This window comes from Achromobacter sp. NPDC008082 (assembly GCF_042957345.1).
Taxonomy (GTDB): domain Bacteria; phylum Pseudomonadota; class Gammaproteobacteria; order Burkholderiales; family Burkholderiaceae_B; genus Achromobacter; species Achromobacter kerstersii_A.
Window position 1 is genome coordinate 912,303 of sequence record NZ_JBIBIB010000002.1, and the last position, 55,551, is coordinate 967,853.

Genomic DNA, 55,551 nt, shown 5'->3' on the forward strand with positions numbered 1-55,551 from the left:
TTCGTCTGCCCGGGTCACGACTACCTGACCCTGCTGCCCGAACGCTTTGCACCGCTGAACCTGGAAGTCACGCGTTTGCAGATGTTGCGCGCGGCGTTCGAGACCCACCCCATTGCGTTGGACCGCCCAGTGCTAACGGGCTTGTCCTGCGTGCATTACGGCGCATTCTCGGACCTGCCCACGGCGCAGACGCTGCGTGACGTGATCCAGGCCCGCACGCCGATGCTGCTGGAAAACGGCATCCATCTGCTGATCAGCCCCACGCCCACGGGCGAGCTGATCATCGGCGATTCGCATCGTTACGGGCAGGACGCGTTCCCGTTCAACGACGAGGCGGTCGACAACGCCATGCTGGACTTGGCCTCGCAGGCCTTGGGCGCGCGGCTGCGCGTGATTGAACGCTGGCAGGGCGTGTATGGCGCGCACGGCCCGGCGCCGTTTTCGGTGATGCCGGTGGACGCGGCCACGACCGTTGCCGTGATGCACTCCGGCGTTGGCATGACGGTGGGGTTGGCGATTGGTGAACGGACGGTGGCGGGCATGGTCGGGAAGTGACCGGGCAGTGATCCGGAAACTGACCCGGCAGTGATCCGGCAGTGATCCGGGGAGTGATCCTCCGGTTTCCCCCGCTCATGCAAAAGGGCCTCGCATTGCTGCGAGGCCCTTTTCTTTCGTAGGCGGAAAACCTGAATTACAGGTCTTGCATGATGCGCCGATACCATTCGTGGAAGTGCTGCATGCCGTCTTCCATCGGCGATTGGTATGGGCCGGCTTCGTTCACGCCGCGCAGCATCAGGGCCTTGCGGCCGGCGTCCATGCGTTCGGCGATCTCATCGTCTTCGATGGCCGTTTCCATGTAAGCCGCGCGCTGGGCTTCAACGAATTCGCGTTCGAACGCCGAGATTTCCTCGGGGTAGTAGAACTCGACAACGTTGATGGTTTCCTGCGGGCTCTTGGGGTACAGCGTGGACAGCACCAGCACGTGCGGATAGAGCTCGATCATGTGGGTCGGGAAATACGTGACCCAGACCGCGCCGAAGTCCGGTGCATCGCCATCACGGAACGACAACAGGCGGTCGTGCCATTGCTTGTACACATCCGAACCCGGCTGCGCCAGCGCATTGTGCACGCCCACTTTCTGCAAGCTGTACCAGTCGTTGAATTCCCAGGTCAGGTCGTCGCACGTGACGAAGCGGCCCAGCCCCGGGTGGAACGGACCAACGTGGTAATCCTCGAGGTAGACCTCGATGAACGTCTTCCAGTTGTAGTTGCACTGGTGCACTTCAACGTGGTCCAGCACGTAATCGCCGAAGTTGAATTCCGGGCGCGAGAACAGCGGAGCCATGTCGGAGGCCGGATCGCGCGGGCCTTCGAACAGCAGGCCGTGGCAATCGCGCAGGCGGAACTTCTGCAGATTCATGCAGGGCGTGGTGGCGAACTGCGGCGCGCCCAACAACTCGCCTTGGTTGTTGTACGTCCAACGGTGCAGCGGGCAGACGATGTTGCCGCCGGTCGCCTTCAGATTGCCTTGCGTATTGCAGTTGCCGGCCACGTTGCCGGCTTCGCCGCCCAGCATCAATGCCTGACGATGACGGCAGACATTCGAGATGAGTTCAACGCCGTTCTGGTTGCGAACCAGCACGCGTCCACCGCCTTCCTGGACCAACGACCGCCAATCCCCGATGTCGGGAACCAATTTCTGATGGCCGACGTACTGCGAGGATTGCTTGAAAATGAGTTCTTGCTCGCGGGCAAAGAGGGCTTCGTCAAAATAAGCGCTGACGGGTAGCTGGGTGCGAGCTGGCACGACATGTGCCATCCGACCGATGTCGGTCATGATTCCCTCCGCTCGGATAAAAAAGCCAGGACGGTTTGAGCTCTGCCAAGCGCTTTTGTTCAAGCCCAGCGTGATTGCAAACCATCGTTGCAAACGCTTGAGCTCAACGTCGAGCTTGGCTACATCCGTGCTGGCGCGAAGAAAAATCGGTGTCTGGCCGATCAAATAAGCCGTGAATTGTACCCCAAGGGATTCCCCCACGCCCGTGAAGATCGGTGAAGTCTGGTGAAGATTCAGAGGGGCATGATGGCCCCGCCGCAAAGATGAATTAACCCTTTGCGGCGTAGGTCTTTCAGACGAGCCTGCGCGTGGCGGGATGGCGGCGCATCAGCCAACTGCTGGCGGCCGATAGCGCGAAGACCGCCAGCGTCAGTAACGGCACGATCCAGGCGTCGCGTTGGCCGCCTGTGAAAGCGCCCGCGCGGTGCGCGATGTCCAGGAAGACGGGGTGGATCAGATAGACGCCAAAGGTCAGCGGCGCCAATGCAGTCAACCTCGGCAGGCGGGGCGAAGACACGATCCATTGGAACGCGGCCAGTGACATGAATGGCACGGTCAGGCTGAAGTAGTCGTAGAAATAAGTGTCCAGGGCGTGGCCATTGGACATAACGCTGACGCCCAACGCGGTGGCGGCGACGCTGGCGGTAAGCATCAGGCCGGGCCGGGGGATGCGCATCTCGCCATCAAAAATCAGGCGGCCGGCCACGAAGTAACCCAGGTACGGCAGGAACCACGTCAGGAAGAATCCGTGCGGCGCGCCCAGCGCGCGCCGGTACAGCGCATCCAGAATGGCCACACCCAGAATGCCCACGACCCATAGCGCGCGCCCGCGCGGCGTGCTGCGTGCGTACAGCAGGCGGGCCAGCGGGGCGAACAGGTACAGCCCCACGATCATGTACAGATACCAAAGGTGGTAATACGGTTCGCCCTGAGCCACCTTGCGCGGCCAGAACGAGACGTCGACGCGGCCGTCATCCCACCAGTCGAGTCCGGTGCGCCAGGCCAGATAGAACAGGGTCCAGAACACCAGCGGGGCGCAGATGCGCGCCATGCGGCGGCTGTAGAACTGGCGGGCGTCCTGCGGCTTGTGGGGGTCAAGCAGCAGGGCGCCGCTGACCATGACGAAAACCGGCACGCACCAGCGCGCCGCCGAGTCGTACAGATTGGCGGCCAGCCACGCGCCGCCGCCATACGCGGCCGGATCGCTGACGATCAGCGCAGCGCTATGGAGCAGCACGACGGCCACGGCCGCCAGCCAGCGGGCGGCGTCCAGGCGGGCGTATCGGTCTTCGGTCTGATGCATCGGGCTCCCGCTGGGTGTTTCGCTGCTTCACCATAGCAGTGACCCGCGCCCGTCTTCTGTATCCAGCGGTTAGGCAAGGCGTAAAAAACCGACAGGGCCTGTGAGGGCGCTGTCGGTGGAAAGGGCGGCGTGCCAGGTGGGACGCCGCCGCCTCGCGGGCCGGCGAGGCCGCGAACGATTTGTCACGAAACCGTTTGCCCGTTTGCCCGTTTGCCCGTTTGGCGTTGCGCCTAGGCCGGGCGCCGCGTTGCCGTTGTCCCATTGCAGGACTTCGGTTTGCCGGCGCCCGTTCATGCAGCGCGCGGCAGGCTTATTGCAGAACGATGTTCGCCTGTTTGATCAGTTGCGACACGATGGGCTGTTCGGTCTTGATCTGCTTGTCCAGTTCAGCCGCCGTGCCGGAACGCGGGTCGATACCCATGTCCAGCATGCGCTTTTTGACGGCGTCATCCTTCAGCGTTTCGCTCAGCGCCGCTTGCAGCTTTTCCAGCACCGGGGCCGGCGTGCCCTTGGGCGCGACGAAGCTGAACCACGCGGTCATGTCAAAGGCCGGGTAGCCCTCTTCGGCCAGCGTTTGCAGCTTGGGCAACGTGGCCAGGCGCGACGGGCTGGTAATGGCAAACACCTTGACCTTGCCGGCGTCTGCTTGCGGCATGCCGGTGGCGACCATGTCGAAGAACAGGTCCACGTCGCCGCTGATCAGCGCGGGCAGGGCCTGGGTCGCGCCCTTGAAAGGCACGTGCAGGATGTCGATGCCGGCGCGTTCCTTGAACAGTTCGCCCGCCAGGTGCGACGAGGTGCCGGGGCCGAACGTGGCGAACGTGAGCTTGCCCGGATTCTGCTTGGCATAGGCGACCACGTCCTGCGTGCTGTTGAACGGGCGCTTGGGGCTGGACAGCAGCACCAGCGGGCCGACGCCCACCATGCCGATGTGCGCGAAGGCGTCCGGGTCGTACGGCAGTTCCTTATACAGATAGCGGTTCGTGACGAGCGTGGAGTTGGTGGCCATCAGGATGGTGTAGCCGTCCGGCTGCTCGCGCGAGACGAATGCCGCGCCGATCGACGTGCCTGCGCCCGCCTTGTTCTCGACAATCATCGGCTGGCCCAGCGTCTTGGCCATGCGTTCGGCCAGGATGCGCGTCAGCACATCGGTGGCGCCGCCTGCCGGGAAGGGCGAGACAACCTTGATCGGGCGAGCCGGGTAGGTGTCGGCTTGCGCGCCCAATGCGGCGGCGCTGAGCAATACGGTGGCCAGCAGTTTGATGCCTGTGCGAATCATGTTTTTCCCCTTGAAATCGCGTGCATGAGTGGATCGCCGGGCCTGGCTTGGTTGCGCTGCGGTGCTTGGAGGCATCGCGCCAACTTGCCAGGTCTCCTTGGATGATTTAAATTCCGTTATATGGAATTTAGTTTTGTTATTCGGAATAAACTATAAAAACGAAGCGAATAGAAATGCAATCTTTTTCTGACTCCAAGCGCGTCATTCACGCCGCCGCCAAGCCCGACGAAACGTTGGAACTCAGCCAGCCCGCCCGCCGCAAACGCACGGCGGGCGTGGGCGAAGGCGCCAACTCGCCCGACTTCATCACCGCGCTTGCGCGCGGGCTGGACGTCTTGCGCTGCTTTCGCCATGGCGTGACGGCGCTGGGCAATCTGGATCTGGCGCGCCTGACCGGCCTGCCCAAACCCACCATCAGCCGCATCACGTACACGCTGACCGAACTGGGCTACCTGCGCTATCACCCCGACACGGGCAAGTACTCGCCCGGCTACGGCGTGCTGGCGCTGGGCTTTGGCCTCTTGGCCGGGCTGGAAGTGCGTGAACTGGCCAAGTCGTCAATGACGGACCTGGCGCGCGACACCGGCGGCGCGGTGGCGCTGGGCGCATTCGATGGCGACGCCATGACCTATGTGGAAGCCATCCACGGCTCGTCGGCGCTGTACCTGCGCCTGCCGGTGGGTTATCGCGCCAGCCTGGACAGCGCCATGGGCCGTGCGTATCTGGCCAGCCTGCCGGCGGGCGCCTGCGATGACGTCACCGCCAGGCTCGGCCCGGCCGCGCCGCCCGCCGAAGCCATCGTGCGCGCGCGGGCGGAATTGCAGGAATCCGGCTGCTGTTTCGCGCTGGGGGAATGGCAGTCGGGCATCAACGCCGTCGCCGTGCCATTCACGTCCATCACCGGCGAAGGGGTCTTCGTGATGAGCTGCGGCGGCCCCGCCAGCCTGTTGCCCGAGGCCGAGTTGCGCACGCGCGTAGGGCCGGCATTGCGGGCCGCCATTGCGGGACTGGCGGGGTCATCGGCCTGATCATTGCGCTGCATCAAGGTCCGGCGTGGCTATCTCGTACAATTCACGAATTGATCCACCCCTAGCGCCCTCGGAGACCCGTTTGGCCACACCCGCACAAGCCGATCCGCAGATCGATGACCGTCCCTTGCCCCAGGATTTCGAAACGGCCCTGGCCGAATTGGAATCGTTGGTTGCGGCCATGGAAGACGGCTCGTTGCCGCTTGAGCAATCGCTGACGGCCTACCGGCGCGGCGTTGCCTTGACGCGCGTCTGCCAGGAACGCCTGGCGCAGGCCGAACAGCAGGTCAAGGTTCTGGAAGGCGACCTGCTGCGCCCGCTGGACCCGGCGGCGCTGGATGACGAATAAGAATCCGATGAAGCAAACTCAACTCCCCTTCGCGGAGTGGTTGCACGGTCGTGTGCGGCATGTCGAAGATGTGCTCGATGACCTGATGCCCCCCGCGGATGTGCTGCCCGTCCGCCTGCATGAAGCCATGCGCTACGCCGTGCTTGGCGGCGGCAAGCGTGTGCGCGCCGCCATGGTTTACGCCGCGGGGCAAGCCTGCCCCGTCAGCGGCAGCGTGCTGGCCATCGAGGCCTCGCTGGACCGTGCGGCCGCGGCGGTGGAACTGATACACGCCTATTCGCTGGTGCACGACGACCTGCCTTGCATGGACGACGACACGCTGCGCCGCGGCCGGCCCACCACGCACGTGCAATTCGACGAAGCCACCGCCATGTTGGCGGGCGACGCCTTGCAGCCGCTGGCGTTTGACCTGCTGGCGTCCATGCCGATTGCGCCCGCGCTGATCGTGCAGGCCACCCAATCGCTGGCGCGCGCCGCCGGCAGCCAGGGCATGGCGGGCGGTCAAGCGATTGACCTGCTCAGCGTGGGCCATTCGCTGTCGCGCGATGAACTCCAGACCATGCACAGCATGAAAACGGGCGCTATGCTCGCGTGCAGCGTAGCGCTGGGCGGCATCGTGGCCGGCGCCAGTTCGGCCTCGCGTCAGGCGCTGGATGCGTATGCGCAGGCCATGGGTCTGGCGTTTCAGGTGGTGGACGATATTCTTGACGTCACCGCCGACACCGCCGTCCTGGGCAAGACGCCAGGCAAGGACGCGGCGGAGAACAAGCCGACGTATGTGTCGCTTCTGGGTCTGTCCGAGGCGCGCGCGTTTGCCGAAGAATTGCGTGTGGCCGCGCTGGCGGCGCTGGAACCGCTGGGCGACGCCGGCTTGCGCCTGGCGCAACTGGCCGATTTCATCGTCCTTCGAGACCGCTGATCCGTGACTAGCCCGGCCTGAGTCCAGGCCGGGTCAACGAACCCCATAAAAGCATGACGACTGATTTATTGGACCGCATTCAATCCCCGGCAGACCTCAAGCGCCTGGATCGTCGCGAGCTGAAAAAGCTTGCCGACGAGCTGCGCGGCTTCGTGCTGGAGTCGGTTTCCAAAACGGGCGGGCACCTGTCGTCCAACCTGGGCACGGTCGAGCTCACGCTGGCCTTGCATCAGGTGTTCGACACGCCGCATGACCGCATCGTCTGGGACGTGGGCCACCAGTCCTACCCGCACAAGATTCTGACGGGCCGCCGCGCCGGCATGGCCAAGCTGCGCCAGCAGGGCGGAATATCGGGCTTTCCCAAGCGCAGCGAATCCGAATACGACGCCTTTGGCACCGCGCACTCGTCAACGTCCATCTCGGCTGCGCTGGGCATGGCGGTGGCCTCGCGCAATGCGGGCGTGCAGCGCCAGCACATCGCCATCATTGGCGACGGCGCCATGTCCGCAGGCATGGCGTTCGAGGCCATGAACAATGCGGGCGTCACGCCCAACATCAATCTGCTGGTGATCCTGAACGACAACGACATGTCGATCTCGCCGCCGGTGGGGGCGCTGAACCGCTACCTGGCGCGTTTGATGTCGGGCCGCTTCTACGCTGCGGCCAAGAACGTGGGCCGCGCCGTCTTGCAGCACGTGCCGCCGGTGCTGGAGCTGGCGCGCCGCTTCGAAGAGCACGCCAAGGGCATGGTTACGCCGGCCACGCTGTTCGAAGAGTTCGGCTTCAATTACGTCGGCCCCATCGACGGCCACGACCTGGACGCGCTGGTGCCCACCTTGCAGAACCTGAAGGCGCTGCAAGGCTTGCAGTTCCTGCACGTGGTCACGAAGAAGGGCCAAGGCTACAAGCTGGCCGAAGCCGACCCGGTGCTGTATCACGGCCCCGGCAAGTTTGACCCCGCCGTCGGCATCCAGCAGTCCAAGGCGCCCGGCAAGCGCACCTTCACGCAGGTGTTCGGCAAGTGGCTGTGCGACATGGCCGAAGCGGATTCGCGCCTGGTCGCCATCACCCCCGCCATGCGCGAAGGCAGCGGCCTTGTCGAATTCGAAAAGCGTTTCCCGCTGCGTTATTTCGACGTGGGCATCGCCGAGCAGCACGCCGTGACGTTCGCCGCCGGCGTTGCCTGCGAAGGGCAGAAACCCGTCGTCGCCATCTACTCCACGTTCATGCAGCGCGGCTATGACCAGTTCATCCACGACGTCGCCTTGCAGAACCTGGATGTGACCTTCGCGCTGGACCGCGCGGGCATCGTCGGCGCTGACGGCGCCACACACGCCGGCAACTACGACACCGCCTTCCTGCGTTGCGTGCCCAACATGGTGGTTGCCACGCCGTCCGACGAACGCGAAACGCGCTTGCTGTTGTCCACCTGTTATCAGTACCCGGGCCCGGCTTCGGTGCGCTATCCGCGCGGCGCGGGCTGCGGCGCGGTGGAAGATGCTGGCCTGGATACCGTCGAGCTTGGCCGTGGCATCGTGCGCCGCGAAGGCAAGAAGATTGCCATCCTGGGCTTTGGCACGCTGGTGCAGCCGGCGTTGGCCGCGGCCGACAAGCTGGACGCCACGGTGGCGGACATGCGCTTTGTGAAACCGATTGACCGCGAATTGATTCTGGACTTGGCCCGCCGGCACGATGCGCTGGTCACCATTGAAGACGCGTCCATCATGGGTGGGGCGGGCAGCGCCGTGCTGGAAGTGCTGAGCGCCGCCGGCGTACAGATTCCGGTGCTGCAACTGGGCCTGCCCGATGTCTTCATTGACCACGGCGAGCAGTCGGCCCTGTTGGCCGGCGTGGGCTTGGATGCCGCCGGCATCGAGCAATCGATTCGCACGCGCTACGCTGATCTGCTGGCGTAACCGCCTGCCGCAAGCCCGGACGAAGGCGCGGCTTTCGTCCGGAATTTGAAACACACTGTTCCGGCCCCGCCAACCTACGAGTAGAAGGGTTTTCCCTGGCGCAGGCGGGGGTTTGGGCGATAATGGCCCTCTCTCAAAGTTTCCTAGGCCGAGCGCGAGCGACTGGTTGCCTAGACAGGTACGCTGAAATGAATTCTCCGATCGACCCCGCCATCGTGATGCCCGACGTCCAGAGTTCGGCGGACACCCGGCACATTCCGATCCAGCGCGTGGGCATCCGTGGCGTGCGCCACCCCATGCTGATTCAAGGCGGCGACGGTTCGCCGCAAGGCACCGTGGCCAACTGGACGCTGACCGTGGCGCTGCCGCCCGAAGAAAAGGGGACGCACATGTCCCGCTTCGTGGCGCTGCTGGAAAAGTACCGCAGCACCCCCATGACGCCGGCCCTGTTCCGCACCATGGCGGCTGACATGCTGCCGCTGCTGCACGCCGAACGCGGCGACATCACCGCCGCCTTCCCGTACTTCATCAACAAGTCGGCCCCGATTTCCGGCGTGCAAAGCCTGCTGGACTACGAAGTCCAGTGGATCGCCCGCGCCCAGAACGATGGCGTTGAATTTGAACTGGTCGTGCAGGTGCCTGTCACCAGCCTCTGTCCGTGCTCGAAGGCCATCTCGGAATACGGCGCGCACAACCAGCGTTCGCACGTCACGGTGTCGGCCATTCTGGACGGCGACATCAGCATGGACGGCGTGATCCGCCTGATCGAAGAGGAAGGGTCGTGCGAACTGTGGGGCCTGCTCAAGCGCCCCGATGAAAAGTACGTCACCGAACGCGCTTACGACAATCCCAAGTTCGTCGAAGACTTGGTGCGTGATGTGGCTGCCCGCCTGAACGCGCATCCCGGCATTGCGCGCTATCGCGTCGAGGCCGAGAACTTCGAATCGATCCACAACCACTCGGCCTACGCCGTCGTGGAAGGTTGAGCGTTCCGTGAGCCATCCGGCGGCCAATGATTGGCCGCTTATCGCGGCGCTGCAAACGTGGGAATCGCGGCTGGCCAATCATTTGGCCGGCCGCGGCCGTTTTGGCGTGGCGTTCTACGAATTTTTCCGCTTTGGCGTCAAGCAAGCCTGGGCCTGCCTGTTCGGCGGGCTGATGTGCGCGCTGCTGTTGGGCACGCACTGGTGGTATCCCAAGGATGCGCTGCTGGCCCGCTACGATTTCCTGACGCTGGCGGCGCTGGGCATTCAGGCCCTGTTGCTGGCGCTGCGCATGGAAACCTGGAGCGAAGCGCGCGTGATTTTGATGTTCCATGTGGTCGGCACCGGTATGGAGCTCTTCAAAACCGCGGCCGGTTCCTGGATCTACCCCGAAGCGAGCGTGTTGCGCATTGGCGGCGTGCCGCTATTTACCGGCTTCATGTACGCCGCGGTGGGCAGCTATCTGGCCCGCGTCTGGCGCTTGTTCGATTTCCGGTTTCGCGCGCACCCACCCATGGCCGCGACGGTGGCGCTGTCGGTGCTGATTTACGTGAATTTCTTTGCGCACCACTTCATCATGGATTTTCGGTGGGTGCTGTTCGCGCTGACCGCCGTGCTGTTTGCGCGCACCTGGGTGTATTTCCGGATCTGGCGCGTCTATCGCCGTATGCCCTTGCTGCTGGGTTTTGTGCTGGTGGCCTTGTTCATCTGGTTCGCCGAAAACATCGGCACCTTCGCCAACGCCTGGCGCTATCCCAACCAGACGCATGCCTGGCAATGGGTGTCGATCGCCAAGCTGGGCTCGTGGTTCCTGCTGATGATCATCAGCTATGTGATGGTCAGCGTGGTGAACCGGCCCCAGGAAATCGGTGTTGCCGATCTGCCGCAGCCAGCGGGGCAGGGCGGCGAAAATAGCCCGTCCCTGATTTCCTGACGCCCTGCGCGCTTGCGCCCTGCCACTCAATCGGTGATAATCGAGAGCTTTCTTGCTCGACCGCCCATGGTTTTTGGGTAGCGGGCTGCCCCTTGCGGGCCTAGAGCATCCTATGCAATGAGCTGAAAAGCGATGTGCTGAAAAGCAATGCGCTGAAAGGTTATTGCAAAAACCCATGATGGAAAGCACGGGTTCGGGACGCCAGGCCAGCGAGACATCCTCAAGGAGTTTTACTCATGCGTCACTACGAAGTAGTGTTTATCGTTCACCCCGACCAAAGCGAGCAAGTGCCCGCCATGGTCGAGCGTTACCAAGCGCTGGTCACGGGCCAAGGCGGCTCGGTTCACCGCCTGGAAGACTGGGGTCGCCGCCAACTGGCCTACCCGATCCAGAAGCTCGTCAAGGCTCACTACGTCTGCCTGAACATCGAGTGCGGCCAAGCCACGCTGGATGAGCTGGAACACTCGTTCCGCTACAACGACGCCGTTCTGCGCCACCTGGTCATCAAGACCAAGAAAGCCCAGACCACGCCCTCGATCATGATGAAGTCGGTCGAGCGTGAAGAAGCCCGTAAGGCTTCGGCAGAAGCTGCCCCGGCTCAGGCCGAGTAAGCAGGGCTCACGCAGAGCTCATCCCATGAAGTCCCCTCGGTGCCTGGCAGGATGAATCAGCTGGAACTCAGCGCCCGCGTTCTCGAATGCGAGCCTTTGCGCCACACTCCCGCCGGACTGCCTGCACTGGAAATGGTGCTGGCGCATGAGTCGGAAGTCATTGAAGCCGGCCACCCGCGCCGTGTTGAATTGACGATTACGGCTGTGGCACTGGGCGATCTGGCGTTGCTGTTGAAGAACACCGCGTTAGGGTCTGAATTGCTGGTGCAGGGGTTTTTGGCTCCCGCGCGCAAAGACTCGGTGAAGATCAAGCTGCATTTGCAGCAGGCACGCAAGGTCAGCGGTAGCGCAGGGCGCGATCCGCAGGTGGCTTGAAAGGGTTGAGCAACAGGTGCGAAAGCGCCTTCTGAATACGGATAGGTTATGGGGAGTTGGACCCGGTTATCGATAACCGCCCAGTCCCCTCAAACATAGAGGCACATATCATGGCTTTCTTCGGAAAACGCAAAGAAAAACGCAAATTCACGCAGCAGAACCCGCTCTTCAAGCGTCGTAAGTTCTGCCGCTTCACCGCAGCCGGCGTCGAAGAGATCGACTACAAGGATCTGGACACCCTGCGCGACTTCGTGCAAGAAAACGGCAAGATCATCCCGGCTCGCCTGACCGGCACCAAGGCAATCTACCAGCGCCAGCTGGACACCGCCATCAAGCGCGCGCGCTTCCTGGCTCTGTTGCCTTACACCGACAACCACAACTAATCCGGGGCACTGAAAATGCAAGTTATTCTGCTCGAAAAAGTCGTCAACCTGGGCAACCTGGGCGAAGTCGTGCGCGTGCGTGATGGTTACGCCCGCAACTTCCTGATCCCCCAGCGCAAGGCCCGTCGTGCTACCGACGCCGCTCTGAAGGAATTCGAAGCCCGCCGCGCCGAGCTGGAAAAGGCCCAAGCTGAAAAGCTGGCCGCTTCCCAAGCCCTGGGCGAGCGCGTCGCTGGTTACCAACTGAAGATCGTTCAGAAGGCTGGTGTTGACGGCCGTCTGTTCGGCTCGGTCACCAACGCCGACATCGCTGAAGCGCTGAAGAAGGCCGGTTTCGAAGGCGTTGAAAAGGCGCAAGTGCGTCTGCCCAACGGCCAGCTGAAGTCGGTTGGCGAGTTCCCGATCCAGGTCGCCCTGCACGCCGACGTTATCGTCGACGTCACGGTTCTGGTTGAAGGCGAACTGTCCTAAGCCGGTACCCGCAGTAAAAAGAAGCCGGCCCGCGCGCCGGCTTTTTTTCTTTTTGCCTGGGCGCCATCGCGCATTGCCGTTGCGCGCCCCGCTAGAAGCACCCCATTGCTTTCCTCAGAGGACCTCTTGACTCAGCCGCCTGTTCATCACAATGCGCCGCCCGGCCTGCGCGCCTGGCTCAACAGCGTGGATGCGTTGCGTGAACCTTCGGTGCGCGACGTGACGATCGACGGGGTTCGCTGCATCATCAAGCGCCGCCGGCCAAGCTTTGTCCGCGGCGTCAGCTATGCGTTGCGCTACGTGCGGGCCTTCTTGCTGGGCGTGGGCTGCAAGCTGTTCCTGGGCGAATTTCCGCGCCCCGGCGTGTTGTTGAAGAACGGCCTGGCTCACGAGGCCGCGCGCCTGTCGACGCTATTGCAGGCCGGTTGCCGCGTGCCGGAAGTGTGGTGGCAAGAGCAGGGCCTGCTGGTGCTGGAATACGTGGGCGATGATCTGGCTGACCTGATCCGCAACGAAGATTCCACGTCGCAACTGTGGCTGACGCGCGCCGCCGCCACTGACCTGGCGGCGTTTCACGCCCGCGGCATGTGGCACGGTGGCGCGCAGATCCGCAACATCACCTTGCGCGACGGCGAGTTGTGGCGCATTGATTTCGAAGAAAATATTGGCTCGACGCTGTCCCGGCCGCTGGCGCAGGCGTACGATCTTTTCCAGATGCTGTCGTCGATTGCGTCGTTGCGCAAATTGCCGGACGACGTGGCCGTGACCCTGGGTACACTGGCCCTCGACGTGTATCTTCAGAGCAACCCTGACCCCGAGGTCAAAGCGCGGCTGACCCGCCTGGCGCGTATCCTCTGCGGGCTGGCGGCGCCCCTGCGTCCCCTGTTGCGCCGCCTGCCGTCGCGCGACGTCCAAGGATTTTTCCGCGTTGCGGATATCCTGCAGCCATTACTATTGAAGTCATGAACACACCTGCCGATCCCCAGCTTGAATACCTGCGCGTTCCTCCCCATTCCATTGAGGCGGAACAATCGGTGTTGGGCGGCCTGCTGCTGGACAACACCGCGTGGGACCGCATCGCCGACGTGCTGGTCGAAGAAGACTTCTACCGCCACGATCACCGGCTGATCTGGCACCACATTGCCCGATTGATCGGGCTGGCGCGTCCCGCCGACGTCATCACCGTCAATGAATCGCTGATCAGCGCCGGCAAGGCCGAAGACTCGGGCGGCCTGGCTTATCTGAACGCGCTGGCGCACAACACGCCGTCGGCCGCGAACATTCGCCGCTACGCCGAAATCGTGCGCGAGCGCGCCATGCTGCGCAAGCTGGTGTCGATTGCCGACGAGATCTCGTCGGCCGCCTTGAACCCGCAGGGCAAGGAAGCGCGCCAACTGCTGGACGAAGCCGAATCCAAGGTCTTCAAGATCGCGCAGGAAGGCTCGCGCGGCGCCGCCGGTTTCCAGGAAATTCAGCCGCTCTTGACCCAGGTGGTGGAACGCATCGACGAGCTCTATCACCGCGAAGGCACGTCTGACGTGACCGGGGTGCCGACGGGCTTCACCGATCTGGACAAGATGACGTCCGGCATGCAGGGCGGTGACTTGATCATCGTGGCCGGGCGCCCGTCCATGGGCAAGACCTCGTTCTCGATGAACATCGGCGAACACGTGGCCATTGAGCAGGGCCTGCCGGTTGCCGTGTTCTCGATGGAAATGGGCGCCGTGCAGCTGGCCATGCGTATGCTGGGTTCGGTGGGCTTGCTGGACCAGCACCGCATGCGTACCGGCAAGCTCATTGCCGATGACTGGCCCCGCGTGACGCACGCCGTGCAGCTCATGCAGGATGCGCAGGTCTACATCGATGAAACGCCCGCTTTGAGCCCGATGGAAGTGCGTGCGCGCACCCGCCGCCTGGCGCGTCAATGCGGCCAGCTGGGCCTGATCATCATCGACTACCTGCAACTGATGTCGGGTAACGGCTCGGGTGAAAACCGGGCGACGGAAGTGTCGGAAATCAGCCGTTCGCTAAAGGGCTTGGCGAAGGAACTGAATTGCCCGCTGATCGCGTTGTCGCAGCTGAACCGAAGCCTGGAACAGCGCCCCAACAAGCGGCCCGTGATGAGCGACTTGCGCGAATCCGGCGCTATCGAACAGGACGCCGACGTGATCCTGTTCATCTATCGCGACGAGGTCTACAACCCCGATTCCCCGGACAAGGGCACGGCCGAGATCATCATCGGCAAGCAGCGTAACGGGCCGATCGGCACCGTGCGCCTGACCTTCCAGGGCTCCAGCACGCGCTTCCTGAACTTCTCGGGCGCGCAGCCACGCGATATGTACTGATCCGCCGCTGGCAGGCATAAAAAAACCGCGCTTCATTGCGCGGTTTTTTTTGTGCGGCGGCAGGCGTCAGCCTTCGATTTCGGGGCGCTTGCCGTAACGCGCAGCCAGCACGCCGCACACCATCAACTGGATCTGATGGAACAGCATCAGCGGCAGCACGATGGCGCCCACGGCGTGGCCGGCAAACAGCACCTGCGCCATCGGAATGCCGCTGGCCAGGCTCTTCTTCGAACCGCAGAACAGCAATGTGATGCGGTCTTCAACATTGAAGCCAAACATCTTGCCGGCCAAGGCCGACAGGCCCAGCGCCAACGCCAGGATCACGGCGCAGCACACGACAAGCCCCACCAGCGCGGGAATGGGCGTGGTGCTCCACAGGCCTTCATTGATAGCTTCGGAGAAGGCGGTATAGACGACCAGCAGGATGGAACCCTGGTCGACGAACTTCAGCATTGCTTTGCGCTTGTGCACCCAGGCGCCAATCCAGCGGCGGGCGATCTGGCCCAGCACGAACGGCAGCAGCAGTTGCAGCATGATCTTGCCGACGGCATCGAACGAGATCGGCGCGCTGCCCGCATTGGCCACCACCGTACCCACCAGCAGCGGGGTCAGGAAGATGCCCAACAGGCTCGACGCAGACGCGCTGCACACGGCAGCGGGCACGTTGCCGCGCGCCATCGACGTGAACGCGATGGCTGATTGCACGGTAGCGGGCAGGCAGCACAGGAACAGGATGCCCAGGTACAGCTCGGGCGTCACCAGCGGTTCCAGCACCGGCTTGAGCGCCAGGCCCAGCAGCGGAAACATCAGGAACGTGGCGGAGAAGATCGTCAGGTGCAGCTTCCAGTGCGTCAGGCCGGCAATGATGGCCTCGCGGGACAAACGCGCCCCGTGCAGGAAGAACAGCAGGCCGACCGCAATATTGGTGATCCAGCCGAAGATCACCACGCCTTGCCCGTGCGCGGGCACGATGCTGGCGATGATGACGGTGCAGATCAGGTAGAGGGTGAAGCGGTCGGGCAGAAGGCGGACAAGGCGTGACATGGAAGGGGTAGGGGAGCAGACGGAAAGCGGCGGCGCGCAGCAGGCGCCGGAAACGGGGCGTATTGTAGTCCCGCTGCCGCCCGGGGCCGAAGCCGCCGGGCTGGGCGCGGGCTAAGGCGTCATGGCCAGCGCAAGATCAAAGGCGGCCACCAGCGAGGCTTGGTCGGCGACGCCGCGGCCAGCGATGTCAAAGGCCGTGCCGTGGTCGACGCTGGTGCGCACAAACGGCAGCCCCACCGTGACATTCACGCCGTGGTCCAGTCCCAGGTATTTCACCGGAATCAGGCCTTGGTCGTGATATTGAGCCACGACGATATCGAATTCGCCGCGCCGGGCGCGCATGAAGATCGTGTCGCCGGGCCAGGGGCCGCTGGCGTCGATGCCTTCGGCACGGGCGCGTGCGATGGCGGGTTCGATGATGTCGATGTCTTCGCGGCCGAACTTGCCGCCTTCGCCGGCATGCGGGTTCAGACCGGCCACGGCCACGCGCGGGGCGGCAATGCCCATCTGCCGGCACGCGCGGTCGGCCAGGCGCATGGCGGTCAGTTCGGCATCGGGCGTGATGCGGGCCATGACGTCCGCCAACGCCACGTGGATGGTCACGAGCAAGACGCGCAACTCATCGTTGGCCAGCATCATTGCGAAGTCCTGCGTGGCGGAGCGCTCGGCCAGGATTTCCGTGTGGCCGGGGTAGTCGATACCGGCCTCGTGCATGGACTTCTTGTTCAGCGGCGCGGTCACAATCGCGCGGATGCGGCCGGCCTGCGCGTCATCGATGGCGGCGCACACGTAGTCGTAGGCGCCGCGTCCGGCAGCAGCGCTGATCTGTCCCAAGGGCAGGTCGGCGGGCAGCGCGGGGCTACAGGCTACGACGTGAATGCGGCTGGCATCCGGCTGCGCCTGGCTGACATCGCTGATTTCCACAATGTCCAAACGCGCTCCCAGTTGGGCCGCGGCGCGGCGCAATGCGCCCGCATCGCCATACACCACGCAGGGCGCGCTTAAGCCCTGTGCATAGGCCTTGACGACAATTTCGGGGCCGATGCCGGCGGCATCGCCCATGGTGATGCCCACGGGCAAAGACGTGTTCACGATTTGGGTTCCTTGGGCGGCTCGATGACGCCGCATTCGAACGTCACGGTGGCGCGCTTGGAACCCAGGCCCGTCGCATGGTTGGACGTCACTTTCGGCTTTTGCATCTTGCGGCCGATGGAGGTGCAGTATTGGTCGGCGCGTTGCAGGGTCTGGTTCTTGAGTTCAACCCAGGTCAGCAACTGCGTGCCCGAGCTATAGGTGACGCTGTACGTGTTCTTGTCGACGGGCGTGACCTCGCTCATGCTGGAACAGGCGGTTAGCAAGGTGAGCAAGGCGGCGGCGGGGGCAAGGCGTGCAAGCATGGGGCGTCCAAAAATCACGGTATCCGCCATTACAACACCATGTCGGGCCGGGAGAAAAGACGGGCCGCTTCAGGCGGGTTTGTCTGCGCGGCCGGGCAGATGGCGCTTCAAGGCGCGGCGACGGCGCTGCGGCGGTCGACCTTGCGGCTCAGCACGATGGACGTCTGCGTTTGCTTCACGCCGTCGATCAGGCCAATGCGGTCAAGCAGCTCGTCCAGCTGTTCATGCGTTTCGCAACGCAGGAAGATCAGGTAGTCATACGGCCCGCTGACGGACGACACCTCTTCCACTTCGGGCATGCGCTCCAGTTCGCGGATCACCGCCGCCGGCGTCTTGGGCAGCACGCTGATGAAGCAATACGCGCGTACGGCGGCCTCTTCCAGGCGGCGGCCCAGGCGCACGCCGTAACCCGACACGATGTGCTCGCGTTCCAGGCGGGCGATGCGCGCCACGACGGTGGTGCGGGCCAGCCCGAGTTTGCGCGCGAGAATCGCCGCGGGCTCGCGCGCGTTGGCCGAGAGCAGGCTGAGCAGTTGTCGGTCGATGTCGTCGAGTCGTTCGTTCATGCGGAGTGCGGGTGGCGAAAGCGGAGTGCCGACGGTACAGGCGCGGACCGGCCCGCGTCAATGCGATACGGTCGCATCCCTGCGCCAGGGCCAGGACCAGGCTAGCCGTCTGATTCGGGCGGAATGCCGCCGTGATAGATGCGGCCATCAAATTCGAAGCGCGTGATGGTCTTGTGCGCGGCGTCGAAAATGCGGTCGCGGCTGGCGTCGTCCAGTCCGTCGTGGTCGGCAAAGCGAAAGCGGCACAGATCGATATCGCTGTCGTAGAACACCGAGTTCACGAAGCGGCTGACGTCGGCCTCGTGCGCGAAGTGCGCGAACTCGCGCAGCTGCTCCATTTCGTGGAACGCGCCATTACGGCTGACCAGCAGCATACCGAATTTGCGCTCTTCGTCCGCGACCGGTTCCGGCGCAGGCGGCGCGGCGTCCGCCAAGGGATCTTCGTAATTGAAGCGGGCGCCGGCTTCGCGCATGGCCTCCAGCACCTTTTGCCATTGCCGTTCATCCAGCGTCAGGCGGGCCATCATGTAGAACAGGCGCTGCCGGCCCAAGCTGCGGGGCTCCGGGCCGCCCACGTAACTGGGCCATGGCGTGGCGGCGTCCAGCCCGGCCAGCTCCGCCATGCGCGCGTCGCTGAAACCCAGTTTGTTCTGCAAGCGTTGCAGGGATTGGGCGTCCGGGGGTGCATAGTCTTGGATCGTCTTCATAAGCGCGCTCCGATAGCCCCGGCGCCGTGGGTGGCGGCCGGTGGCGTGCGCCGCGGTGCCCCAGCGGCTACGCTTGATGCTAGCGCGCTGCGGGGCGCTTGCCTAGCGCCGTTGGGACGGCCGCAAGCGTCATGCTAGGATTTGCGCCGACTATCAATGCCAGGAGGCTTAGCCATGGATATCCAAGAACAAATCGCCGTCATCGTTCACACCATTTCGCATCAGGGCGGCCGCATCGACGCGCTGAATTCGACGCTGCTGTCGATGCTGCATCTGGTGAAGGCGTCGCCTGGGCTGCGTGAAGCGATTGAAGCCCAGTTGGAGCAGAACTACTCCAGCCTGTTGGCCCGTTCCGAGAACCCGCAGTACGTGGCCGGCTTCGAAAGCGTGCGTGACATGATCACCGCTGCGCTGAAGTAAAAACGCGAAAGTTACCCACAGCTTCTGTGGACAAGCCTTGGGATAGTGCGGGCATAGTTCCGCATTTTCCTTTAATTACAAGGGCTTGGGTGGAGCGGTCAAAGGTGGCTCCATTTGCGTGTTTTGCGCACCCGTTTCAATGTCATCCACAGGCCCGTCAAGCCGGGTAATATGCGGCCCCATGCGGAATCAGTATCGATTGGAACACCCGGGCGGAGCCTTGTTGGCTCGCGTTTCGGAAGCAGCAAAGCTGGCGGCGTTCGACCCCGGCAAACTCACACCCGAAGCGCGCCAGAGCTGGGAGCGCATGGGCCACGGCTTCAAAGCCTGGCACGACTTCGACCAGCGCCACCCCATCTTGCGCCGTCTGGCGCTGCTGCCATTCATTGGCGGCTGGTACCGCAACGCGCGGCGCCGCCACGTGCTGCGCGCAAGCGGCCGGATCGTCTGCTGACGTTCGCTTAGCGCCGCCGCCGGGCGATCAAGTGGTAGGCCAGCCCGATCACCACACCAATCGCCACGGCCACCGCCAGTTTCGTTTCCACGCCGTGCAGGCGGCCAAGCAAGGATTCGATGGTCTGGCCGAATGCATAGCCGATCAGGCTGAAGCACACCGCCCATATCGCGGCGGCGATGGCGTTCAGCACCAAAAAGCGCAGCGGCGGCACGCGTGACATGCCCAATGCCACGGGCCCCACGGTGCGCAGGCCGTACAGGAATCGCAGGCTCAAAATGAAGCCGTGCGGATAGCGGTCAATGGCGGCCAGCGCCTTTTCGAACGCGGGCTTTTCGCGGATGCGCCGCACGAAGCGATGGTCGCGATAGCGCCGGCCCAGAAAGAACAGCAACTGGTCCGCGACGAAGGACCCGGTGAACGCGCACAGCATCACAGAGGGCAAGTGCATCAGATGCTGATGCGCGAGGAAGCCCGCGAACACCACCACGCTTTCGCCTTCCAGAAAGGTGCCGCCCAGCACGGCCCAGAGGCCGTAGTCGACGATGAACTGATGCAGTGCCGGATTCATGCGCCGCCTTCGCCAACGATGCGCGCCAGCGTCAACAGCGCGCGCGAGATTTCGGGCGTGGTGCGCTGGCCGCAACTGATGCGCAAAAAGTGGTTGTAGCGCGTGCCGTTTGAAAACATGGCGCCGGGGGCGACGCGTATGCCTTGTTGCAGCGCCGCTTCGAATACCTCCATGCCGGATCGCCCGCCAGGCATTTCCACCCACAGCAACATGCCGCCTTGCGGCACGCTCAGCCGGGTGCCGCGCGGAAAGTGCGCGGCGATGGCTTCGGCCGTCTGGTCGCGTTGGCTTTTCAATTGCCGCCGCAGCCGCGCCAAGTGCCGGTCATACGCGCGCGAGCCCAGGAATTCGGCCACGGCAATCTGCGCCAGCGGTTCGTTCGGGCGGCTTTGCGCAAACTTCAACATGGCGATGCGCGCCTTCCACCGGCCCCCCAGCAGCCAGCCCAGACGCATGCCCGGCGCCAGCGTCTTGTGCATTGACGAGCAATAGATGACGTTGCCGGTCGCGTCCCACGACTTGGCGGCGGCAAGCGGCGTGTCTTCATCGGTCAGCGCGCCGTAGGTGTCGTCTTCGATCAGCGGCACTTGCTGGCGCTCGCACAGCGCCACCAGCCGCGCCTTTTCGGCGTCCGGCATGACACAGCCCAATGGGTTCTGAAAGTTCGGCACGACAACCACGGCGCGAATATTGCCGTGCGTCTGAAAGGCCAGGTCCAGCGCTTCGATGGACAAGCCGTGCTGCGGGCTGGTGGGAATCTCCAGCGCGCGCATCCCCAGGCTTTCCAAGATTTGCAGCAGACCAAAGTAGGTGGGCGATTCGACGGCAATCGTGTCGCCGGGGCGGGCCACCGCACGCAACGCCAGGTTCAACGCTTCGATGCAGCCATGCGTGACGATGACGTCATCCGGCGTGGCGTTGATGCCATTGGCCAGCGCGCGCCGCGCGAGCACCGTGCGCAGCTCTGGATGGCCTTGCGGCGGAACGGGGCTCACCAGCACTTGAGGCGTCATCCGCAGCGCGCGCGTCATCGCTTGCTTCAGCGCTTCCATGGGATAGGCCTCGGGCACCGCGGCCGCCAGCGCGAAGTTGGCGCTGACGGGGTGCGCCTCACATTTGGCGATGAAATCCGACACCCGGTCGTGGATGCCCACGTATTGCGCCGCGCCGAGCGTCTGACGGATGTCGGGCTCGTTGACGGGGGGAATGCTGTTGCGCCGGGGGGAAAGCACGAAGTATCCCGAGCGCGGCCGGGCTTCGATCAGGCCGTCGTCTTCCAGCTGGCGGCAGGCTTGCAGCGCGGTGGACAGACTGACGTGGTGGGTTCGCACCAGAGTGCGCACGGAGGGCATGCGCTGGGCGGGCGCCAGAACGCCCGTCTGAATGGCGCGCCGGTAGTGGTTCGCCAAGCGTAGGTACAGCGGTTGTGGGTCCATGCGCCGATCATGCTCCCCGAGGTTGGACGGAAGGAAGGCACAGTTTGCAGAAAAGTACACCATAACAGCGCCAAAATCGAGGGTCTGCATCGGTACAGAAAGGCCGGCTGTGTGGCTGTTGCGCAGAGCAGGGCGCGCGTAGCCTGTCACTGTCCGATTGGAGAATATTCATGACCCCCGATACCCGCCCTGAACCCCTGGCCCGCCGCCTTGAAATCGCCTCTGGCGCGTCCCGAACCCTGGCGCTGCGCGCGGGCGCAAGCGTTGTTTGTCTTTCAGGCAGCATCCGCATCGACGAACCCGCCGCGGGCGCCGAAGCCGCTAGCAGCCTGCATCTGCCGGTTTCCGCACACATCAATGCGGGCGAGGCGCATGGGGTGGCCGCAGGCGGCGTGCTGCGCGTGACGGCAATTAAAGGCGCCGAAGTGATTTGTGTGGACGTTCCCAGCCCGTTCACGCGTTTTTTTGGGGCCGCAACGAAAATATTTCGCCTGAATCGGGCCAGATTAGCGAAAAAAGGCCTGGGTGCGCTGCACAAGATTTCATAATGGTGTATGATTCATCACATCAGACGCGGGGTGGAGCAGTCTGGCAGCTCGTCGGGCTCATAACCCGAAGGTCGTAGGTTCAAATCCTGCCCCCGCAACCAGTTTCAAGAGATAAGCCGCGATGCAAATCGCGGCTTTTTTCGTTTGGAATTTGCTTTGGGGTTTTCGCCCGCCGTTTGCCTTGGATCAAGCGATTGTTCCAACCCGGAGTTTCCCGGGTGTTCCTGAGCGCACAGGCCGCGAGCGCTGAGCTACCATGGGTCACGCGCGCTAGTTCGCCGCACTCGAGGAGGGTCCATGGGTACCGCAAAATACGATCATCCTGGTTACGTCGCCGACACCGGCGCTGAAGGCAAGTATCACGTGGGCATCTGGTGCCCGCATGGCTATCCCGCCCATATCCATATCGGCCGCCCCGCGGAACGCGGTGATCCCCAAGCGCTGCTGCGCTTGCGCATTCCCGATGGCGTCTTCCAGTCCTTGCCTGATGATCCTGAAACCCTGTGCCGCCGCGCGCTTGGACAGGCTATGGGCGCGGGGCTGCTGCGGACGGTCGCGGTAGATGGCGAGTATCAGGAACTGCGTTTTGAGTTGGATTCCGAACCCTGGTCCGGTCCCATGCAGGCGGCGGGTAACGCCTGATACGTTGAAAGTTACCCACATCGACTGTGGACAAGCCTTGGGATAGCCTCTGCGCATGTCCAATTTGTCCTGTCATAACAAAGGCTTGGCGCCTGCGGTCAATAAGTGGCCGGCGCCGGGCCTTTTTCTTGCTGGCGCTCTTGCCGATAAGCCCTTGATGCGCGGAACGCTACGCCAGCCGCATTCGCGCTGAGCCGTCATGCGACAATCTTTCCCCTCGCGGCGCGCCCGGCGTCGCGTACGTCATTGATGGCTTCGATCCTTCCTTCATGTTTCGCCTTCCGTTCCTTTCCATCCCCGCTCAAAACGGGGTAGCCCCATGACGCTGAACGCATCCAAGCGTGTCGCCGTGATCGGGGGCGGGCCGGCTGGCCTGATGGCGGCGGAAAGGCTGGCCGCGCAGGGCGTGCAGGTTGACGTGTTTGACGCCATGCCGTCTGTCGGCCGCAAGTTCCTGATGGCGGGGCGGGGCGGTTTGAATCTGACCCATAGCGAAGCGGCCGCGCCATTCCTGGCGCGGTATGGTGAGCGCGCGGCGCAGGTCGCGCCGTGGCTTGCGGCGATGGACGCCGCGGCGCTGCGTGCCTGGGCGCATGAGCTGGGCATCGAGACGTTCGTTGGTTCGTCGGGCCGCGTGTTTCCGCAGGAGATGAAAGCGGCTCCGATGCTGCGGGCCTGGCTGGCGCGGCTGCGTGCAAGCGGTGTGCGCTTTCATATGCGGCACCGTTGGCTGGGGTGGCCGGAAGGTGCATCGCCATCGCCGGCAATGCTGCGCTTTGACACCCCGGATGGCGTGCATACGCAAACGGCGGACGCCGTGGTGCTGGCCTTGGGGGGCGGCAGTTGGGCCAAGCTGGGATCGGATGGCGCCTGGGTTCAGGGCTTGCAGGCGCATGGCATTCTGGTCGCGCCTCTGCGTCCGGCCAATTGCGGCTTCGATGTGGCGTGGTCCGAGCATTTCCGCCAGCGCTATGCGGGCCAGCCGGTGAAATCGGTCGCGATGTCGTGCGCGCGAAAGGACGGGATTGCGCCCGCCCGCCAAGGGGAATTCGTGGTGTCGGACACCGGCATTGAAGGTAGCTTGGTCTACGCATTGTCGGCGCCGTTGCGTGACCAGATCGATGCCAGCGGACACGCCGTCGCCGTGCTGGATCTGGCGCCGGATTGGCCGCAGGAAAAGGTGATGGCGGCGGTGATGCATCCGCGTGGCGCACGGTCGATGTCCAGTCACCTGCAAAGCCGGATGGGGCTGACGGGTGTGAAGGCAGGCTTGCTGCGCGAATGCGCATCGGCGGAAGATTTCAAAGACCCTGCGCGGCTAGCCGTCCGCATCAAGGCGCTGCCGGTGACGCTCGTGCGCGCCCGTCCCATCGACGAGGCGATCAGCACGGCGGGCGGCGTGTCATTCGATGCGGTGGATGCGGGCCTGATGCTGCGCGCTGCCGCCGGCGTATTCTGCGCCGGCGAAATGCTGGATTGGGAAGCGCCCACTGGCGGCTATCTGCTGACGGCCTGCATGGCCAGCGGCGTTGTTGCTGCAAACGGGGTGGGGGACTACCTGAACAGGTAGGCCGGGGCGCGCCAGTCAAGGACGCGCATCAGCCCCGGGGTGGCGCCAGCCTGCTGGGTCAGGAAACCGAGGGGTAAGGCGAGACGCCCAGCGGCGAACGCGGCGCCAGGTCACCCACGACATGGCCCACCACGGGCGGGCCGCCGTCGGGCTGCGTGATGATGCCGATCACGCGCGTAATGGCGCTGGCCGGAATATCGGTGCCATGCGCCGGGTCTTGCACCAGTTGCCAGATAGTGGCGCTAGGCGGGGCATCGGCTTCGGTGTCGGCCACGGCCGAGGTGTCAAGGCAGCTGCGGGCAAAGAAGGACCAGTCAGATGCGTTACATGGCAAGCCGTGTGCGGTGGCCAAGCGGGCCAGCGCCAGAGGTGCGTCCGCCTGGCTCGCGGCGTGCTGGGCGGCAGCGCCCAGCGAGACGTCCAGCGACAGCAAGCGGAGAAACTCTACGACGTTGTCAGTTTTCATTGTGGGTCCCCTGTAAGCGCTGTCTGGTCCTGGCCAATTGCGTGCCGTCGGTTGTTGCGGGTGAGTCAGCCTGGGCCTTGGCCCAGCATCGATACCAGCGATTTTTTCAGGCGTGCCGAGAAAATTGGCACCGTATGAGACACGCCGTTGCGGTCCACGCCTTCCTTGAGTTCGACCGATTGCCCCAAGAAGATTTCCGGCGCGGCGTTGATTTCGTTGTAGCGGGCAAGCAATTCATCCACCTGCCCTTGCGCGTCGGCCAGTGTGCTGCTGTCCGCGAGTTTGCCAGCGGCGTGGGCTTGCAGAATTCGATGCAGATCGTCGATGAACAGCGCCAAAGCCGCTTGTCCACGGCATTGCGGCTGTTCCCAGCCCCAACCCGCAGGGGCGGAGCCAGCGATTTGCGAAACAAGTTTTTTATTCATTTGCGCATCCTAATCCATTGCCGGCAAATACGCGACAGCCGTACCGCGGCCGGATTGTCACGGCCGCGTAAGGCCGGTTACGGGGTTTCGTCGCCTGCGTTACAAAGTGCAGGCAGGCCATCTGCCGTGCGCCGGGCGGGCCGCATTGTAGGCGGGAATGCGTACGGCCTTTTGATCTACCAGCGGGTTGAGTCCGGGGCGGGGCCCGCATGGGACGGGAAATGGGGCAGCACTTCTTCCGCCAAGCGGTCTGAAGCGGCGGGCGGGGGCGGGCGGCGGCGGGCGGCGCGGTGCCGTCACGGCAGGTTTACCCGCCGCGCGCCACCCCATTCGCCTCATCCGATTGATGCGCAATTGACGGTCTTTAGGGTATGCTGGCTTCGGTTTCCACGCCCAGACAGGAGAGGTTTATGAAGAACAAAGTCGTTCTCGTCATGCTGCTTTCGATTGCCGCGCTTTCGGCGGGCTGCAACACCGTTGCGGGCGCAGGGAAGGATATCCAGCGCGGCGGCGAAAAGATCGAGGGCGCCGCGAACAAGTAGTTTGCCACCCTCGGCCAACCGCCAGGCTGGCTCAAGGCCACGCGTGAAATGTTCAGACATTTCCCGCGTGGCCTTTTTGCTGCCGCTGGCATAATCGCGGAAGTGCGAATTTCAATGCGGGAAGAATCATGCGCAAGTCTGTATGGGCAGGTGTGGCGTTGGCGGTGTTGTTGGCCGGCTGCGCAAGCAAAGGGGTCTACGAGGCCGATAGCGTGCGTAAGGAGACCTTCAGCGTCGACACCAACTACCAGGCCGCGTTCCGCCGCGGTGGTGAATATGTGCGCGCATGTCACGTGAATGTGCAGCACCCCTATGGCGTGGCTTACGCATGGCGCCATAGCCTGGGCGAGAAGGGCGCGCCCGATGAGATCCAGCTGTACAAGGTTGGCGAACCGGCCACCGTGCTGGAGCTGATTTCCGCCGAGGCCGATGGCCCGGCCAAGTCCAAAGTCACCGTGACGGTGCTGGGTGAAGGGCGCTGGGACGCGGCCGAAATCGCCGCCGCACGCACGTCGATCCAAACTGCCACGCCCGTGTGCCGTACCGGTAACGGCGGCTGACGCATGGACCCCCGCGCCCAGCAGATACGCGCTTCAGGCTTGTCGTTCTCGCTGCTTGCGGGCGCGTTTCGTTTCCTGGGATGGTTGAACGGGGGCGCGGCGCTGGCGCTGGTGGCGTTTTCGTTGGGTATTGTGGGCGGCGACATCGCCGCCCCTGATCTTCAATTGCCCTTGGCTCTGTTCCTGGGCGGCCTTGTGGCTTCGTGCCTGGGCCTGCTGTTTGCCTACCTGGCGCAAGTGAGTTTGTTGCGTCAGGGCTACACGGGGCACATGACGCGTGGCCATTGGCCGACGCAACTGCTGGCGATGATCTGCTATCTGCTCGCGGCGCTGGCGTTCTGCGCGGCATGCTGGTTCTCGCTGGGGCAGGCGGCGCATGATGCGCAGCAGATGACGTCTTACGCCAGCCGTTAAAGGTATGTGAAATAACGGGTAAACCCCTATACGCAAAAGTGTTGGACTTGCACTTGCGTTGAGAATAATATGCGCGGTGCGTATATAAATCCTCTTTCTCGGGGCCCGTCATGACCATCTCCCAGCAAGCCTTCCTGCGCGACGCCATGCGCCGCCTGAACCTGACGCGCGACGTGTTCGCGACCCGGATCGGCGTCAAACGCCGCGCCTTGGATACCTGGCTGTTGCCTGAAGGCTCGCAGGAATTCCGCGCCATGCCGGAAGTGGTGCAACGTTTCGTCAGCGAAATCGTGCAGAACGGCGTGCTGCTGGAAAAATATACGCAAAGCGTACAAGACGGCCCCCTGCGTGAGCGCATCGCCGTGGAAGGCAAGCATCAGCTGCTGTCGGTGGACCAATTCACGCGCGAGTCGGTGGAAGACCTGTTCCGCGTGGCTGACATGATGCAGCCCATCGCGCGCCGCCAGAAGGTGTCGCGCGTGCTGGAAGGCGCGGTGCTGGGCAACCTGTTCTTCGAAGCCAGCACCCGGACCCGCGTCAGCTTCGGCTCGGCCTTCTGCCGCCTGGGCGGCTCGGTGTGCGACACCACCGGCTTCACGTTTTCGTCGATGGCCAAGGGCGAATCCATTTACGACACCAGCCGCGTCATGAGCGGCTACGTGGACGCGATGGTGATCCGCCATCCCGACCAGGGTTCGGTGGCGGAATTTGCGCGCGCGACGAACATCCCGGTGGTCAACGGCGGCGACGGCCCCGGCGAGCACCCCAGCCAGGCCTTGCTGGATCTGTACACGATCCTGACCGAGTTCTCGCGCCTGGGTAAGTTGCTGGACGGCGCGCACATCGCCATGGTGGGCGACCTGAAGTACGGCCGCACCGTGCATTCGCTGATCAAGCTGATGGCGCTGTACAAGAACGTGAAGTTCTCGCTGGTGTCGCCGAAGGGTCTGGAAATGCCGAGCTACATCATCGAGCAGGCCAGCCGCAACGGCAACATCATCGAACAGAAGACGTCGCTGGCCGAAGGCCTGGCCGGCGCCGACGTGATCTACGCGACGCGCGTGCAGAAAGAGCGTTTCGCCAACGAAGAGAACGAAGGCTACACGCCCGACTTCCAGATCAACCGCGCCATCATCGATGCGTATTGCAGCCCCGAGACCATCGTGATGCACCCGCTGCCGCGCGACAGCCGTCCGGGCGCCAACGACCTGAGCGTGGATCTGAACCACGATCCGCGTCTGGCCATCTTCCGCCAGACCGACAACGGTATCCCCATCCGCATGGCGATTTTTGCGGTGCTGCTGGGCGTGGAAGGCTTGGTGCAGCACTCGCTGCGCGATGTGACGTGGCAGCATCCGTCGCACGTGGGTCCGGACGACTCCGTGTTCCACGGTCTGGAGTAAGACGCCCCCACGCCGCACTCGCTAGCGCTCGCTTGCTGCCCCCCGAGGGGGCTCGCCCCGCCTTGGGGCGGCCCGGCGGTCCGCCCTGTTCAAGTGCCGTGACACGCAAGCCGCGTACCCCTGGCAGCCTCGTCATGCTTTTGAAGGATAATCCGCGCTGGTTTTCTGTCGCGTGTCGTTCCAAGACACGGGCGGCGATTTTTGGGGCGGATGATTTATGTCTTCGAGCAACAGCGCGATGCCGGTGTGGTCGGGTGGCGCCGGTCAGGCGTGCTACCTGAGCGCGTCAAACGCGCAGGCCTGGGAAGCGGTCTATCAATCGGTTGACGCCTACACGCGCGGCCAGGTCGCGGCGGTAGTGGGCGATAGCGCCAAAGAATTGGTGGATGCCTTCTATTCCACCTTGCTGGCGGATGTTGAAGCCGGGCCGCGCCTGTCGCACGAGATCGTCTCGACGCGCTTGCACAACGGGATGAAGTACTGGCTGAAGGGCCTGCTCTGTGTGCGCGATCAGGGCGACATCGCCGCGCTGATGGCCACGCAGAAAAAGGTGGGCGAAGTGCATGCGCGCGTGCACATCCCGATCCATCTAGTGATGGCGGGCGCCCGCGTTCTGAAAAACGAAATCTCGGCCCGTTTGCGCGCCAGCGATCTGGACGGCACGGCCGCGTCCATCGCCACCCAGTACGTCTGTAATCTGTTTGATCTGGCCATTGAGCAGATGAGCCGCGCCTTCATGCGCGACATCAACCGCGGCGCACGCAATGACGAAGCGTATCGCTTGTTCGCCCTGGGGCAGAATATTTCCACCGAGCGCGAGCGCCAGCGCGCCGCCCTGTTGGAATGGAGCCAGGCGGTGTTGATCGGCCTGCATTACCGCGCGCCGGAACAAGCGTTGCCGCGCCTGGCCGCCTCCGAGTTCGGCCTGTGGCTGCAACATAAAGGCGGCGTGCTGTTCGAAAGCGCACCGGCACTGCGCCAGATCACCGAAGCCGTGGCGCGTCTGGATGACGTGGTGCTGCCGCAACTGATGTTGGCCGACACCCAGCGGCAGATGTCCTTGCCTGATCAGGTGCGTGAACTGCAAGAGTTGGTGGCGCGCATTAAGCATTTGCTGAACGGCCTGTTCGACATGGTGGCCGAGATCGAAAGCGGCAGCGATCCCCTCACGAATGTCTTGAACCGCCGCTTTCTGCCCTCGGTGATCGGGCGCGAGATCGCCATCGCCAGCCGGCAAGACAGCCGCTTTTCGGTGCTGCTGCTGGATATCGACCATTTCAAGGCCATCAACGACGCGCATGGGCATTCGGGTGGCGACCAGGTGTTGCGCCAGTTTGCCGAGGTGGTGCATCAGTCATGCCGGTCCAGCGATTTCGTCTTCCGATATGGCGGCGAGGAGTTTCTGGTGGTGCTGGTCGACACCGGCCAGGACGCCGCGCTGGCCGCTGCCGAAAAGCTGGGCAATGAAATCCGCCGGCACGATTTCACGATTCCCGAAGCGGGGGCGTTGCGAATTACGGCGAGCATTGGCGTGGCGACTTTTGATGGCCACCCGGATTACGCGTATTTGATTGATCGCGCCGACAAGGCCTTGTATCGCGCGAAACAGGCCGGGCGCGACCAGAGCGTCGCGGCTTGACGCCGGGGCGGCGTCTGCGCCTATCAACAAAAAGGCCGCTCTGTTCAAGAGCGGCCTGTCGCGTTCAGCGTGATTGCGCCAGCAATCAGATTTTCTTTTCGCCGCCCAGTGCGTCGACCAGCTCGGCCATCATCTTGGCCAGTTCGCCCGTCATCAGCATCATGTCGGAATCGAACTTTTCGTCGTCGTTCGCGGCGACGCCTTCATTGCCTTCTTTCAGCACGTCCAGCGGCGACACGCGCTTCACATCCAGGCCTTCGGTCAGCACGAACGAGATGCGGTCGGCCCACGTCATGGCCAAGCGGGTGCACTGCTTGCCCGACTGGATGTGCCGGCGCACGTCGTCGGCGTCAATGGAGTGCTTCACGTAGCGGATGGCCGCGCCGCTTTCGCCGGACGAACGCAGCTCGGTGTCCTGGTCGATGGTGAAGTTCGACGGCGCTTCGTCTTCCGCCAGCCAGCCCGTCATGGCGGACGCGGGCGATTGCGCCACATACAGGTTTTCCAGCGGGAAAGGGTCCACGCACTTGGCGAGCAGGCCAATGACTTCGTCGGCCTTGGCGGACGCGGCGGCGTCGATCACCAGCCAGTGATTGTGCGGGTCGATCCAGACGCGGGTGTCGCGGTACACGCTGAAGGCGCGCGGCAGGAGCTCGTCGGTGACGCGTTCCTTGATTTCCTTCATCTGCTTGCGGCCCGGCTTGTAGCCTTGCTGCTCTTCGATTTCCTGGGCGCGCGCCTTGGCGACCTGGTTTACGACCGTGCCCGGCAGCAGCTTTTTCTCGGCGCGCAGCGACAGCAGGATCTGGCCGTTCACAACGTGGGCAAGCCCGCCGTTTTCGCGCGGCGGCACCCAGCCCAGGCTTTGCATTTCAAGGTTGTTGCCCGCTTGATAGGCGTGGCGCGCAAGCGTTTCTTCAAGCTGATCGCCAACGAGAGTCCACGGCGAGGAGAGGCGGTAAATCTTGAGGTTTTTGAACCACATGAGCGTCGGCCAAAAGGGTTGATTCTATACGACGCAGCCGGTTTGCCGAAGTGCGATAAACCGCAAGCGACAGACGACACGTTCTGTCACTGACACATTCCAGGCGATGCGTTAACTTCCGCGCACCGACATGGAACCGGAGAGGAAAACATGAAAATCATTGGCGCCATCCTGATCGTCCTGGGCATCGCGGCCCTGGCCTACAAGGGCTTTAACTACAAGTCCGAAGAGACTGTTTTGCAGATCGGTTCGGTAAAGGCCACGGCCGAAACCGAGAAGTCGGTACCGATCCCGACCTGGGCCGGCATTGCCGCTATCGTGGCGGGCGTGGTGGCCTTTGGCGTGGGCATGCGCCGCTGACACGGCGGGCCGGCACGTCCGGCGCAATGAACAAAAATGGCGGCCGCCACGCGGTCGCCATTTTTTTATTGGTTCGAAGGGGGGCAATCGTTGGCCCGCAACCGTTGGCCCGCAAAGGTGGCCCGCAATAGTGGGCCCGCAAAAGTTGGCCCGAAATAGTTGGCCCGCAAAAAAAAAGCGGCCCGGCTCAATAAAGGCCGGGCCGGTACGGGAGCACACAATACCGCGTCATAAAAGGCTCGCGGGGAACGCGGTATCGGTGTCAGAACACTAGCCCTGCAATCGTCTGACAGGGGGATCAATCGTCAGCCGATGTGGCGCAAGGCCGTAATCTGAGGTGCCAGTCTAAGCGCGAGGGTCTGACATCGTCCTGAAAGTGCCGAGGATATTTTGGCAATCGACGCTGACCGACGGATTCGCAACCCCGGCATCGCAGAAATAGCCTGCCCCCGGGCGCAGCAAGTGCACAGCGCGCGCGCAGCGTGTTGGGCCAACATAAAAAAAAAGCTCCATAAGGAGCTTTTGAAAGGCCGGGCAGGCGCAGCAGTCCCACCCGGCGGGGGATGGCCGTTTATGCGTTGATGTCGTTGTCCTTGGATTCGCGCACGAACAGCGTGCCGATGACCAGGGTCATGACTGCAATGATGATCGGGTACCACAAGCCGTCGTAGATGTTGCCGGTGGCAGCCACGACCGCGAAGGCGACCGGGGGCAGGAAGCCGCCGAACCAGCCGTTGCCGATGTGATACGGCAAGCTCATCGAGGTGTAGCGGATGCGGGTCGGGAACATTTCCACCAGCATGGCAGCGATGGGGCCGTAAACCATGGTCACGTACAGCACCAGGATCGCCAGCAGCACAACCACCATGACGTTATTGCTTTGCGCCGGGTCCGCCTTGGCCGGATAGCCGTGGCTGCGGATCGCGGTGGTCAGCGCCTTGTCCAGTTCAGCGGCCTTGGCCTTGAAGTCGGCGGGAGCCATGGCCTTGCCGTCGAACGAGGCGAACTCGTCGTTGCCGATCTTGACCTTGGCCACCGAGCCTGCCGGCGCCGTTTCGTTCTTGTAGTTCACCGAGTTGCGGGCCATGAAGGACTTCACGACGTCGCAAGAGCTGGTGAACGCGGACGTGCCCACCGGGTTGAACTGGAACGAGCAGGTGCTGGGGTCGGCAATCACCGTGACCGGGGCCGTGGCTTGCGCCTTTTCCAGCGCCGGGTTGGCAAAGTGCGTAATGCCTTGGAAGATCGGGAAGTAGGTCGCGGCAGCAATCAGGCAGCCCGCCATGATGATGGGCTTGCGGCCGATCTTGTCCGACAGCGCGCCGAAGACCACGAAGAACGGGGTGCCGATCAAGAGCGCAATGGCGATCATGATGTTGGCGGTATTGGCGTCAACCTTCAGCGTCTGCGTCAGGAAGAACAGGGCGTAGAACTGGCCCGTGTACCAGACGACGGCTTGGCCGGCGGTCAGGCCCAGCAGCGCCAGGATCACGACCTTCAGGTTCTTCCACTGGCCGAACGATTCAGCGATCGGCGCCTTCGAACCCTTGCCTTCTTCCTTCATGCGCTTGAAGGTGGGCGATTCGCTCAGTTGCAGACGAATCCACACCGAGATGCCCAGCAGCACGACCGAGATCAGGAACGGAATGCGCCAGCCCCAGGCTTTGAAGTCGTCTTCGCCCATGACCGTGCGGATGCCCAGGATGACCAGCAGCGACAGGAACAGGCCCAGCGTGGCGGTCGTTTGAATCCAGGACGTGTAGAAACCACGGCGGCCGTGCGGAGCGTGTTCGGCGACGTACGTTGCCGCGCCACCGTATTCACCGCCCAGCGCCAGGCCTTGCAGCAGACGCAGCACGATCAGGATGGCCGGAGCGGCCAGGCCGATGCTGGCGTAGCTGGGCAGCACGCCGACCAGGAACGTCGACAGGCCCATGATCACGATCGTGACCAGGAACGTGTATTTGCGGCCGACCAGATCGCCCAAACGGCCAAACACCAGGGCGCCGAAGGGGCGCACGGCAAAGCCCGCGGCGAACGCCAGCAGCGCGAAAATGAAGCCCGCGGTGGGGTTCACGCCCGAGAAAAAGTGTTGCGCGATGATGGCTGCAAGCGAGCCATATAGGTAAAAGTCGTACCACTCGAAAACCGTGCCCAAAGACGACGCGAAGATGACGCGGCGTTCATCCTTGGTCATCGGGCGCGGTTCCGCGGAAGGACCGCGGCCTGCCATGGTTGTTGTGCTCATGATGTCTCCTCGTTTTTTTGGCCAGCGGTTGTCCGCCGTGCTGGGCCCTTTGCCGGCGAGCCGACATCGAGCTATACGCAACATTGAGGCGCGAGGCTGACGAGGTTCTGACGTAACCCTTACCTGAATCTTAAAATTGAAACATTGTGTAAGTGCTGCGCGCGGGGCTAGGGATAGTCCTTAGGCCGCTGCGGGCGGGGCGGCGCTCAGCTTTCCAGCAAATCCGGGTGCTCGGCGTACATCGGAAACACCACGCGGATGCGGGTGCCAGGCAGGTCCGAATGTGCGGTCGGGTGGTCGCTGATCAGGACTGTCGCCTGATGCTTCTGCGCAATTTCGCGCACGATGGCCAGCCCCAGTCCGCTGCCGTCAGACGCCGTGCCCAGCACGCGGTAGAAGCGGTCGAATACGCGTTCGCGTTCTTCGGGGGGAATGCCCGGGCCAGAGTCTTCGACCTCGAGCACGGCTTCGTCGCCCACCCGCTGCACGCGCACGGTGATGTGGCCGCCGCGGGGGGTGTAGCGCAACGCGTTGTCGACCAGGTTGTTCAACAGCTCGGCAAGCAATAACGGGTTGCCGCTGATCTCAACCGGGTCGTCCGACCCTTCGAAACCCAGATCGGTGGCCAGCGACAGCGCCTGCGGCACCCAATGCATCGCCTGCTCGTAGGCGATGGCGTTGAGGTCGGTGCGGGCCAATCCGATCGCGCTGGGGTTTTCCGCGCGGGCCAGCAACAGCAATTGGTTGACCAGGCGTGTGGCGCGTTCGGACCCCGTCACCAGCTGGCGCAGGCTGGATTGCATTTCTTCGGGGCTGGCATCGCGCAACGCCAGCTCGGCCTGCGTGCGCAGGCCGGCCAGCGGCGTCTTCAATTGATGCGCGGCGTCCGCCACGAAACGGCGCTGCGCCTGCACGTTGGCGGACAAGCGGTCCAGCAGGTCGTTCATGGCCGCCACCAGCGGCGCGATTTCCGACGGCGCGGCGCGTTCGTCGATGGGCGAAAGATCATCGGGACGGCGCGCGCGCAGGCGCTGCTGCAACGCGTTCAACGGCGCCACGCCGCGCGACAGCCCGAACCACACGAGCAGCACGGCAATTGGCAGCACCACGAACTGCGGAATGATCACGCCTTTGATGATGTCGTTGGCCAGCTGGGTGCGCTTCTCGACGGTCTCGGCCACGATCAGCAGCGCGGGCTGCGTGTTGGGCAGATTCAGGTCAACCCAGGTGAAGGCCAGCCGGATGCCGAATCCGCGCATGGTGTCGTCTTCGTATTGGACCTCGCCGGGGCGGGGCTGGCCCACGGTGGCGGGCAGGGGCAAGGCGCGGTCGCCGCCCAGGTATTCGCCGCGGCTGCCCAGCGCCAGCCAGAACACGCTGTCGGTTTCATCTGCGCGCAGCACGTCGCGTGCGGGGTCCGTCATCTTCAGTACTGCGCGGCCATCCTGCGCGTGGACCTGGCGCGTCAGCACATGCAGGTTATTGGCCAGCGCCCGGTCGTAAGGCACGTTGGCGATGTTCTGCGCGACCACATACGTGATGGCGACGCTCATGGGCCACAGCAGGAACAGCGGCGCGAGCATCCAGTCCAGGATTTCGCCCAGCAGCGAACGCTGGGGCGGCGCGAAGCTCGGGCCCTTGGACCCGGCTTGCATGATATCCAGCGCTTCCTGATTAAGCGGCTCAGGTCCTGCGGGCTCAGCTGGCGAGGTACGCGGCACCCTGGTCCCGCTCCAGACAGTAGCCCAGGCCGCGCACGGTCACGATCTTCACGCCGCTGGGCTCCAGCTTCTTGCGCAGCCGGTGCACATAGACTTCGATGGCGTTGGTGCTGACTTCCTCACCCCATTCGCAAAGGTGGTCCACCAGTTGCGTCTTGCTGACCATGCGGCCGCTGCGGGTCAGCAGAATTTCCAGCAGGCTGACTTCGCGCGCGGACAGGTCCAGCGTCTGGTCATCGACGATGGCCACGCGGCCCGTCTGGTCAAACAGCAGCCGGCCGTGCTTGATCATCGTGGCCCCGCCGCCCGCGCCGCGCCGGGTCAGGGCGCGCACGCGCGCTTCCAGCTCGGACAGCGCGAAAGGCTTGGCCATGTAATCGTCGGCGCCCAGATCCAGGCCTTTGACGCGCTGCTCGATGCTGTCGGCGGCAGTCAGGATCAGAACGGGCAGGGCGGAGTTGCGGGCGCGCAGGCGGCGCAGCACTTCCAGCCCGGCCAGTTGCGGCAGGCCGAGATCCAGGATGAGCAGGTCAAAGGCTTGGGCCGCCAGGGCGGAATCCGCGGCCAGCCCGTCGCGCACGGCGTCCACGGCATAACCGTTGTGGCGCAATGACCGGGATAGGCCGTCGGCCAGAATGCTGTCGTCTTCAGCGATCAGGATACGCATGGGCTGCAAAAGAAGGGGGGCAAAAAGGTCCCTGTGGCGCCGGCGCTTTGCGCGCTGGCCACCCCTCTATGGGGGGCTATCCGCCTTGTGGGCGGCCCGGCGGCGGAAAAGGGACGAAACGCCGGGGTCGGCTTCGATTCTGTCATAGGCGGCCGGGCTTGCCCACTCAGGGAATACGTGCAAAACTCTGGCACACTGGTTTTTTGTACAGTACAATCCGATGCCATAATCTGAACCTGATTCAAAATAGCAACGCTGCGGTTCAGGCCCCAGCCGCAACCACCAGATACCAGATACGTTACAGACAGGACATTACATGGACGACAAAACCTCCAAGGCCGCCGCTTCGGAAAAGGCCAAGGCGCTTGCCGCCGCGCTTTCGCAGATCGAAAAGCAGTTCGGCAAGGGCTCGATCATGCGCTACGGCGACAACGAGGTCTCGCACGACATCCAGGTGGTTTCCACGGGCTCGCTGGGTCTGGACATCGCGCTGGGCGTTGGCGGCCTGCCGCGCGGCCGTGTGGTCGAAATCTACGGCCCGGAATCGTCGGGCAAGACGACCCTCACGCTGCAAGTCATTGCTGAAATGCAGAAAATCGGCGGCACTTGCGCGTTCGTCGACGCGGAACACGCGCTGGACGTGCAATACGCCAACAAGCTGGGCGTGAACCTGACCGACCTGCTGATCTCGCAGCCGGACACGGGCGAACAGGCACTGGAAATCACCGATGCGCTGGTGCGCTCGGGTTCGGTTGACCTGATCGTCATCGACTCGGTCGCCGCGCTGGTGCCCAAGGCTGAAATCGAAGGCGAAATGGGCGACTCGCTGCCCGGCCTGCAAGCCCGTCTGATGAGCCAGGCGCTGCGCAAGCTGACCGCCACGATCAAGCGCACCAACTGCATGGTCATCTTCATCAACCAGATCCGTATGAAGATCGGCGTCATGTTCGGCAACCCCGAAACCACGACGGGCGGCAACGCGTTGAAGTTCTACGCCTCGGTGCGTCTGGACATCCGCCGCATCGGCTCCATCAAGAAGGGCGACGAAGTCGTTGGCAACGAAACCCGCGTCAAGGTGGTGAAGAACAAGGTTGCCCCGCCGTTCAAGCAGGCTGAATTCGACATCATGTATGGCGCCGGCATTTCACGCGAAGGCGAAATCATTGACTTGGGCGTTGCCGCCAGCGTGGTGGACAAGTCCGGCGCGTGGTACAGCTACAACGGCAATCGCATTGGCCAGGGTAAGGACAATGTTCGCGAATACCTGAAAGAGCACAAGGAAATCGCGATCGAGATCGAGAACCGCGTTCGTGAGAACCAGGGTATCGTCAGCCGCGCCGCCGAATTCGTGCCCACGGCGGAAGACACCGCCGAGTAACTTGATTCGGACGTCGCCAGGGCTTCGGCCCGGCGATAAATGCGGCAGGCGCCACGACGGGCCTGCCGTTTTGCATAGCAAGCAGGAAGCGCATGAGCTGGAAATCGACCCCCGCGTCAGCCGACCGTCTTCGCGCCAAGTTGGATGACGAGTTTGAAACCGTCGCCAAGCCTCAGGGCTTGCGGCGGACTTCCGATGCGCGCCGCGAAAAGGAAGCTGAAGCGGCCGAAGACGCGGCGGCCGAGGGCAAGCCCGAGCGCAAAGGGCCGTCGCTGAAGATGCGCGCGGTGGGATATTTGTCGCGGCGTGAGCACGCGCGCGAAGAACTCGCCCGCAAGCTTGCCGCCTACGCCGACGACGCTGACGAGGTTGAAGCGGTGTTGGACGCGCTGGAAAAAGAAGGCTGGCTGTCCACCGAGCGCTTTGCGCAAAGCCTGGTGCATCGCCGCGCATCGCGCCAAGGCACGGCCCGCATCGTGCAGGAATTGCGCCAGCATGGCGTGGACGACAACCAGGTCGCCGAACTGCGTGACCAGCTTCGCGCCACGGAATACGACCGCGCGCTGGAAGTCTGGAAGAAGCGCTTCGATGCCAAACCGGCCGACCGCGCCGCCTACGCCAAGCAGGCCCGCTTTCTGGCCAGCCGCGGTTTTGCGCACGACGTCATCCGCCGCATCTTGGGCGATAGCGACGAAGACTGATCTGGCCGCCTTACCTCACTTCACGGACTTGATGCCCGATAGCGTCTTGAAGCAGACGTCTCGCGTGATGGTCAGGAATTCATCGATGTAGGACGTGTCGGTGTCTTCGCTGCGCACCGTGGCGTACAGCGTGCGCCATACCCCTTGCGGCCCCAGCCGGCACAGCCGCAACCAGCCTTGATTCATGTATTCCGTCAGCGCCCAGTTTGGCAGCGCCGCCACCCCGCGGTTGCTGGCGACCAGCTGCGCGATGATGGGCGTGAGTTCCGCCTTGCGGATGGCCGCGGGCTCCACATCCGCCGGGTCCAGGAAGGCGGTGAACACGTCCAGGCGCTGCTTGTCCACCGGATAGGTAATCAGCGTCTGATCGGCCAGTTGGTCCGGCATGATGAATTTGCTGCCGGCCAGCGGATTGGATTCCGACACCGCCAACACCAGCTCGTACTTGAATAGCGGCAGATACTCAACGGCATCCAGCGGTTGCGGGTCTGACGTGATCACCAGATCCAGGTCGCCGCGCACCAGGGCGGGCAGCGGCGCAAACGAAAACGCTGCCGACAAGTCCAGCGCCACGTCCGGCCATTGCACGCGGAAAGCGTCCAGCGCCGGCATCAGCCATTGGAAGCAGGAATGGCAATCAATGGCCAGATGCAGGCGGCCCGTGCGCCCCGCGGCCAGACGCTGCAATTCGCGTTCGGTCGCGCGGATGCGCGGCAACACGTCGTCCGCCAGCGCCAGCACGCGCAAACCGGCAGTGGTCAAGCGGGCGGGGCGGGTGCGGCGGTTCAACAGCGGCGTACCCAGGCGGGTTTCGAGGTCGCGCAGCTGATGCGACAGGGCGGATTGGGTCAGGTGCAGGCGCTCGGCGGCTTCTTGCAGGCTGCCGCCTTCGCGGATGGCGGTCAGCGTTTCAAGATGGCGAATTTCTAACATGGGGCGGGTCGTCACTCAAGGGCAGGAACGAGAAATTATTGTATGAGATTTTCTCATCTTATAAATGTGGACATTGATTTTGATTCATATAGTTTTGCCCGCACAATAGCCGTCACTTGAAAAAATTTTGTCTTACGGTGGCATTGTCATGACGACTATTCATAATCTTGGCTTCCCGCGCATTGGCGCGCAGCGCGAACTCAAGCGCGCGGTTGAAGCGTATTGGGCCGGCCAGCACACCGCCGAAGCATTGGAAGAAACGGGCCGCGAACTGCGCGCCAAACACTGGAAGCTGCAAGCCGCCGCTGGCCTCGAGTTCGTACCTGTTGGCGACTTCGCCTGGTATGACCAGATTCTGGAATGGTCCGCCTTGCTGGGCGCAGTGCCCGCCCGCTTCGGCCAAAAGGACAGCGAGCCGGTCTCGCTGGACACGCTGTTCCGCATGGGCCGTGGCCGCGCGCCTACGGGCAAGCCCGCCGCCGCTTGCGAAATGACCAAGTGGTTCGACACCAACTATCACTACATCGTGCCGGAACTGGTTCCGGGCCAAACCTTCCGCATCGCCCGTGAATCGCTGTTTCAGCAGGTTCAGGAAGCGCAAGCGCTGGGCCACGCCGCCAAGCCCGTGATCCCGGGTCCGTTGACCTGGCTCTACCTGGGCAAAGGCGACGCCTTTGCCGGGGGCGCGGCCGACGACGGCAAGCTGCAATTGCTGGCTGCGTTGCTGCCGGTGTACCAAGACGTGCTGGCCCGCTTCGCCAAACAGGGCGTGGAATGGGTGCAGATCGACGAGCCGATACTGGCGGTGGATTTACCCGAAGCCTGGCGCGATGCGTTCAAGCAGGTCTACGGCACACTGGCCGCCAGCCCCGTCAAGCTGCTGGTCGCCACTTACTTTGATGGCCTGAAAGACAACCTGGCCACCGCGCAAGCCTTGCCCGTGGCAGGTTTGCACGTGGATCTGGTTCGCGCGCCGGAGCAACTGGCTGACGTCGTGGCCGGCCTGCGCGCGGGCCAGGTGTTGTCCGCCGGCATCATCAACGGCCGCAACATCTGGCGTACCGATCTGGATGCCGCCATCGCCGCGCTGGCGCCGGTCAAGCGGCGACTGGGCGATCGCCTGTGGCTGGCGCCGTCGTGCTCGTTGTTGCACGTGCCTGTGGATTTGGCCAACGAAACCGAACTGGATGGCGAGCTGATCAGCTGGTTGTCGTTCGCCGCGCAAAAGCTGGAAGAACTGAGCTTGCTGGGCCGCGCACTGAAACGCGCGACCGAGCCGTCCGTGCAAGATGGCCTGATCAATCAGCGCGCCGCGTTGGCCGCCCGTCGTGCGTCGCGCCGTATCCACAACCCGGTAGTGGGCCGCCGCATGGCCGCCGCCGAGTCGGTGTCGCGCCACCGTGCGCCGTTCGCCAGCCGCATCGTTCGCCAGCAAGAACAGCTGGGCCTGCCCGCGTACCCCACCACCACCATCGGCTCCTTCCCGCAGACCGCTGAAATTCGCGCGCTGCGCCGCGATTGGCGGGGCGGCTCGCTGACAGATTCGGGCTATGAGTCCGCCATCCGCAAAGAAATCGAAGACGTCATCCGCTTCCAGGAAAAGGTGGGCCTGGACGTGCTGGTGCACGGCGAACCCGAACGTAATGACATGGTGGAATATTTCGGCGAGCTGCTGGCCGGCTTCGCCTTCACCAAGCATGGCTGGGTGCAAAGCTATGGCTCGCGTTGCGTCAAGCCGCCGATTATTTTCGGCGATGTGGCGCGCCCCTCGCCGATGACGGTGGGCTGGTCGTCGTACGCGCAGTCGCTCACCGACAAACCGGTCAAGGGCATGCTGACCGGGCCCGTGACGATTTTGCAATGGTCGTTCGTGCGTGATGACCAGCCGCGTGAACAGACGTGCCGCCAACTGGCGCTGGCATTGCGCGATGAAGTCGTGGACTTGGAGAAGGCGGGCATCAGCGTCATCCAGATCGACGAACCCGCCATCCGCGAAGGCCTGCCGCTGCGCCGGGCCGATTGGAAGCCGTATCTGGATTGGGCGGTGGACTGCTTCCGCTTGTCGACCGCCGGCGTGCGCGACGAGACGCAGATTCACACCCACATGTGCTATTCGGAATTCAACGACATCATCGAATCAATCGCGGCGATGGATGCCGACGTGATTACGATTGAAACCTCGCGTTCCAACATGGAGCTGCTCAAGGCGTTTGAAGACTTCGATTACCCGAACGACATCGGCCCGGGCGTGTACGACATCCACTCGCCCAACGTGCCGGACGTGGATTGGATGGTGGGCTTGATGCAAAGGGCGGCCGCCCGCCTGCCCAAGGAACGGCTGTGGGTGAATCCTGACTGCGGTCTGAAAACGCGCGCCTGGCCGGAAACGGAAGCCGCGCTGATCAGCATGGTGCAAGCCGCACGCGCGTTGCGTCAGTCAGCATAAGTCTCGGCCAATGACAACCAGGCCCGTGCGGTGTGCGGAAAACGCACACCGCACAGGCCTTTTTTATCGGAGGCTTGAACGATTTTCAACGGCGTGGGTCAATAAGCAAAAATCCTCACAGCCGGATTGTTGCCGTTCCTATGATTCTCCAAGGCCCTTATCGGCCAGATCTGCTTCGCGCGGAAACGCTGCCCGATATTCTGGAAGCCACGATCCTGCGGCACCCCGCCGCCATCGCCATTCATTGGCTGGATCAATCTCTTACCTACGACACGCTTGGCGCACGCGCCGATCTGGCCGCGCATCATCTGATTGAATCCGGCGTGCGGCCTGGCGATATCGTGGGCCTGTGTCTGCCGCGCGGCGCTGACCTGCTGGTGATGCAAGCGGCCATTGCGAAGGCGGGGGCCGCCTGGCTGCCGTTTGAATCCGACACCCCGCCTGACCGCATGCTGGTCTGTTTGCAGGACGCTGGTGCGAATGGGTTGATTGCGGGCGCGGAAGTCCGGTTGGACGGGATGATCACGTGGACGACGTGGGCGCTGTCGGAGCCTGCCGACGGCCCATTGCGCAAGCGGGAAGGGCTGTTGCCCGAGCATCCCGCTTACGTCATCTACACGTCTGGCTCCACGGGCAAGCCCAAGGGCGTGCCCATCAGTCAGGCCAGCATCTGCCATTTTCTGCGTAGCGAAAATGAAGTGCTGGGCGTGCGCCACGGCGACAAGGTCTACCAGGGATTCTCGGTGGCCTTCGACATGTCGTTCGAAGAAATATGGATCAGCTATCTGGTGGGCGCAAGCTTGTGGGTGGCGCCCAAGATGTTGACGACAGACCCCGAGGGGCTGCCCGACGCACTGGTGCGCGAAGGTGTCACGGTGCTGCATGCGGTGCCGACGCTGTTGGCGCTGTTCGCGCATGATGTGCCGGGCCTGCGCATTGTGAATCTGGGCGGCGAAGTGTGCCCGGACTTTCTGGTGCCGCGCTGGGCCACCCCCGGCCGCCGCATGTTCAACACCTATGGGCCGACGGAAACCACGGTGTCGGCCAGCCTGGCCGAATTGCTGCCGGGCCAGCCCGTCACGATCGGCACGCCGTTGCCCAATTACGGCATGTTGATCCGTGGCGACGATGGCGCGGTGCTGCCGCAAGGGCAGGTGGGCGAGCTCTGTATTACCGGCCCGGGTGTCGCGGGCGGCTACCTGGGGCGGCCCGAACTCACGGCCGACAAATTTTTGGCCAACCCCCGGCCCAGCGGTGAGCACGACACGCGCATGTACCGCAGTGGCGACCTTGCCCGCATCGACGAGCACGGGCAGATCCAATGCCTGGGCCGCAGCGACGATCAGGTCAAGGTGCGTGGCTTTCGTGTTGAGCTGGGCGAGATCGAAGCCGCGCTTTACCGGCAGCCCGGTGTGGGCGCGGCGGCGGTCGTGCTGCGGGATCTTGCCGGCATCGAGCAACTGGTGGCCTTCCTGAAACCGGAAGGCGATGCCCGGCTGGATCTGCATGCCCTGCGCGCCGCGCTGGCGCAGGACTTGCCGGCCTATATGATTCCGGCCCGCTTCGAACGCGTGAGCGACGTGCCGCGTTTGACCTCGGGCAAGATCGACCGCAAGACGCTGAAGGCGCAACCTTTGGAGACGGTGTCCGAGCCTAGTGGCGAAGACGATGAACCCGTCACGCCGGGCGAGGCCGCATTGTTCGACGCGCTGCGCCCGCTGTTTCCCGGACAGCCGCTGCGGCTGGCCAGCGACTTCTTCCGCGATCTGGGCGGCCATTCGCTGTTGGCCGCGCGGCTGGTGTCGGCGTTGCGCAAGCATCCGCATTTTTCCGCGTTGACGATGCACGAGCTTTATCAGCATCCCGGAGTGGGAGCGTTGGCGGCGCGGCTGGATGCGCTGGCTGCGGCCAGTACGCCGGCGCGCGTCAACCTGGTAGCCGGTCAGCACGGTGACGAGCAAGGCGCTCAATATGGCGCGGAACACGGCGCCCCGTTAGGCGCCGCAGCCTCTTCGCAAGATGCCGCCATGTCGCGTGCGCCTGAATGGCGGCGCTGGACTTGCGGCTTGGCGCAACTGGCCGCGCTGCCGCTGTTGATTGGCGTGCGCATGCTGATCTGGCTGACGCCGTTTTTCACATATCACTATTGGACGGGCGACGAGGGCGATTCGGTCTGGCGCGCGGTAGCGTTATCGATCGCGGCCTACCTGGCCTGCAATCTGTTGAGCTTCGGCGTCGCCGTGGCGTGCAAGTGGGGCATTCTGGGCCGGCTCAAACCGGGCCGCTATCCGTTGTATGGCTGGCTGTTTTATCGGTGGTGGCTAGTGGACCGGGTGCTGGATATTCCGCCGGCGCATCTGCTGGCGGGTTCGCCGCTTCAGGTCTGGTACTTGCGCGCGCTGGGCGCCCGCATCGGCCGCGACGCCGCGATCAGCCGCATCTCGGTGCGTGCGCCGGATCTCTTGACGGTAGGCGATGGCGTCAGCATCGGCGCTGCCGTCAATCTGGAGAATTTCTCGGTGCAGGGCGGCGTGTGGCAAGTGGCGCCCATCACCCTGGCCGACAACGCCTATGTGGGTTCGTATGCGGTGCTGCAAGGCGACGTCGCGATGGGCGAGGGCGCGCGGCTCGAAGGTTTGTCATCGTTGGCGGCGGGCGCCCGCGTGCCTGCCGGGCAGATCTGGACCGGCGCGCCCGCCCGGCACGACCCGGACGCGCGCGCGGCCGATCTGCCGCCGCGCCCCGAGCGTGCGAGCCGCTGGCGCCGGCTGGATGTGCTGGCCTACGCGGCGGGCGGCACGCTCATCGCCGCCTTGTTCTTCATGCCGGTGTTTCCCAGCTTTGTGCTGATCGATTGGATCGACGCGCGCTGGCTCGACCTGATGAGCGCCCGCGCACCCTGGCCATACGCGTTTCTTTGCTATCTGCTGCTGGCGTTGCCCGCCAGCGCGTTGCTGCTGTTCTTGACGGTGCTGGTTTCCGCGATGATGCGCTGGGCGCTGCTGCCGCGGCTGTCGAGCGGGCGCTGGCCGGTCTACGGCCAGATCTACCTGCGCCGCTGGCTGACCAACCAGATCCAGGAATCCAGCCTGAGCGTGCTGCATGGCCTGTATGCGTCGATCTACGCCGGCACCTGGTATCGGCTGCTGGGGGCGAAGGTCGGCCGCGGCACTGAAATTTCCACTGCGATGGGCATCGTGCCAGACATGCTGACCCTTGGCCGCGATAGCTTCATCGCTGATGGCGTCATGCTGGGCGACGAAGAAATCGATCGCGGCTGGATGACGATGCGGCCCACCATCATCGGCAACCGCAGCTTCGTCGGTAACGGCGCGTATGTGCCCGATGGTTCGGTGCTGCCCGACGATGTGCTGATCGGTGTGCAGAGCCGGGCGCCGTCAAACGCGCGCATGGCCAGCGGGCAGACGTGGCTGGGCAATCCGCCGCTGGCCTTGCCCGCGCGCGAGCAGACGGCGGGCTTCCCGGCGCATCTGACGTTCCGGCCCAGCCTGCCCCGCAAGATCGCCCGTGGCGCGGTGGAAGGCATGCGCATGATCCTGCCGCTGGCGGTGGTGATTGCGGTGGGCTATCTGACGGTGCTGAAGGTGATTCCGATTGCCGTGGCGCAAGGCTTTCTGGCGGCGTTCGATGAGCTGATGCTGGCGGGCGTGCTCTATGGCATCGGCACCTTCCTGTTCCTGGTGCTCTTGAAGTGGGGGCTGATGGGCCGTTACCAGCCGCGCGCCGAACCGATGTGGACGCCGTTTGTCTGGAAGAGCGAGGCCGTCACCAGCCTGTATGAGTCCATCGCCGTGCCGAATTTCTTCAACTTCCTGCGGGCGACGCCCTGGCTGCCGCTGGCGCTGCGCTGCATGGGCGCGCGGATCGGCAAGCGCGTTTTCATGGATACCACTGACATCACCGAATACGACTGCGTGTCGATAGGCGACGATGCGGTGCTGCACGCAGGCTCTGGCCCGCAGACCCATCTGTTCGAGGACCGCGTCATGAAGATCGGGCCGGTGCGCATCGGCAACGGCGTCAATGTCGGGCCGCGCAGCACGATCCTGTACGACACCCACGTCGAGGCCGGGGCGCGGCTGGGGCCGCTGACGCTGGTGCTCAAGGGGGAAAGCATCCCGGCCGGGCAGGCCTGGATGGGTAGCCCGGCCACGCCGTGGACACCGTGAGCGCCTGCGCCGACGTTGCGTCCCCATGCAGGCGGCCCCATCAAGACGGTTGATCGCGGGCCGCCTGCGCTATACTTTGAAGGTTTTGTTGCCGCGCACCATGCGCAGGCCATCTTCGCCCCGCAGGCCCCCAGCATGCCCTTGCCACCGCCGGATTACCCTCGCCAACCTCTGCACACGCGTTCCATACGCGTGCAGTCGTATGCGCGCGAGGACGGCAATTGGGATCTGGAAGCCGAGCTGATCGACGTCAAGGCGTACGATTTTCCCAAGAGCGACGGCGAGATGTTCAAGGCCGGGCAGCCCATTCACCATATGCATCTGCGCATCACCATCGACGAGAACTACTCGATCCTGGCGGCGCAGGCTGTCTATGATGCGGCCCCTTACGGCCGTCATTGCATGGCCATCGAGCCGGCTTACACTGATCTGATCGGCATGAATCTGCTTAAGGGATTCCGCCGCCAGGTCAAGGAGCGGTTTGGGCATGTAGCGGGCTGTACGCACATGACCGAGCTGTCGCAGGTGCTTCCCACCGCGGCGGTCCAGACCATGGCTAACCGCCGGCGGCAGGAAACCAACCCGAACCGGCGTCCATTCCAATTGGATGGCTGTCATGCGCTAAGCACCGACGGCCCGGTGGTGGCTGAGCACTATCCCAAGTGGTACACCGGGGGTAGCGCTGAGGCATCGGCCGATTCGTCCTCCGATTCACCTTCTCTTTCTCATACGTCCTGACAGGTAACACATGAAAATCCACGAGTATCAAGGCAAGGAACTGCTGAAGCAATTTGGCATCCCGGTGCCGCGCGGGATTCCCGCTCTTTCCGTCGACGAGGCCGTGGCTGCCGCTGAAAAGCTGGGTGGACCGGTGTGGGTCGTCAAGGCGCAAATCCACGCGGGTGGCCGCGGCAAGGGCGGTGGCGTCAAGCTGGCGCGCTCGCTGGACGACGTCCGCAAGCTGGCCTCGGAAATCCTGGGCATGCAGCTGATCACGCACCAGACCGGCCCGGAAGGCCAGAAGGTTCGCCGCCTGTACATCGAAGACGGCGCCGACATCCAGAAGGAATACTACGTGTCGCTGGTCACTGACCGCGCCACGCAAAAGGTTGCCTTCATCGCTTCCAGCGAAGGCGGCATGGACATCGAGGAAGTGGCTCACTCCACTCCCGAGAAGATCATCACCGAATACATCGACCCGCTGACCGGCCTGTCCGCCGAGCAAGCCACCAAGATCGCCAACGCGATCGGCCTGCCCGCCGACTCCACCGCCCAAGCCGTGGACGTTTTCCAGAAGCTGTATCAGTGCTACATGGAAACCGACGCGTCGCTGGTTGAAATCAACCCGCTGAACCGCGACAGCAAGGGCAACATCATCGCCCTGGACGCCAAGTTCAACTTCGACTCCAACGCGCTGTTCCGTCATCCGGAAATCGTCGCCTACCGCGACCTGGACGAAGAAGATCCCGCTGAAATCGAAGCCAGCAAGTTCGACCTGGCCTACATCCAGCTCGACGGCAACATCGGCTGCCTGGTGAACGGCGCCGGTCTGGCCATGGCCACGATGGACACCATCAAGCTGTTCGGCGGCGAGCCGGCCAACTTCCTGGACGTCGGCGGCGGCGCTACGGCCGAGAAGGTCACCGAAGCGTTCAAGATCATGCTCGCGAACAAGAGCGTGAAGGCCATTCTGGTCAACATCTTCGGCGGCATCATGCGCTGCGACGTCATCGCCGAAGGCGTGATCGCGGCTTGCAAGGCCGTCAACCTGAACGTGCCGCTGGTCGTCCGCATGAAGGGCACCAACGAAGAACTCGGCAAGAAGATGCTGGCTGACTCCGGTCTGCCGATCATCAGCGCTGACACGATGGCCGAAGCGGCCACCCGCGTCGTAGCCGCCGTCAAGTAAATATGCCCCCTCGCCGCGCCCCTTCGTGGCTAGCTGCTTCCCAACGGAGCGCTTTCCACCTTGGGACGGCCCGGCGGTAAAAGAAATTGCCAAGGATTCACAAATGTCGATTCTGATCAACAAGGACACCAAAGTCATCACCCAGGGCATCACGGGCAAGACGGGCCAGTTCCACACCCGTATGTGCCGTGAGTATGCCAATGGCAAAGCCGCCTTCGTGGCCGGCGTGAACCCCAAGAAGGCGGGTGAAGACTTCGAAGGCGTGCCGATTTTCGCTACGGTGAAAGACGCCAAGGCTGACACCGGCGCGACCGTGTCCGTCATTTACGTGCCGCCGGCTGGCGCCGCTGCTGCGATCTGGGAAGCTGTTGAAGCCGAACTGGATCTGGTGATCTGCATCACCGAAGGCATCCCGGTCCGCGACATGCTGGAAGTGAAGAACCGCATGAAGGCCAAGGGCAGCAAGACGCTGCTGTTGGGCCCGAACTGCCCGGGTCTGATCACGCCGGACGAAATCAAGATCGGCATCATGCCCGGTCACATCCACCGCAAGGGCCGCATCGGCATCGTCAGCCGTTCGGGCACCCTGACGTACGAAGCCGTGGCGCAAGTCACCGAGCTGGGCCTGGGTCAATCCAGCGCCGTCGGCATCGGTGGTGACCCCATCAACGGCCTGAAGCACGTCGACGTCCTGAAGATGTTCAACGACGATCCCGACACCGACGCCGTCATCATGATCGGCGAAATCGGCGGCCCGGACGAAGTCAACGCCGCTGAGTGGGCGAAGGACAACATGAAGAAGCCGGTCGTCGGCTTCATCGCTGGTGTCACCGCTCCTCCTGGAAAGCGCATGGGCCACGCTGGCGCCCTGATCTCCGGTGGCGCCGACACGGCCGACGCCAAGCTGGAAGTCATGGAAGCTTGCGGCATCCGCACCACGCGCAACCCCTCCGAAATGGGCAAGCTGCTCAAGTCGGTGCTGTAAGTCTTTCAGCATTGCGTACGAAAAAGCCCGCTTCGGCGGGCTTTTTTTTTGCGTGTTTATGACGCCGCAGCCAGAAATTTCTGACGCTTTCCTAGGGAAATCCCGTGTCCATAACGCGGTCGTCAAAACATACGGAAAGCTGAACGAAACTATAATGAAAGAAATTTCGCACGTACCCAGCAAGAATGCCGTCGGGCTCGCACCAAGACGGTCAGTACGATTTTCGTTTTCATCATCCATTCATTTGGTTTGTCCTAGGGGGATCATCACCTGGGAAAGAGAGGCATGGAACTTAGTTCAGCGGCATTCTGGATAGCGTTGCTCCAGATCATTTGGGTCAACATTCTGCTATCAGGCGACAACGCCGTGGTTATTGCGCTGGCAGCGCGTTCATTACCGCCGGCGCAACAGAAGAAAGCGATCACGATCGGCTCGGCCGCCGCGATCATCATGCGTATCGTGCTGACCCTGGTGGCGGCCAAGCTGTTGCTGTTGCCGTATCTGAAGCTGATCGGCGCGCTGCTCCTGGTCTACATCGGCGTGACGCTGCTGTTGCCGGAAGGCGAGGACGACGGCGCGGGCAAGACGCAAGGTAATTTGCTGACCGCAATCCGCACTATCATGATCGCCGACCTGGTCATGAGCCTGGATAACGTGGTGGCGGTGGCTGCTGCGGCCATGGGCGACACGACCTTGCTGGTTTTGGGCCTGGCCATCAGCATCCCCTTGGTCATCTTCGGCAGCACGCTGCTGTTGAAGGTCATCGAGCGCTTCCCGATCATCGTCTGGGTGGGTGCTGCGTTGTTGGGCTTTATTGCGGGTGAATTGCTGGTGGGAGATCCCGCCTTGCAGGAACCGGTGGCGCGTATTGACGCGGCATTGGGTGTGACTCACCACACGTTTGAGCTCATGACGGGTGCGCTCGGCGCAGTGCTGGTGCTGGCAATTGGTAAAGTTTTGCTGATGCGCCAGAAAGCTGACTGAAAGCTGAATTACAATAATTAGTTGTTTGAATGATCCTGCCGCGCCGCGCGCGGCAGGATGGCCGGCTCGGGACCGGCCTTTCTTTTCATAAATGCCTTCGGGGGTTCAAAGTGCTTGAGTTTTTCCAGACGCTGAGTTGGGCAGCGGTATTTCAGATCATCCTCATCGATATCCTGCTCGGCGGCGACAACGCCGTGGTCATCGCGTTGGCGTGCCGCAACCTGGCGCCCAAGCAGCGCATGCAGGGCATCCTGTGGGGCACCGCGGGCGCCATCATCCTGCGTGTGGTGCTGATCGCTTTCGCACTGACGCTCCTGTCGATTCCGTTCCTGAAGGTCGTTGGCGGCCTGCTGCTGGTCTGGATCGGCGTCAAGCTTCTTGTTCCAGAAGACGATGCGCATGGCAACGTGAAGGGGGGAACCTCCATCGCCGCCGCCATCAAGACCATCATCATTGCTGACTTCGTGATGAGCCTGGACAACGTGATCGCCATTGCCGGCGCGGCCCAGAACGCCCACGCCGACCACCAGATCGGCCTGGTCGCCTTCGGCCTGATCGTCAGTGTGCCGATCATCATCTGGGGCAGCACGCTGGTTCTGAAGCTGATCGACAAGTACCCGCTGGTGGTGACCTTTGGCGCCGCGCTGCTGGGCTGGATCGCTGGCGGCATGCTGATTACCGATGTGGTTGTCGAACGTCAATTCGGTGTTCAGCCCACTACGGTTAAAATCGCTGCAGAAATTATTGGCGCCTTGCTCGTTGTTGTCCTTGGACGGTGGCTGGCAAGCCGCAAAACCGCTTCCAAGGAATCAGCACATGAGTCTGCGTAGATCCGTCGATCCCCAGCAATCCGAATCGGGCCTGAGCCTCCTTCAGGGCCTTTTCGTCCTGGCCATCCTCGGGATAGTCGCGACGGTCATCGTCTCTAATTTCGTTTGATGACCGCTCGTGCCTCTACCGCAACGCCTGGTCATTGCGACCCGCGCCAGCCGGCTTGCCCTGTGGCAAGCTGAGCATGTGCGTGACCGGCTGCGCACGCTGTACCCAGCGTGCGCGGTTGAGCTCCTTACCCTGACGACCCGAGGCGACCAGATCCTCGACCGCACCTTGTCCAAGGTGGGCGGCAAAGGACTGTTCGTCAAGGAACTCGAAAACGCGCTGCTCGACGGGCGTGCCGATCTGGCCGTGCACTCTTTGAAAGACGTGCCGGTGGATCTGCAAGCCCCGTTCGAGCTTTGCGCCGTCCTTGATCGCGCGGACCCGCGCGATGCCTTCGTGTCCAACCGCTATGCAACGCTGGCAGAACTGCCGGCGGGCGCGGTGGTGGGCACGTCCAGCTTGCGCCGGGAATCCCAGATTCGCGCGCGCTACCCGGAACTGGTGGTCAAGCCGCTGCGCGGCAACCTGGACACCCGCCTGGGCAAGCTGGACAAAGGGGAATACGACGCCATTGTGCTTGCCGCCGCCGGCCTGGACCGGCTGGGCCTGGGCGCGCGTATCCGCAGCCTGCTGGACCCCGCCGATAGTCTGCCGGCAGCCGGGCAGGGCGCGTTGGGCATCGAGATCCGCGACGACCGCGACGACATGCGCGCCTGGCTCGCGCCGTTGATCAGCAGCACCACAACGGCTTGCGTGCAAGCCGAACGCGCCGTGTCCCGCACGCTGGGCGGTTCCTGTCAGGTGCCGCTGGCGGCCTTCGCCGAACTCTCTGGCGACACTTTGTCGTTGCGCGCCCTGGTGGCGTCAACGGACGGGGCCCGCATCGTCCGCACGACACGCACCGGCCCCGCGGCCGATGCCGATGCGTTGGGTGTGGCGGCCGCGCAGGAATTGCTGGACGGTGGCGCCGCCGCCATCCTCCAGGAACTGCTGCAAGCCGACCCGCGGCCGGACTGATGTCCACCGCGCCGCGAGTCGCCATCCTGACGCGGCCCGCGGGCCGCAACGAGGCGCTGGCCGGCCGTCTGACCGACGCCGGCTGGTCCGTCTGCATCCTGCCTGCGCTGGAAATCCATCCGCTGCCAGTGGCCGCCGCGGGCTTGCCTCGGCCGGCCGACTTCGACATGGTTGTGTTCGTCAGTGGCAACGCGGCCAAACAGTATCTGGATCAGCTCGCGCGCGCCGATGGCCAAGCCGCCTGGCCGGCGGGCGTCATCGCCGCAACCGTCGGCCCCGCCAGCGCGCAGGCGTTGCGTGAGTCGACCGCTATTGGCGCGAATACAACAGTCTTGCATCCGGGCGATGATGCGCCCAGCCACGACTCCGAAGCCTTGTGGAATGTGCTTTGCGGCTTGCCGCAATTGCCGGCCCGCGTGCTGGTGGTGCGCGGCACGCAGGGCAGGGACTGGCTGGGCGATACGCTTGAAGCCCACGGCGCGGCCGTCACGCGCCACGCGGCGTATCTGCGCCGCCCGGCCCTCTGGGACGATGCCGCGCTTGCCGCCTTGCGGCAGTGGGCAGATGCGGGCGTGCCCGCCACCTGGCTCATCACCAGCGGCGAAGGCGCCGATGCCGTGCGCGCCGGTGTGGATGCCGCCGGCCTGTCTGCCTGGTGGGCGCGCTGCCGCTTCGTGCTGACGCATCCCTCGCTGGCGCGCCGCGTGCCGCCAGGCTGTCATGACAGTGGCGCGACAGAAATGGTAAAAATCTGCTTGCCCAACGACGAGTCGATATTCCAGGCTTTTGTTGCTGCTTGATTCGTTGCATCGGACTGACACCGAATACAATCGCGTCATGACAGACAAGACTCCCGCTACCGATCCGGTCGTTAACACGGCCGCCCCGGGCGCAAGCGCGCCCGCATCGGCCCCGGCCGATCCCGTCAAGGCCCGTCCGGCCAAGCGCGGCAATGGCCCGTTGGTCACCGCCCTGATAATCGTCATTCTGCTCGCCGTGGGCTTAGGTTATGCCCTGTGGAAGCAGCGCACGCAATTCGTGTCCGCCGGACGCGAGGTCGCGTCGCGTATCGACACGCTGACCGCCGACGTGGCGCAGGCCCGCAAGGACACGCGTGAAGCGCTGGCCCTGGCGCAAGCGCAGGCCGGCCGCGTGGGCGAGCTTGAAGACACCGTGCGCGAAACCCAAAGCCAATACAACGCGCTGCAACAGGCGTGGCAGAACTTCAACGACAGCGCCAGCGACGAGCTGCTGGCCAACGACGTCGAACGTCTCTTGACCATCGCCAATCAACAACTGCGTCTGGCGGGCAACGTCTCGAACGCCATCGTCGCGCTGGAAACCGCGCAATCGCGTTTGGCGCGTGCCGACCGCCCGCGCTTCTCCAGCTTGCAGCAAGCCATCAACGGCGACCTGGATCGTCTGCGCGCCGTGTCCACCGTCGACATCCCCGCGCAATCCGCCCGTATCGAACGCCTGGTGGCCATGGTGGGCAAGGCGCCCTTGCTGGTGCCTGACGCGGCCGCGCCGGGTGTGGTTGCCGCAGGCGAGCCGCGCCCCGCCGTGGCCCCCGCGCCCGCCGTGGACCCGCAGGCAGGCTTGCCCGCCGATGCGCCCTGGTGGCAGCGCTGGCGCGCCGAGGTGGTCTCGTGGCCTGGCCGCGCCGGTTCGGCGCTGGCGCAGGAGCTCGGTGGCTTGATCACCATCCAGCGCGTGGATGAGCCCGCCGCGTTGCTGCTGTCGCCCGAACAGGCCGATCAGGTGCGCGCCACGCTGCGTCAACGCCTGCTGACCGTTCAACTGGCCATGCTGATGCGTCAGCCCGCCGTATGGAAGAGCGAGCTCGACAACGTCGGCGTCACGCTCGCCAAGTATTTCGATAACCGTTCGCCTGATACCGTCGCCGCCCAGACGCTGGCGCGCGAACTGGCGCAGACCGACATCGCCGTGCGCATGCCGGACGTGTCCGACAGCCTGAACGCTGTCGCCGCGTTGCGGGCCGCGGGTTTCAAGACTAGCGGGCAGGACTGAGCCTTATGCGTACCTGGTTCTGGACACTGCTGCTCGCCGTCATCGCCGTCGCCCTGGCGGTGGTGCTGCGCTCGCATTCCGGCAACGTGCTGTTGCTGGTCTGGCCGTGGCGCATCGGAATGTCGCTCACGCTCGCCGTCCTGCTGATCGTTGCGGCGTTCATCGTGCTGTACGTGGGCTTGCGCGTGCTGGCGTGGCTGTTGGCCATTCCCGACCGCGTCCGCGTCTGGCGTGGCAAGCGTGCGCAAGCGCGCGACCACGAATTGCTTGAACGCGGCTGGATCGGTTTGTTGGAAGGCCGTTACACCCACGCCGAAAAAGATCTGACCAAGCTGCTTGAGCAGACCAAAGTGCAGACCCGCCGTGTGCTGGCCGCGCTGTCGGCGGCGCGCGCTGCCCATGGCTTGGGCGAGTTCGACCGCCGCGACCGCCTGCTGGCAACCGCGCAGGAACACGCCGGCACCGACCCGGGTCTGGTGGAAGCCACCGCCACGGTTTCGGCCGACATGCTGCTGGACCAAGGCCGTGCCGAACGCGCGCTCGCCGTGCTGGCGCCGCTGGCTGACGGCGGCGCCCGCCACCTGCACACGATGCGCCTGCTGCTGCGCGCCCACACCGCGCTGCATCACCACGAGCAAGTCTTCACGCTGGCGCGCGGGCTGGTCCGCCGCAATGCGCTGGCCCGCAGCGAAGCCGATGTGCTGATCGACGCCTCGGGCGCGGCGCGCTTGCGTGCGGCGGCCAGCTCGGCCAACAGCGAAGCCTGGCGCGCCATCTGGAAAGACCTGAAGGCCGAAGAGCGCCTGCTGCCCGATGTGGCGCTGGCGGGCGCTGCGGCCTTTGAGGCCGCCGGCGAACCCAACGAAGCGGCCCGCGTGCTGGAAGCCGCCATCGCCGTGAAGTTCAACCCGACGCTGGTGGCGGCCTATGCCCGCTGCGAAGCCGAACAGGTGTCGCGCCGTCTGGCCAAGGCCGAGACGTGGCTGCAACAGCGCCCGACCGATCCCGATCTGCTGACCGCGCTGGGCATGCTGTGCCTGAACGGCCAGTTGTGGGGGCAGGCCGAGCGTTATCTGCTGCGCAGTCTCAGCCGCCGTAGCGATGCCCAGACGCATGCGTTGTTGGGCAGCCTGTACGACCGCCTGGATCGCCCCGCCGACGCGGTGCGCCACTGGCGTCTGGCCACGGCGGCCAGCATGGCCTTGCCGGTGCTGGCGGTGGATGCGGCCTTGCCCGCGGCCGACACCGGTTCCGATCCTTACCGCGTGGACGCCGAAGGCGGCTATGCGGTGGGCCTGTCGGACACGGATGGCGACGCCGATGTCGGCGGCGATTATCCGGCGCTGCCGCCGTCGGTGGCGGCGTCCGCTTCCGACTATGTGCTGGACCCGGATGCGCGCGTCAGCAAGGATCAGCATGCGCGCGCCTTGGCGCCGGAAGACGCGCCGCTTGCCGGCGGCACGTCCGATATCGACGAGTACTTCGACAGCGCCCCGATCCCGGCGGCGGCTTTCGATGAGCCCGTGCCCACGTATTCGCCGGCCCCTCCCGCCAGCCCGAAGCCCGCGCCTGCCGCGGCGCCGGCGCCGGTGCCTGCGACCAAGCCGCCGTTCAAGGACGACGGCTCGCTTTGAACATTTCTTCAGACAAACAACAAGGTTGAATCATGAGTCTTGATCGCGTCTCCCCTGGCAAGAAGCTGCCGGAAGACTTCAACGTCATCATCGAAATCCCCATGAACGCCGACCCGGTGAAGTACGAGGTCGACAAAGACACGGGCGCGATTTTCGTTGACCGCTTCATGCTGACCGCCATGCACTACCCGTGCAACTACGGCTACATCCCGCAAACCCTGTCGGAAGACGGCGACCCCGCCGACGTGCTGGTCCTGACCCCCTTCCCGATCCAGATCGGCGCCGTCGTGCGCTGCCGCGCTATCGGCGTGCTGGAAATGGACGATGAGTCGGGCGGCGACGCCAAGCTCTTGGCCGTGCCGATCGAAAAGCTGTACCCCCCGTACCGCAACATCAAGTCCTACGAAGATCTGCCGACCGAAGACGTCGCGCGTATCCAGCACTTCTTCGAGCACTACAAAGACCTGGAAAAGGGCAAGTGGGTCAAGGTCAAGGGCTGGAAGGGCGTTGATGCCGCTCACGAAGAAATCGTGAACAGCGTCGAACGCTACAACAAGGCCTGATCAGGCTTTGGGCCGCGCCGGTGTTGCACCGGCCGGCGCCTTGATGCGGCGCGGCCGCGACGGCATGATGCCGATCGCCGCCGCGCCGTTGCTTTGTGGGGCCTGCAAGTTTTGCGAGACTTGGGCGGCGGCGACCTGGATGCGGGCTTGCAGCACGTCCAGCCGTTCAGGCGACGTGTGCGCTTCTGCCGCAATGAACACCAGGCTGCCGACCACCTTCTGTTCGGGGCTGAAAATTGCCGCGCCGATGCCCATCAAGCCGCGGTCGACTTCGCCATGCGAAACGCACACACCCGCTGTGCGCAGCCGCTTCAGGTTGGCGCGGAACGCATCCCAGTCATCGCCCAGCCCGGCTTCGCGGATTTCGGCCGCGTGCCACAGCA

At 63.9% G+C, this 55,551-nt stretch carries 56 protein-coding genes and 1 tRNA gene (2 of these 57 running past the window's edge); 39 read left to right on the forward strand and 18 right to left on the reverse strand.

Annotated features, from left to right (window positions below; translation table 11 throughout):
* Window positions 1-555, forward strand: the 3' portion of a protein-coding gene (locus ACFZAI_RS11155; RefSeq protein WP_391566934.1) for a TIGR03364 family FAD-dependent oxidoreductase. Its footprint begins 576 nt before the window's first position; the window shows 555 of its 1,131 coding nt (coding positions 577-1,131); its start codon lies beyond the left edge, outside the window; the stop codon is at window positions 553-555.
* 136 nt (window positions 556-691) lie between these two features.
* Here ACFZAI_RS11155 and ACFZAI_RS11160 read toward each other — a convergent pair whose 3' ends face one another.
* The 3 genes from ACFZAI_RS11160 to ACFZAI_RS11170 all read right to left on the reverse strand — a co-directional run bounded on the left by ACFZAI_RS11160 (window position 692) and on the right by ACFZAI_RS11170 (window position 4,419).
* Complete coding sequence (locus ACFZAI_RS11160) at window positions 692-1,837, reverse strand: aromatic ring-hydroxylating dioxygenase subunit alpha (protein WP_391566935.1); 1,146 nt, start codon at window positions 1,835-1,837, stop codon at window positions 692-694.
* A 292-nt stretch (window positions 1,838-2,129) separates the two neighbouring features.
* The gene (locus ACFZAI_RS11165) at window positions 2,130-3,140 is read right to left on the reverse strand and encodes an acyltransferase (protein WP_391566936.1); all 1,011 of its coding nucleotides are present in this window, start codon (window positions 3,138-3,140) and stop codon (window positions 2,130-2,132) included.
* Between the two features lie 310 nt (window positions 3,141-3,450).
* On the reverse strand, window positions 3,451-4,419 hold the full coding sequence (locus tag ACFZAI_RS11170) for a Bug family tripartite tricarboxylate transporter substrate binding protein (RefSeq protein WP_391566937.1): 969 nt from the start codon (window positions 4,417-4,419) through the stop codon (window positions 3,451-3,453).
* Window positions 4,420-4,592: 173 nt separating this feature from the next.
* On the opposite strand from ACFZAI_RS11170, the gene ACFZAI_RS11175 reads away from it, so the two are divergent.
* From ACFZAI_RS11175 to ACFZAI_RS11230, 12 genes are all read left to right on the forward strand, one after another.
* Window positions 4,593-5,447, forward strand: a complete 855-nt coding sequence (locus tag ACFZAI_RS11175) for an IclR family transcriptional regulator (protein ID WP_391566938.1) — start codon at window positions 4,593-4,595, stop codon at window positions 5,445-5,447.
* 82 nt (window positions 5,448-5,529) lie between these two features.
* Window positions 5,530-5,796 (forward strand): exodeoxyribonuclease VII small subunit, encoded by a 267-nt coding sequence (locus tag ACFZAI_RS11180; RefSeq protein WP_054423561.1) that lies wholly within the window; start codon window positions 5,530-5,532, stop codon window positions 5,794-5,796.
* Between the two features lie 7 nt (window positions 5,797-5,803).
* On the forward strand, window positions 5,804-6,715 hold the full coding sequence (locus ACFZAI_RS11185) for a polyprenyl synthetase family protein (protein ID WP_391566939.1): 912 nt from the start codon (window positions 5,804-5,806) through the stop codon (window positions 6,713-6,715).
* Window positions 6,716-6,768: 53 nt separating this feature from the next.
* A complete protein-coding gene (gene dxs / locus ACFZAI_RS11190; RefSeq protein ID WP_391566940.1) occupies window positions 6,769-8,631 on the forward strand; it encodes a 1-deoxy-D-xylulose-5-phosphate synthase in 1,863 nt (620 codons plus the stop codon).
* Between the two features lie 188 nt (window positions 8,632-8,819).
* Complete coding sequence (gene folE2, locus ACFZAI_RS11195; RefSeq protein WP_391566941.1) at window positions 8,820-9,617, forward strand: GTP cyclohydrolase FolE2; 798 nt, start codon at window positions 8,820-8,822, stop codon at window positions 9,615-9,617.
* 7 nt (window positions 9,618-9,624) lie between these two features.
* Window positions 9,625-10,548, forward strand: a complete 924-nt coding sequence (locus ACFZAI_RS11200; protein WP_391566942.1) for a DUF817 domain-containing protein — start codon at window positions 9,625-9,627, stop codon at window positions 10,546-10,548.
* A 236-nt stretch (window positions 10,549-10,784) separates the two neighbouring features.
* Window positions 10,785-11,159, forward strand: a complete 375-nt coding sequence (gene rpsF / locus ACFZAI_RS11205; RefSeq protein WP_054423556.1) for a 30S ribosomal protein S6 — start codon at window positions 10,785-10,787, stop codon at window positions 11,157-11,159.
* 51 nt (window positions 11,160-11,210) lie between these two features.
* Window positions 11,211-11,534, forward strand: coding sequence for a primosomal replication protein N (priB, locus tag ACFZAI_RS11210; protein ID WP_054423554.1), 324 nt, complete (start codon window positions 11,211-11,213; stop codon window positions 11,532-11,534).
* Window positions 11,535-11,644: 110 nt separating this feature from the next.
* Window positions 11,645-11,917 (forward strand): 30S ribosomal protein S18, encoded by a 273-nt coding sequence (gene rpsR, locus ACFZAI_RS11215; RefSeq protein WP_006218308.1) that lies wholly within the window; start codon window positions 11,645-11,647, stop codon window positions 11,915-11,917.
* A gap of 15 nt (window positions 11,918-11,932) precedes the next feature.
* Complete coding sequence (gene rplI, locus ACFZAI_RS11220; RefSeq protein ID WP_391566943.1) at window positions 11,933-12,388, forward strand: 50S ribosomal protein L9; 456 nt, start codon at window positions 11,933-11,935, stop codon at window positions 12,386-12,388.
* Between the two features lie 126 nt (window positions 12,389-12,514).
* Window positions 12,515-13,354, forward strand: coding sequence for a hypothetical protein (locus ACFZAI_RS11225; RefSeq protein ID WP_391566944.1), 840 nt, complete (start codon window positions 12,515-12,517; stop codon window positions 13,352-13,354).
* The gene (locus ACFZAI_RS11230; protein WP_054423547.1) at window positions 13,351-14,733 is read left to right on the forward strand and encodes a replicative DNA helicase; all 1,383 of its coding nucleotides are present in this window, start codon (window positions 13,351-13,353) and stop codon (window positions 14,731-14,733) included. Before ACFZAI_RS11225 ends, ACFZAI_RS11230 begins: the two co-directional genes overlap by 4 nt.
* 66 nt (window positions 14,734-14,799) lie before the next feature.
* On the opposite strand, the gene ACFZAI_RS11235 is transcribed toward ACFZAI_RS11230, so the two are convergent.
* The 5 genes from ACFZAI_RS11235 to ACFZAI_RS11255 form a co-directional block, all read right to left on the reverse strand.
* Window positions 14,800-15,777, reverse strand: a complete 978-nt coding sequence (locus ACFZAI_RS11235) for a bile acid:sodium symporter family protein (protein ID WP_391566945.1) — start codon at window positions 15,775-15,777, stop codon at window positions 14,800-14,802.
* A 111-nt stretch (window positions 15,778-15,888) separates the two neighbouring features.
* Complete coding sequence (pdxA, locus tag ACFZAI_RS11240; RefSeq protein WP_391566946.1) at window positions 15,889-16,869, reverse strand: 4-hydroxythreonine-4-phosphate dehydrogenase PdxA; 981 nt, start codon at window positions 16,867-16,869, stop codon at window positions 15,889-15,891.
* Window positions 16,866-17,174, reverse strand: a complete 309-nt coding sequence (locus ACFZAI_RS11245; RefSeq protein WP_391566947.1) for a hypothetical protein — start codon at window positions 17,172-17,174, stop codon at window positions 16,866-16,868. The genes pdxA and ACFZAI_RS11245 overlap by 4 nt, the downstream gene beginning before the upstream one ends.
* 107 nt (window positions 17,175-17,281) lie before the next feature.
* On the reverse strand, window positions 17,282-17,740 hold the full coding sequence (locus ACFZAI_RS11250; RefSeq protein ID WP_046802807.1) for an Lrp/AsnC family transcriptional regulator: 459 nt from the start codon (window positions 17,738-17,740) through the stop codon (window positions 17,282-17,284).
* Window positions 17,741-17,841: 101 nt separating this feature from the next.
* The gene (locus ACFZAI_RS11255) at window positions 17,842-18,447 is read right to left on the reverse strand and encodes a hypothetical protein (protein ID WP_391566948.1); all 606 of its coding nucleotides are present in this window, start codon (window positions 18,445-18,447) and stop codon (window positions 17,842-17,844) included.
* 174 nt (window positions 18,448-18,621) lie between these two features.
* Between ACFZAI_RS11255 and ACFZAI_RS11260 the strand changes: the two genes are divergently transcribed.
* Entirely contained in the window at window positions 18,622-18,867 is a 246-nt protein-coding gene (locus ACFZAI_RS11260; protein ID WP_129528610.1) for a hypothetical protein, read from the forward strand.
* 223 nt (window positions 18,868-19,090) lie between these two features.
* Window positions 19,091-19,321 carry a hypothetical protein gene (locus ACFZAI_RS11265; RefSeq protein ID WP_245636340.1) on the forward strand — a complete coding sequence of 77 codons (231 nt, stop codon included), beginning with the start codon at window positions 19,091-19,093 and terminating at the stop codon, window positions 19,319-19,321.
* 7 nt (window positions 19,322-19,328) lie between these two features.
* On the opposite strand, the gene ACFZAI_RS11270 is transcribed toward ACFZAI_RS11265, so the two are convergent.
* Window positions 19,329-19,892 (reverse strand): DedA family protein, encoded by a 564-nt coding sequence (locus ACFZAI_RS11270; RefSeq protein ID WP_391566951.1) that lies wholly within the window; start codon window positions 19,890-19,892, stop codon window positions 19,329-19,331.
* Window positions 19,889-21,328 (reverse strand): PLP-dependent aminotransferase family protein, encoded by a 1,440-nt coding sequence (locus tag ACFZAI_RS11275; RefSeq protein ID WP_391566952.1) that lies wholly within the window; start codon window positions 21,326-21,328, stop codon window positions 19,889-19,891. Before ACFZAI_RS11275 ends, ACFZAI_RS11270 begins: the two co-directional genes overlap by 4 nt.
* A gap of 170 nt (window positions 21,329-21,498) precedes the next feature.
* On the opposite strand from ACFZAI_RS11275, the gene ACFZAI_RS11280 reads away from it, so the two are divergent.
* The 4 genes from ACFZAI_RS11280 (at window position 21,499) to ACFZAI_RS11295 (ending at window position 24,088) form a co-directional block, all read left to right on the forward strand.
* Window positions 21,499-21,876, forward strand: a complete 378-nt coding sequence (locus ACFZAI_RS11280) for a hypothetical protein (RefSeq protein ID WP_391566953.1) — start codon at window positions 21,499-21,501, stop codon at window positions 21,874-21,876.
* A 24-nt stretch (window positions 21,877-21,900) separates the two neighbouring features.
* Window positions 21,901-21,977 (forward strand) — tRNA-Met (locus tag ACFZAI_RS11285).
* 196 nt (window positions 21,978-22,173) lie between these two features.
* A complete protein-coding gene (locus ACFZAI_RS11290) occupies window positions 22,174-22,518 on the forward strand; it encodes a hypothetical protein (RefSeq protein ID WP_054423528.1) in 345 nt (114 codons plus the stop codon).
* A gap of 319 nt (window positions 22,519-22,837) precedes the next feature.
* Entirely contained in the window at window positions 22,838-24,088 is a 1,251-nt protein-coding gene (locus tag ACFZAI_RS11295) for a TIGR03862 family flavoprotein (RefSeq protein WP_391566954.1), read from the forward strand.
* A gap of 58 nt (window positions 24,089-24,146) precedes the next feature.
* On the opposite strand, the gene ACFZAI_RS11300 is transcribed toward ACFZAI_RS11295, so the two are convergent.
* Both ACFZAI_RS11300 and ACFZAI_RS11305 read right to left on the reverse strand, forming a co-directional pair.
* Window positions 24,147-24,554: a hypothetical protein gene (locus ACFZAI_RS11300; protein WP_391566955.1), complete on the reverse strand. Its 408-nt coding sequence runs from the start codon at window positions 24,552-24,554 to the stop codon at window positions 24,147-24,149.
* 65 nt (window positions 24,555-24,619) lie between these two features.
* On the reverse strand, window positions 24,620-24,979 hold the full coding sequence (locus tag ACFZAI_RS11305) for a hypothetical protein (protein WP_391566956.1): 360 nt from the start codon (window positions 24,977-24,979) through the stop codon (window positions 24,620-24,622).
* Between the two features lie 410 nt (window positions 24,980-25,389).
* Between ACFZAI_RS11305 and ACFZAI_RS11310 the strand changes: the two genes are divergently transcribed.
* From ACFZAI_RS11310 to ACFZAI_RS11330, 5 genes are all read left to right on the forward strand, one after another.
* Window positions 25,390-25,521 carry an entericidin A/B family lipoprotein gene (locus ACFZAI_RS11310; RefSeq protein ID WP_391566957.1) on the forward strand — a complete coding sequence of 44 codons (132 nt, stop codon included), beginning with the start codon at window positions 25,390-25,392 and terminating at the stop codon, window positions 25,519-25,521.
* A gap of 128 nt (window positions 25,522-25,649) precedes the next feature.
* Entirely contained in the window at window positions 25,650-26,081 is a 432-nt protein-coding gene (locus tag ACFZAI_RS11315; protein WP_391566959.1) for a BPTD_2524 family lipoprotein, read from the forward strand.
* Window positions 26,082-26,084: 3 nt separating this feature from the next.
* A complete protein-coding gene (locus ACFZAI_RS11320; RefSeq protein ID WP_391566960.1) occupies window positions 26,085-26,495 on the forward strand; it encodes a hypothetical protein in 411 nt (136 codons plus the stop codon).
* Window positions 26,496-26,605: 110 nt separating this feature from the next.
* A complete protein-coding gene (locus tag ACFZAI_RS11325; RefSeq protein WP_391566961.1) occupies window positions 26,606-27,898 on the forward strand; it encodes an aspartate carbamoyltransferase in 1,293 nt (430 codons plus the stop codon).
* Between the two features lie 217 nt (window positions 27,899-28,115).
* Window positions 28,116-29,537: a diguanylate cyclase gene (locus ACFZAI_RS11330; RefSeq protein WP_391566962.1), complete on the forward strand. Its 1,422-nt coding sequence runs from the start codon at window positions 28,116-28,118 to the stop codon at window positions 29,535-29,537.
* An 85-nt stretch (window positions 29,538-29,622) separates the two neighbouring features.
* Here the strand turns inward: ACFZAI_RS11330 and ACFZAI_RS11335 are convergent, their stop codons facing one another.
* Window positions 29,623-30,522, reverse strand: a complete 900-nt coding sequence (locus ACFZAI_RS11335) for a recombination-associated protein RdgC (RefSeq protein ID WP_391566963.1) — start codon at window positions 30,520-30,522, stop codon at window positions 29,623-29,625.
* A 150-nt stretch (window positions 30,523-30,672) separates the two neighbouring features.
* On the opposite strand from ACFZAI_RS11335, the gene ACFZAI_RS11340 reads away from it, so the two are divergent.
* Window positions 30,673-30,882: a hypothetical protein gene (locus tag ACFZAI_RS11340; protein ID WP_054423516.1), complete on the forward strand. Its 210-nt coding sequence runs from the start codon at window positions 30,673-30,675 to the stop codon at window positions 30,880-30,882.
* 571 nt (window positions 30,883-31,453) lie between these two features.
* Here the strand turns inward: ACFZAI_RS11340 and ACFZAI_RS11345 are convergent.
* From ACFZAI_RS11345 to ACFZAI_RS11355, 3 genes are all read right to left on the reverse strand, one after another.
* Window positions 31,454-33,115, reverse strand: a complete 1,662-nt coding sequence (locus ACFZAI_RS11345) for an MFS transporter (protein ID WP_006225023.1) — start codon at window positions 33,113-33,115, stop codon at window positions 31,454-31,456.
* Window positions 33,116-33,336: 221 nt separating this feature from the next.
* Window positions 33,337-34,713 (reverse strand): sensor histidine kinase N-terminal domain-containing protein, encoded by a 1,377-nt coding sequence (locus ACFZAI_RS11350; RefSeq protein WP_391567109.1) that lies wholly within the window; start codon window positions 34,711-34,713, stop codon window positions 33,337-33,339.
* 115 nt (window positions 34,714-34,828) lie between these two features.
* Window positions 34,829-35,518: a response regulator transcription factor gene (locus ACFZAI_RS11355; protein ID WP_006225021.1), complete on the reverse strand. Its 690-nt coding sequence runs from the start codon at window positions 35,516-35,518 to the stop codon at window positions 34,829-34,831.
* A 316-nt stretch (window positions 35,519-35,834) separates the two neighbouring features.
* On the opposite strand from ACFZAI_RS11355, the gene recA reads away from it, so the two are divergent.
* Both recA and recX read left to right on the forward strand, forming a co-directional pair.
* Window positions 35,835-36,896: a recombinase RecA gene (gene recA, locus ACFZAI_RS11360; RefSeq protein WP_054423513.1), complete on the forward strand. Its 1,062-nt coding sequence runs from the start codon at window positions 35,835-35,837 to the stop codon at window positions 36,894-36,896.
* A gap of 92 nt (window positions 36,897-36,988) precedes the next feature.
* On the forward strand, window positions 36,989-37,597 hold the full coding sequence (gene recX / locus ACFZAI_RS11365) for a recombination regulator RecX (RefSeq protein ID WP_391566964.1): 609 nt from the start codon (window positions 36,989-36,991) through the stop codon (window positions 37,595-37,597).
* A 15-nt stretch (window positions 37,598-37,612) separates the two neighbouring features.
* Here recX and ACFZAI_RS11370 read toward each other — a convergent pair whose 3' ends face one another.
* Window positions 37,613-38,530: a LysR substrate-binding domain-containing protein gene (locus ACFZAI_RS11370; RefSeq protein ID WP_391566965.1), complete on the reverse strand. Its 918-nt coding sequence runs from the start codon at window positions 38,528-38,530 to the stop codon at window positions 37,613-37,615.
* Between the two features lie 148 nt (window positions 38,531-38,678).
* Here ACFZAI_RS11370 and metE point away from each other — a divergent pair, with 148 nt between their 5' ends.
* The 12 genes from metE (at window position 38,679) to ppa (ending at window position 55,168) form a co-directional block, all read left to right on the forward strand.
* The gene (metE, locus tag ACFZAI_RS11375) at window positions 38,679-40,976 is read left to right on the forward strand and encodes a 5-methyltetrahydropteroyltriglutamate--homocysteine S-methyltransferase (protein ID WP_391566966.1); all 2,298 of its coding nucleotides are present in this window, start codon (window positions 38,679-38,681) and stop codon (window positions 40,974-40,976) included.
* 140 nt (window positions 40,977-41,116) lie between these two features.
* Window positions 41,117-45,166 carry a Pls/PosA family non-ribosomal peptide synthetase gene (locus ACFZAI_RS11380; RefSeq protein ID WP_391566967.1) on the forward strand — a complete coding sequence of 1,350 codons (4,050 nt, stop codon included), beginning with the start codon at window positions 41,117-41,119 and terminating at the stop codon, window positions 45,164-45,166.
* 135 nt (window positions 45,167-45,301) lie between these two features.
* The gene (locus tag ACFZAI_RS11385) at window positions 45,302-45,904 is read left to right on the forward strand and encodes a DUF2889 domain-containing protein (RefSeq protein WP_391567110.1); all 603 of its coding nucleotides are present in this window, start codon (window positions 45,302-45,304) and stop codon (window positions 45,902-45,904) included.
* A 10-nt stretch (window positions 45,905-45,914) separates the two neighbouring features.
* Complete coding sequence (sucC, locus tag ACFZAI_RS11390; protein ID WP_391566968.1) at window positions 45,915-47,075, forward strand: ADP-forming succinate--CoA ligase subunit beta; 1,161 nt, start codon at window positions 45,915-45,917, stop codon at window positions 47,073-47,075.
* 103 nt (window positions 47,076-47,178) lie between these two features.
* A complete protein-coding gene (gene sucD / locus ACFZAI_RS11395) occupies window positions 47,179-48,060 on the forward strand; it encodes a succinate--CoA ligase subunit alpha (RefSeq protein ID WP_054423501.1) in 882 nt (293 codons plus the stop codon).
* Between the two features lie 285 nt (window positions 48,061-48,345).
* Window positions 48,346-49,044 carry a TerC family protein gene (locus ACFZAI_RS11400; protein ID WP_391566969.1) on the forward strand — a complete coding sequence of 233 codons (699 nt, stop codon included), beginning with the start codon at window positions 48,346-48,348 and terminating at the stop codon, window positions 49,042-49,044.
* A 110-nt stretch (window positions 49,045-49,154) separates the two neighbouring features.
* Complete coding sequence (locus ACFZAI_RS11405; protein ID WP_100857878.1) at window positions 49,155-49,874, forward strand: TerC family protein; 720 nt, start codon at window positions 49,155-49,157, stop codon at window positions 49,872-49,874.
* A 118-nt stretch (window positions 49,875-49,992) separates the two neighbouring features.
* Window positions 49,993-50,940, forward strand: a complete 948-nt coding sequence (hemC, locus tag ACFZAI_RS11410) for a hydroxymethylbilane synthase (protein WP_391566970.1) — start codon at window positions 49,993-49,995, stop codon at window positions 50,938-50,940.
* The gene (locus ACFZAI_RS11415) at window positions 50,940-51,740 is read left to right on the forward strand and encodes a uroporphyrinogen-III synthase (protein WP_391566971.1); all 801 of its coding nucleotides are present in this window, start codon (window positions 50,940-50,942) and stop codon (window positions 51,738-51,740) included. The genes hemC and ACFZAI_RS11415 overlap by 1 nt, the downstream gene beginning before the upstream one ends.
* A gap of 37 nt (window positions 51,741-51,777) precedes the next feature.
* Window positions 51,778-52,971 carry a uroporphyrinogen-III C-methyltransferase gene (locus ACFZAI_RS11420; RefSeq protein ID WP_391566972.1) on the forward strand — a complete coding sequence of 398 codons (1,194 nt, stop codon included), beginning with the start codon at window positions 51,778-51,780 and terminating at the stop codon, window positions 52,969-52,971.
* 5 nt (window positions 52,972-52,976) lie between these two features.
* Window positions 52,977-54,605: a heme biosynthesis HemY N-terminal domain-containing protein gene (locus ACFZAI_RS11425; RefSeq protein WP_391566973.1), complete on the forward strand. Its 1,629-nt coding sequence runs from the start codon at window positions 52,977-52,979 to the stop codon at window positions 54,603-54,605.
* A gap of 32 nt (window positions 54,606-54,637) precedes the next feature.
* Window positions 54,638-55,168, forward strand: a complete 531-nt coding sequence (gene ppa / locus ACFZAI_RS11430) for an inorganic diphosphatase (protein WP_050446009.1) — start codon at window positions 54,638-54,640, stop codon at window positions 55,166-55,168.
* On the opposite strand, the gene ACFZAI_RS11435 is transcribed toward ppa, so the two are convergent.
* Window positions 55,169-55,551, reverse strand: the final stretch of a protein-coding gene (locus ACFZAI_RS11435; RefSeq protein WP_391566974.1) for an IclR family transcriptional regulator. Its footprint extends 454 nt past the window's final position; only the last 383 of its 837 coding nucleotides appear in the window; its start codon lies beyond the right edge, outside the window; its stop codon occupies window positions 55,169-55,171.

Excerpts from the sequence above, each read along its gene's own strand:
- ACFZAI_RS11160 (WP_391566935.1), bottom strand. The coding sequence starts at position 1,837 with ATGACCGACATCGGTCGGATGGCACATGTCGTGCCAGCTCGCACCCAG.
- ACFZAI_RS11165 (WP_391566936.1), bottom strand. The coding sequence starts at position 3,140 with ATGCATCAGACCGAAGACCGATACGCCCGCCTGGACGCCGCCCGCTGG.
- ACFZAI_RS11170 (WP_391566937.1), bottom strand. The coding sequence starts at position 4,419 with ATGATTCGCACAGGCATCAAACTGCTGGCCACCGTATTGCTCAGCGCC.
- ACFZAI_RS11175 (WP_391566938.1), top strand. The coding sequence starts at position 4,593 with ATGCAATCTTTTTCTGACTCCAAGCGCGTCATTCACGCCGCCGCCAAG.
- ACFZAI_RS11185 (WP_391566939.1), top strand. The coding sequence starts at position 5,804 with ATGAAGCAAACTCAACTCCCCTTCGCGGAGTGGTTGCACGGTCGTGTG.
- dxs (WP_391566940.1), top strand. The coding sequence starts at position 6,769 with ATGACGACTGATTTATTGGACCGCATTCAATCCCCGGCAGACCTCAAG.
- folE2 (WP_391566941.1), top strand. The coding sequence starts at position 8,820 with ATGAATTCTCCGATCGACCCCGCCATCGTGATGCCCGACGTCCAGAGT.
- rpsF (WP_054423556.1), top strand. The coding sequence starts at position 10,785 with ATGCGTCACTACGAAGTAGTGTTTATCGTTCACCCCGACCAAAGCGAG.
- priB (WP_054423554.1), top strand. The coding sequence starts at position 11,211 with ATGAATCAGCTGGAACTCAGCGCCCGCGTTCTCGAATGCGAGCCTTTG.
- rpsR (WP_006218308.1), top strand. The coding sequence starts at position 11,645 with ATGGCTTTCTTCGGAAAACGCAAAGAAAAACGCAAATTCACGCAGCAG.
- rplI (WP_391566943.1), top strand. The coding sequence starts at position 11,933 with ATGCAAGTTATTCTGCTCGAAAAAGTCGTCAACCTGGGCAACCTGGGC.
- ACFZAI_RS11230 (WP_054423547.1), top strand. The coding sequence starts at position 13,351 with ATGAACACACCTGCCGATCCCCAGCTTGAATACCTGCGCGTTCCTCCC.
- ACFZAI_RS11235 (WP_391566945.1), bottom strand. The coding sequence starts at position 15,777 with ATGTCACGCCTTGTCCGCCTTCTGCCCGACCGCTTCACCCTCTACCTG.
- ACFZAI_RS11245 (WP_391566947.1), bottom strand. The coding sequence starts at position 17,174 with ATGCTTGCACGCCTTGCCCCCGCCGCCGCCTTGCTCACCTTGCTAACC.
- ACFZAI_RS11250 (WP_046802807.1), bottom strand. The coding sequence starts at position 17,740 with ATGAACGAACGACTCGACGACATCGACCGACAACTGCTCAGCCTGCTC.
- ACFZAI_RS11255 (WP_391566948.1), bottom strand. The coding sequence starts at position 18,447 with ATGAAGACGATCCAAGACTATGCACCCCCGGACGCCCAATCCCTGCAA.
- ACFZAI_RS11260 (WP_129528610.1), top strand. The coding sequence starts at position 18,622 with ATGGATATCCAAGAACAAATCGCCGTCATCGTTCACACCATTTCGCAT.
- ACFZAI_RS11270 (WP_391566951.1), bottom strand. The coding sequence starts at position 19,892 with ATGAATCCGGCACTGCATCAGTTCATCGTCGACTACGGCCTCTGGGCC.
- ACFZAI_RS11275 (WP_391566952.1), bottom strand. The coding sequence starts at position 21,328 with ATGGACCCACAACCGCTGTACCTACGCTTGGCGAACCACTACCGGCGC.
- ACFZAI_RS11280 (WP_391566953.1), top strand. The coding sequence starts at position 21,499 with ATGACCCCCGATACCCGCCCTGAACCCCTGGCCCGCCGCCTTGAAATC.
- ACFZAI_RS11290 (WP_054423528.1), top strand. The coding sequence starts at position 22,174 with ATGGGTACCGCAAAATACGATCATCCTGGTTACGTCGCCGACACCGGC.
- ACFZAI_RS11295 (WP_391566954.1), top strand. The coding sequence starts at position 22,838 with ATGACGCTGAACGCATCCAAGCGTGTCGCCGTGATCGGGGGCGGGCCG.
- ACFZAI_RS11300 (WP_391566955.1), bottom strand. The coding sequence starts at position 24,554 with ATGAAAACTGACAACGTCGTAGAGTTTCTCCGCTTGCTGTCGCTGGAC.
- ACFZAI_RS11305 (WP_391566956.1), bottom strand. The coding sequence starts at position 24,979 with ATGAATAAAAAACTTGTTTCGCAAATCGCTGGCTCCGCCCCTGCGGGT.
- ACFZAI_RS11310 (WP_391566957.1), top strand. The coding sequence starts at position 25,390 with ATGAAGAACAAAGTCGTTCTCGTCATGCTGCTTTCGATTGCCGCGCTT.
- ACFZAI_RS11315 (WP_391566959.1), top strand. The coding sequence starts at position 25,650 with ATGCGCAAGTCTGTATGGGCAGGTGTGGCGTTGGCGGTGTTGTTGGCC.
- ACFZAI_RS11320 (WP_391566960.1), top strand. The coding sequence starts at position 26,085 with ATGGACCCCCGCGCCCAGCAGATACGCGCTTCAGGCTTGTCGTTCTCG.
- ACFZAI_RS11325 (WP_391566961.1), top strand. The coding sequence starts at position 26,606 with ATGACCATCTCCCAGCAAGCCTTCCTGCGCGACGCCATGCGCCGCCTG.
- ACFZAI_RS11330 (WP_391566962.1), top strand. The coding sequence starts at position 28,116 with ATGTCTTCGAGCAACAGCGCGATGCCGGTGTGGTCGGGTGGCGCCGGT.
- ACFZAI_RS11335 (WP_391566963.1), bottom strand. The coding sequence starts at position 30,522 with ATGTGGTTCAAAAACCTCAAGATTTACCGCCTCTCCTCGCCGTGGACT.
- ACFZAI_RS11340 (WP_054423516.1), top strand. The coding sequence starts at position 30,673 with ATGAAAATCATTGGCGCCATCCTGATCGTCCTGGGCATCGCGGCCCTG.
- ACFZAI_RS11345 (WP_006225023.1), bottom strand. The coding sequence starts at position 33,115 with ATGGCAGGCCGCGGTCCTTCCGCGGAACCGCGCCCGATGACCAAGGAT.
- ACFZAI_RS11350 (WP_391567109.1), bottom strand. The coding sequence starts at position 34,713 with ATGCTCGCGCCGCTGTTCCTGCTGTGGCCCATGAGCGTCGCCATCACG.
- ACFZAI_RS11355 (WP_006225021.1), bottom strand. The coding sequence starts at position 35,518 with ATGCGTATCCTGATCGCTGAAGACGACAGCATTCTGGCCGACGGCCTA.
- recA (WP_054423513.1), top strand. The coding sequence starts at position 35,835 with ATGGACGACAAAACCTCCAAGGCCGCCGCTTCGGAAAAGGCCAAGGCG.
- recX (WP_391566964.1), top strand. The coding sequence starts at position 36,989 with ATGAGCTGGAAATCGACCCCCGCGTCAGCCGACCGTCTTCGCGCCAAG.
- ACFZAI_RS11370 (WP_391566965.1), bottom strand. The coding sequence starts at position 38,530 with ATGTTAGAAATTCGCCATCTTGAAACGCTGACCGCCATCCGCGAAGGC.
- metE (WP_391566966.1), top strand. The coding sequence starts at position 38,679 with ATGACGACTATTCATAATCTTGGCTTCCCGCGCATTGGCGCGCAGCGC.
- ACFZAI_RS11380 (WP_391566967.1), top strand. The coding sequence starts at position 41,117 with ATGATTCTCCAAGGCCCTTATCGGCCAGATCTGCTTCGCGCGGAAACG.
- ACFZAI_RS11385 (WP_391567110.1), top strand. The coding sequence starts at position 45,302 with ATGCCCTTGCCACCGCCGGATTACCCTCGCCAACCTCTGCACACGCGT.
- sucC (WP_391566968.1), top strand. The coding sequence starts at position 45,915 with ATGAAAATCCACGAGTATCAAGGCAAGGAACTGCTGAAGCAATTTGGC.
- sucD (WP_054423501.1), top strand. The coding sequence starts at position 47,179 with ATGTCGATTCTGATCAACAAGGACACCAAAGTCATCACCCAGGGCATC.
- ACFZAI_RS11400 (WP_391566969.1), top strand. The coding sequence starts at position 48,346 with ATGGAACTTAGTTCAGCGGCATTCTGGATAGCGTTGCTCCAGATCATT.
- ACFZAI_RS11415 (WP_391566971.1), top strand. The coding sequence starts at position 50,940 with ATGTCCACCGCGCCGCGAGTCGCCATCCTGACGCGGCCCGCGGGCCGC.
- ACFZAI_RS11420 (WP_391566972.1), top strand. The coding sequence starts at position 51,778 with ATGACAGACAAGACTCCCGCTACCGATCCGGTCGTTAACACGGCCGCC.
- ACFZAI_RS11425 (WP_391566973.1), top strand. The coding sequence starts at position 52,977 with ATGCGTACCTGGTTCTGGACACTGCTGCTCGCCGTCATCGCCGTCGCC.
- ppa (WP_050446009.1), top strand. The coding sequence starts at position 54,638 with ATGAGTCTTGATCGCGTCTCCCCTGGCAAGAAGCTGCCGGAAGACTTC.